The following is a 57671-nucleotide window of genomic DNA, read 5'->3' as shown; positions in this document are numbered from 1 at the left end:
GCCCATGCGCGGCGCAGTTTCTCGGGGTCCTTGCCCTCCTGGGAACGACCGTGCAGGAAGACCAGGTGCCGGTCGCCGCCGAACGCTCCGTCCCGGGCGCGCAGGCCCGCCCGAGCGGCGGCCCGCTCGGCGGCCCGCTCGGGCGCCGGTGGCGATGCGGCGACGATCACGGGTGCGGGTGCGGGTGCGGGTGCGGGTGCGGGTGCGGGTGCGGCGGCGGCCCGCGTCCGGGCCAGCCCCGCCTCGGGGCCCAGGTCGTCCAGCGGGGACGGCCGCGGGGAGGTGCGGGGGAGCGCGGCGAGGTGTCTGAGGATCGAGCTGATGCGCACGCCCTCGTTGGCCACCCAGTCGATGGCGTCCTCGCCGTCCCCGGGGCGCCAGACCTGCCCGTCCCGGCGCAGGACGCGGCCCTTGTCGTCCGTCATGGGTACCCCGCTGTGATGGAGCGCGACGACCTCCCACTGGTCGTTGAAGACCGGGGATCCGGAGTTTCCGGGCTCGGTGTCGGTGCGGTAGTGGAGGAAGTCGTCGAGGCGGGTCTGGAGCATGTTGTCGCGTACGGCGATCTCCTTCAGGCGGCCCATCGGGTGGCCGATGACGTTGACGGGCTCGCCGATCACCAGTTTCCCGGTCTGGGCGCTGAGCCGGTTCCAGCCGAACGTCTCGCCGGGTGGCCTGCCGTCCGGGCCGGCGGCGACGAACACCAGCGCGAAGTCGAGGCGTTCGTCCGCCGCGAAGAAGGCGTCGGGGTCGAGGCCCAGCCGTGTCGGCGCCTGAGGAGTGTTGTCGACGGTGACCTGGGCGTCGAACTCCACGAAGCACGCCCGGGAGGCCTCCGCGTCGGTGAGGACGTGATGGTTGGTCATCAGCAGGCTCGGCGAGACGAGGAAGCCGGTGCCGAGCGGCAGTTCACGGCCGTTCTCCCGGACCGAGATCCGGGCGACGGTGCGTGCGGCCCGGCTGCCGCGCGGCAGGAAGCTCCATGCCTGGAGCTCCTTGGACACCCCGAGGATGCGTTCGTACGCGGCGGTCGCGGCAAGCGGCTCCGCGCGGACGGCCTCCACCACCATGGCGGAAGGCACCGCGTGCCGTTCGAGCAGACGGGCCGCGCGGGCCGCGAGCGCCTCCTCGGAGTCGGGGAAGGCGATCCCGGCGTCCTGTTGCCGCTCGACCGCGCGGCGCGCGTCGCCGGCCGCGCCGTACCGTGCGGCGGCCGCCGCCACCTGGCGCTCCCGCTCGCCGCGGGACGTGTCCGTCGCAGCCATGTCAGTCCACCGTCCTTCCGGCGGTGTGCCACGGCACGAACGCGTTCGTCAGGCCCGCGAGCGCCGAACGCAGTTCCGGGTGGTGGCGCAGCAGCACCGTGATCATGCTGTTGTCGTCGATCCAGGCCATACCGGCCTTGGAGTACACCTCGGGCGTGTAGTACTCGGTGAAGAAGCGGTCGCTGTTCAGCCGGCGCGAGGCCATCAGGACGAAGATGCGGAACGCCGTGTCGCTGAAGGCGAATCCGGCCGGCAGCCGTTCCGCGTACAGCCCGACCATGAGATCGACCTTCTCGACATCCCCGTCGTAGAGCCGTTCGATCTGCTCCGCCCACCGCGGGTTCTCCGTCAGCTCCGCGAAGGTCTTCGCCGGCTTCAGCCGCAGCAGACGCCGGAACTCGTTGTAGCGAGGGACGCCCAGCTCACGGGAGCGCAGGATGTCGGTGGCGGCGAGGTCCTGAACGCGGCCGTCGGGACGCTCGAACTCCTGCAGGAACCGGGGGAAGTTGTGCAGGGTGACCAGTCCGGGGTGCAGGGTGCCGAAGCTGTAGAGCAGATCGGCCGTCCCGGTGGTGTCCAGGACCTTCAGCGCACCGGGGCCCGAGATGTCACGGAGGGTGCAGTGCCGCAGGGTGGCGTCGTCGGCGGCGGAGCGCAGGTGCCATTCGTCACGGATCAGCGGGTGCATGCGGTAGACGGCGACGAACTCCTCGGTGAGCGCGTACGGGACGCCGTAGTGGTCCGTCCTGCCCCCGGGGATACCGCTGACGACCTCGCTGCCGCTGTTCCGGCCGAACAGGTTGTGGACGCGCTCGCCCGCGAGGCCCCACCAGTTGGCGCGCAGGGCCGTGACGGTGGTGGGGTGGCTGATCACCGCCGGGGTCCACTCCACGGTGTGGATCTTGGCGAGCAGCGCGGCGTTGATCAGACGGGCGCGCTGGAACAACTCCTCGTCGCCCCAGGACGGGTAGGCGCCGTGCAGGTGGTCGCAGATCGCGTTGTGCTCCCGGGCGAACAGGTGCTGCATCATCGCCAGACCCAGCCAGAAGCCGGGCACCCGCGAGGGATCGCGGGAGGGGTCCGAGCGGAACGGTGACTGCTCGTCGTCCCACAGGTGCACCCTGCCCCGCTCGCCGGTGCGTATCAGGCGCTGCTCGGACTCGTTCGATCCGTAGAGCTGCGAGGCGTCCCACCAGTGGGAGGAGACGTTCACGCGGGTGTCGGGCGTCCCGGCCGGTGCGGCGGGGTCGCGCGTCGGGTCGTCCGGCGTCCGCATGATCCGCATGGGATGTTCCGGCCACGGGTCGTCGTCCGCGACGGGGAGTTCCCAGGGCCGCTCCGTGGGGCTCGTACCGTGGCTGAACCAGTCGCGGACCATGAACTGGAGCCAGGCGGCGACCAGGGAGTTGACCGACTCCGCCGGGGTCAGTCCGTCCCGCGTGAGCAGCGCGCGGCTGACTTCGCGAGGGCTCGGCCGCGACAGGACGTCCTCGGGCGCGGCCGGGGCGATCCGGTCCAGCGGGATGTTCCGGCCGAAGCGCGTGCCCGCCATGCCCATCCGAGGCTCGCCGAGGTCGTTGTGGCTGCCGTCGGCGGTCCGGTTGACCTTGTGGCCCTCGGACGGGGGCGCCGCACCGGCGAGACCGACCGAGGGCAGCTGCCCGGTGTCGTGGAGGTTCTTCTGCCGGAGCCTGACGCGCAGCCCGAGGAGTGTCAGCAGACCGGGCAGGACGGGCAGTCTGTCCCAGCCGAAGCGCCGGTCGATGTACTCGGCGCCTCGGGTGACGATCCGCCAGGGCAAGGACGTACGGTATCCGCCCGAGGGACGCCGTGCGGCGCGTCGTCGGTCGCTCATCACGTTGCTCCTGTCCTGCGCGAATGCGTGAATGTGTGAATGCATTAATGCGTGAATCCGACACGGAAACGGCGCACGCCCTCGTGGGCGACGGCCGCGGAACGAAGGAGCGGGAGAAGCGAGGGAGCCGAAGCAGTCGGAGGCTGCCGCAACCGCTTGTCCTGGCCGATGGGACGGCGTCGGCCAGGGGCGCCGTCGGCGGCCGGCCGAGCCCGCATCGGACACCGGCGCGCAAATACCCTCAAAACACTCCGAATACCATGCTATGAGAGCCGCCGCTCACCCGCACCTCAAGGACCCGCGCCGGCGCCGCGTCACCGGTGCGACTCGACACCCGTCTCGACACCCGTCCCCACCTCGACGCGTAACGCACCCGTTCGTGCGTGCGCCGCGCCCTCGGCTCGGAGGCGGCCTCGCCCCGGTCCGCCTGTCCCCGTACGACCCGGACAACTCCGCCTGATTCCGGTCCCTGTTGAACCTGAAACAGCTCGCGTCCTCGTCACTCGATCACCCGAGACGGGGCGGGTCGTCGACGCGCACGCCCCACCCTGTCGGCCTAGTGTGGGGAGAGGGGTGACTCTTCGTCCGGGCCGACATGGAGGACCACCGTGATGAGCAAGGTCGCCACCAACACCTTCCAGACGTATCGAGCGGTCGCCAGTTTCGAGCGGGCCAGAGAAGTAGCCCGCACGACGTCACCGTTCACCATCGAGATCCGCTTCCTCGGCGGGCTGACGGGCAATCAGCAGGACGCCTTCGCCGCGGCGGCCGACCGCTGGGCGAAGGTCATCGTCGGGGACCTGGACACCGCGCTCGTCAACGGCGACGTCATCGACGATCTGCTCATCGAGGCCGAAGGGGTCACCATCGACGGCCCCGGCCGCGTACTGGGGATGGCCGGCCCCACCGACTTCCGTGACGAGGCCGCGCAGTTCGGGGCGCTTCTGCCGGCGAAGGGCGTGATGAGGTTCGACTCCGGCGATCTCACCAAGATGGAAGCGGACGGCACGCTCGTCGACGTGATCACCCATGAGATGGGACACGTCCTGGGCATCGGCACCCTGTGGACGGCGTTCGGCCTCCTCAAGGGTGCCGGAACCCAGAACCCCACCTTCGTCGGCCCCGGGGCGATGGCCGAGTTCGCCGCACTGCTCGGGGAGGAGGACCCGGTCCCGGTACCGGTCGCCAACTTCGGCGGGCCCGGCACTCGGGACAGCCACTGGCGTGAGGCGGTCTTCGTCAACGAACTCATGTCGCCGTTCATCTCCGGAGCCGGCAACCCGCTGAGCCGGATGACGGCGGCGAGCCTCGGCGACCTCGGCTACCAGGTCGACCTCGACGGCGCCGAACCCTACACACTGCCGAATCTGCTCCAGATCGCCAGGGAGGGCGCCCTCGTGCCGCACACGGCGCCACTCGGTGACGGCATGATGCTTCCGGTGGTGCCGACGCGGCTTCCCGCCGCGACACCGTAGGCGGTCCCGCCCCTGAGGAGGCCGTCCGGGTGCGGACCGAACGCGCGGTCAGCGCAGGACGGCCTCCCAGGTGTCCACGGCGTAGTGCAGGACCATGCCGTGGCGCGCGTACAGCCCGGGCGCGCCGGTTGCGTTGGAGGTGTCCACGCCCAGCCCGACGGTGTCCCGGCCCCGGGCGGCGAAGGCCGCGAAGGCATGCCGCAGCAGCATTCCGGCCAGCCCGCCTCCCCGGGCCGCGCGCAGCACGCCGATACTGCGGATCCACCCCATCGCCTCGCGGTCGTCGCGGGCCATCAGGAACCCGGCGTCCCCGGACTCGTCCGTGCCGGCGATCCACACGAGCGACCAGTCGAGCCCCGCCGCGTCCACGTCGTGCAGCCACTGCCCGTAGCCGCGCGGCTGGAAGTCGAAGTGCTCCGCGAAAGCCGACTGGTAGAGCGCGTGGACACGGACCCGGTCCGCCTCGGTGACGCAGGACCGCAGCCGGACCCCCGCGGGCAGCGCCGGCGGCTGGTCCCCGGCCCGGTCCAGGGGGCGGCGCAGCACGTGATACCGCCGTACGACCGACCAGCCGCGGGCCCGGAGCAGTCCGGTGTCGAGCGTGGGCGCCGCGTTGAGATGCAGATGCACCACGGCCCGCCCGGCGCCGTTCTCCCGAGCCTTCCCCAGCGCCCGGCTCTCCATCGCCGCCAGGACGAGCCGGCCGGCCTCCTGGTCGTCGGGCAGGACGTAGTGGTCGATGTCGACGCGTTCGCCGCCCGACTCGTCCCACAGCAGCCCGTAGCCGACCAGCCGCTCCCCGTCGAAGGCGAGCCAGGAGTCACGCTCCAGATCCGTCTGCGGATGCTTCAGATCGGCCTCGACGGTGTGCAGGTCCGTCTCGGGCCGGCCGATCTCGATGGAGTCGATCTCGTTGAGGAGAGCGGTGACGGCAGGGGCGTCGGAGAGCGCGGCGGGACGCAGGACGTAGGCCATGGCGCCAGGGTCCGGGGGAGGGGAGTCGGCCGCAACGCAATTTCATGTTGCGCAAGGTGCGGCCATGAGCCCTGTATGCGCCCCCGTGTGCCTGGGCAGAATCCGTTCTGCCATTGATCATGCGGGCGGGTGAACACGGGGACACACGATGACACCGTGTCGCTCGCCACGAACTTCCAGGGAAGGCAGGTCGGTTGTCGTGCAGTTGCGTCTTCCCTCCTCCATATCCGAAGCCCAGCGGTGTCTGGCCGAGGGAGCGGTGCCGGTAGGAGGTGCCACGCTCGTGTGGGCCGGCTGGCAGCGGGACGGCTTCCCCGAGCAGGCCGTGTCGCTGCGCAACGTGCCGGAGGCAGGCACCGTCGGCCCCGAGGAACTCGGTGGTGCCGTGCTGCTGAACCGGGTCGACGCGACCGTGCCCGAGGCGCTGCACCGGGCGGCTTCCGGCGTGGGCACCGGCGCGGTGCGCCGGGCCGCCACGGTCGGCGGCAACATCGTCGGCAGCACCCTGCGCTGTCTGCTCCCGGCGGCCCTCGTCCTGGACGCCCGGGCCACCGTCCTGGAACCCGGCAGCGTCTACGAGACCGATCTGACCGAGCTGCTGGCGAAGCGTCACGTACTCCTCGCCCTGCGCTGGCGCACACCCCTGGTCAGCGGCTACCGCAAGCTGGAGGGCGAGGCGGGCGGCCCGCCACCCCTCGTCGTGGCCGCAGCGGTGCACGGCGACGGCGGCAGCCCCCGTGAACTCCGGGTGGCGGTACGCGACGGCTACGAGGTGTTCAGCGAGAGCACGCCGTACGACCCGGACCCCGAACAGGTCCTGCACGCCCTGGCGGGCACCGACCTGGGGGCACTTCCCGCCGTCGCCCGGGACGCGGTCCGCGCCCGGGTCACCGACGTACTGGCCCGCGTCGCGCGAGGCTGAGGCCGGACCGGAAGACGCGCCGCCTCGGCCGCTGCCCACCGCGTCGGCGCCGGTCGTTGAGGGCGGGCCGCCGAGGCGGACTGCCACGTCGATGCGCCGCCCGCCGGTCGCCCTCCGTGCAGCCGATGAACCGTGAGGCGGCCAAGCGCCGTCGACAGGACTGCCGCGGGCACCGAGCCGGGACGCGTGCTGATACGGGCGCCGTCACATCCGGCTCGGTGCCGGTGGTTCGACCCAGCCGTGTCGGGTTGCGTGGGCGCCGAGTTGCATGCGGGTGCGCACTCCGGCCATGTCCATGAGTAGGCGCAGGCGGCGGTGGAGCGTGCGGGGCGACAGGCCCAGCTGGGTCGCGGTCGTCTGGTCGGTCAGGCCGGCCAGCAGGAGCGCGAGGATCTTTCGGTCGAGGTCGGTCGGGCCTTCCGCGCCGAGTTCCACCGTGGTTTCGGCTTCTCCGCCGGGGCCCGACAGTTCGAGGGGGTGAGCGGTGCGCCATACCGTCTCGAACAGCGCGTCCAGCGCGTCCAGCAGGCCGCTGCGGTGCAGCAGCACAGCGCCGGGCTCCCCGGCCGGTGTGACCGCGAGCGGGACCAGGCCCAGGTCGGCGTCGGCCAGCACGAGCTTCATGGGCAGTTGGTCGGCGACGCGCAGCTGCACGCCGTTGCGCAGTGAGTCGACCGCGTCGGCGACGATTCCCGGCTCCGCCAGCACGTCCCGGTCCAGTACCGCCCGGAAGTGCACGCCGCGGCGGATGGCCACGGGTTCGGCGGTGTTCTCGTCGGGCGGTACGGCGAGGAACGGTGCCGTGATGAAGCTGCGGACCTGCGTGCGGGCCGCCTGCTGCACCTGGAGGAAGCGATGGCGGATGGCGTCGACGCCCGTGACGACCTCGATCAGATCGTCGATGCTGCTCCCGGTCATCGCCGCCCGGTGTTCCTCGGCGAAGGTCACCAGCGCCTGCTCGGCCTGGCGCAGTCCGTCCCGGCGCTGGCTGATGAGCGCGCCGAGCGCCATGGCCGGCGGCGCGGTGGTGAACCGCTCGTCCGCCGACCGGATCACCAGTCCCCACTCGACCAGCCGGGACAGGGCCTTGTCGACGTGGGCCCGCGGTACGACGAACAGATCCGCCAGCGCGGCCGCGGTGGAGTTCGGCCTTCCGAGCAGCGCCCGGTAGACGCGCTCGTCGTCGGGTTCGAGGCCCAGAACGTCCAGCATCGGTGATCGACCCTCTCCCGCTTGCCGCAGCGGGGAGAGTATCCGCCATGGCGGCGGACCCTGAACAGTCCCTGCGGGGAGGGGGTGCAGCGGGTGCGAGGGGAAGGGCCCCGAGGAGTCGCCTCCCCGGGGCCCTTCCGTGTGGCTCATCGCCGGTTCATCCTCCTCGTCGGTTCATCGCAGGCCGTACGCCCGGATGATGTCGTTGCTCACGCTGAAGCCGCGGTCCGTCCTGGCGCTCGCGCGGACCGAGAGGAAGCCGCCGGGCTTCTTCGCCGTCCTGAACGAGCTCTCCCAGTAGCCGCCGGCGCCCTTGCTCAGGGGCACCTTCTGCCAGGTGGCGCCGTCGTCGTACGAGACGTCCAGCTTCACCGTGGTGACCTTGCCCGGCACGGTGCCGAGGTCCATCGACACCGGCTTGAGCGCGATCCGCTGGGTCGCGTCGGCCTTGACGTCGCCGTGCAGGTCCGACTCCAGCCTGTAGTCCAGGTTCAGCACCGAGAACGGCACGAAGTCGTCCGAGTCGACGGTGCCGGACAGGAACGTCCACTCGGTGTGGGTGCGCGTCGACAGCCGGAAGACGTCACCGGGCCGCTCCACGTCGAGGACGGCGCGGTAGGGCAGGTTGCCCGCCGGTACCTCCTGCCACTGCATGTCCCCGCTGACCGGGTTGTCGTGGATCAGTGTGTCGCCCTGGAAGATCTGCAGGTGGGACGGTGTCTCGCCCCACGGCAGGTAGCCGCCCAGCCGCATGGTGCCGCTGGCGGACGCCCACGCCTGCACGTTCCAGGTCATGTAGTTCTGCCAGCGGGAGTTGTAGACGCCGAAGGACTCGCTCTGGCCCGGCCGCGTCGCCGGAGCGAACCAATCCAGACGGGTGCTGCTGCCCTTGGTGTACGTGTTGTCGCCCGACACCATCGTCCACGGCAGGGGGCCGTCGGTGCCCTGGGCGTGGAACTCCCGCCAGACCTGACCCGGGGTCACCCATTCGGTCCGGGTGCCCGGGTGCCGCTCGAGCTCAGGGAGGTTGAACGACGGGCTGAGGGTGAAGTCGGACCGGTAGCCTTCCGCCGACCTGCCGCCCGCGGCCGAGTAGTAGCGGGCGTCGATCCGGGCGAGGTCACGCTGGGTCGGCTTGTAGACGAGGGCCCGGTCCGGTACCTGACCGGGGTAGTCCCGGGTCAGGTCGTACACGTACGGCGTGTACTCGGTCTGCTTCGCGGTCAGCTGGAAGCGGCCGGTCCTTGCCATCGAGACAAGGTCCCGGCCCGCGTCGCGGTGCACGGTGGCGACCGGGATGCTCGATTCGCCGACGTACTCCACCAGGGCACCGACACCGTCGTTGACCACGATCAGCGCCTTCGCCCCGGCCGCCACCGCGGCCTCGGCGCGCTCCTGCGGCGAGACCTCGTCGCTGCGCTCGACGACGACGGCTCTGCCCTTGGCCCTGACCTTCTGGTAGGCGGCCGCAGAGCCGTTGCCCGCGTAGACGGCCTCCAGCCTGTCTGTGGCGGTGCCCAGGGAGCTGCCCGCCTGCACCACCGCGTCGAAGCGGAGTCGCCCGCCCAAGGCGCTCAGGCCGAGCTGCGGCTCGCCCTTGCGCCAGCGGGTGGTGAGGAGGAAATCGCCCTGCTTCATCGGTTGCGTCGGCGCGACGTACACGTCGTCGTACGTCGGCGGCAGCACGTACGCGCTGCGGTAGTCCAGGTACGGGTCCAGGCCCTTGTAGTGGACGTTGAAGTCGACCTTGCGCTGACGGTCCTCGGTGCGCTGCGGTGCCTCGGTCTCCAGCAGGCGTGCCTTGCCGGCGTCCAGCACCACGTCCACGGAGCCGTCCTCGATCACGGTCTCCGGGTCGACCAGCACGGCCAGACCCGAGCGGTCCGCCTTCTCGCCGGCCACGTCGAGGTACCCGGCGACGGTGTACAGGCCGGGTGCCATGCGCAGGGTGGTCGAGCCGTCGACGTAGACGTTCCACGGCCAGACGTCACCGGCCAGGTTGATGCCCACCCAGCCCGCGGCGGGCTTGCCGTCCCGGCCGACCAGCTTGATGTTCAGGTCGTAGCGCTCCTCCTCCTTCAGGAGTGCCACGGACGTGCGGGTCACCGGCTTGCCGGTGGCCGTGTCGGTGGCTGTCACGTAGCCGACGTGCCGGCCTGCCGGTGCGGTTCGCGGGTCAGCCGTCACCGGGACGGCGGCGGTGCCGCCCGCCGGGACGGTCACCGTGCCGGCTCCCAGCGCGAACGGGCCGCCGTCGTCGGTCAGCGCCAGGTCCAGCGTGACATCGGCGGGACCGGTGTTGGTGAAGGTCAGGTCCTTCGTGACGGCGACGTCGCTCGGCTCGTGCGGCCAGGTGTGGTTGCCGAAGAAGAGCGATCCGGTGCCGCGGACCGTGGTGCGCACGGCGGCGGCCACGTCGAGGCGGCCGGTGCCGACCTCGTACGGCGAGTACCCGCCGTCCAGGCCCTTCGCGGTGCTCATCAGGTGTTCCTTGAGCTGTGCGCCGGTCCAGTCCGGATGCTGCTGGGCCAGGATCGCCGCCGCGCCGACCACGTGCGGGGTGGCCATGGAGGTGCCGCTGATGGTGCGGTACAGGCCCTCGCCGCCGTCGGTCATGTCCTGCGAACGGGCCGCGGTGATGTCCACGCCGGGCGCCGCGATGTCCGGCTTCATGCCGCCCGAGTAGGCCAGCGGGCCGGTGCTGGAGAAGGACGCCAGCCGGTCCTGCTTGTCCGTGGCCGCCACGGTCAGCGCGGAGGCGGCCGCGCCCGGGGCGGAAATGCTCTCCGGGCCCGCGTTGCCGGCGGCGATGACGAACAGCGTGCCGTACCGCGCGGACAGTGCGTCGACCGTCTGCGACATCGGGTCGCTGCCGTCCGTCGGGTAGGAGTCACCGAGGCTCATATTGACGACGTCCGCACCGGACTCGGCGGCCCACTGCATGCCGGCCATGACCCAGGAGTCCTGGCCGTAGCCCTCCGCGCCGCCGAGCACCTTGCCGACGAACAGGTCGGCGCCGGGGGCGACACCCTTGTTGTCGCCGCCTGACGCGGCGCCGGAACCGACGATCGTGCCGGCCACATGCGTGCCGTGCCCGTTGACGTCGGTGACGCCCTCACCCGGCACGAAGCTGGTGGTGCCGTCGATCAGCCCGGCGAAGTCGGGGTGGTTCACGTCGATGCCGGTGTCGAGCACCGCGACCTTGACGCCCTTGCCGGTGTAGCCGGCCGCCCAGGCCTCGGGCGCGCCGATCAGCGGCACGCTCTCCTTCAGACCTGCCGTCACCCGACCGTCGAGCCACAGCTTCGACACACCGGCGCCCAGTGTCGCGCTGCCCTGCGGCGCGACGGTGGTCCAGAAGGTGCGGGCCTGCCGCTTCTCGGTGCTCAGCGCGGCACCGCGGATGCCCTCGAGCTTGCGCGTCAGCCTGCTGCCCCGGGGGGCCGTCGGCTCGGGCCCGGCGGCGGAGCGGGACTTCGGCCGGGCGTAGGACGCGATCAGCGGTACCGCGGGCGACTTCGCGTCGTCGTAGCCCATCTCGATCAGGTCAGTGACGTTGAACAGCCGGCGGTCCAGCTTGCCGGTGCCCAGCAGCGGAGCCGCCTCGTCCGGGATGACGAACAGGTCACCCTTGATCTCCTGGATCCTTACGCCTCCGACGGAGCTGTCCGGACGGTCGACGCCGGCGGTCTGCTTGCCGTCGGCCATCGTGGTGACGGTGACGATGTCGCCGGTGACCAGGGTGACCTTGTGGGTCGCCGAGGACCGTGGGGGAACGGTGGGTTCGCTCGGAGCGGCTTGTGCGGGCGCTTGCAGAACCGCGAGCCCCGACGCCAGCAGCGGCAGTGCGGTGGCCGCGCGGATGAGCCGTCGGCGTCTGCGCCGGAAGGCGGAAGAGTGAGAGGGGGAGGACATGCCATGGGTCTATCGGCCGGTTCACGCCGCCGTGAAGGCCGGACGACGGCAAGTCCTCGCCATGGCAAGGACTTGCCGACCGCAAACGGCGTACGCCCGGGCAAGGCAGCACTTTTCAGAGCAGTCGCACTCTTCCGAGCAGCGGCACTTCGTGGCCGCGCCGTGTGACGATCGGCGTCGAGCCGGCGGGCCCGCAGCACCGCTGTCGGCTGCTTGCCTTGTTCGTGTCAACTACGTGACCCGCACGATGAGGTTGCGCTGAGGAAGCTGTGCGTCCGTGTCTGCACCGTTGTCGTCCCTGCCGGGTTGGCCCAGCATGAGGCGACTCGTTCGCAGGTGGTCCGGTCGTGGCGTCACGGCTCCGCTCGACCTGCCCTGCCCAGGAAGAGAGCCCTCTTTGACTCCCCAGCGAAATCCGTCTTCCCCGCACCACTCCACCGCGCTTGGTCGCCGACGCCTCCTCGGCGGGGCTGCTGGTGCCGCCGCCGGAGCCGCACTTCTGAATGGCGTGGGCGTCAGCCCGGCCGCAGCCGCAGCCGCGTCCGGACGGACAGGCATGTCCGCCGAGCCGGTCAGAACGGAAGCCGGTCTGGTGAGCGGTGTTCCCGCTCCTCTCCACGGCGTCACGGTCTTCAAAGGCATTCCCTACGCGGCCTCCACCACAGGACGCAACCGGTGGAGGGCACCGCAGCCCGCGGCCTCCTGGAAGGGGGTCCGCAAGGCGGACACCTGGGGCGCGGCCTGCCCGCAGCCGGTCGACGGCATTCCCGCCCGCCAGGTGCCAGAACTGAGCGAGGACTGCCTCAACCTCAACATCTGGACCGCCGCCTCCTCCGGCAAGGAACGCCGCCCGGTCGTGGTCTGGATCTACGGCGGACGCAACTCGGCGATGTGGGCCTCGCAGCCGATCTACGACGGCGCAGCCCTCGCCGCGAAGGGCGCGGTGGTGGTCACCTTCAACCACCGGGTCGGCCCGTTCGGTGGACTGGCGCTGCCCGAGCTGAGCGCGGAGAGCGGGCACGGAGCTTCCGGTAACTGGGGGGCCCAGGACACGGTCGCCTGCCTTCGCTGGATACGGCACAACATCAGCGCATTCGGCGGCGACCCGGACCGGGTGACCCTGGCGGGATGGTCGCACGGCTCGTCCTTCGTCAACATCCTCATGATCTCGCGGCTTGCCCGCGGTCTGTTCCACCGTGCCGCGCTGTGGGCCGGCGTGCAGTACACCAAGGATCCCGCACTCGGTCATGTCGCCGGCGGCTACAACCCGCTGGCGCGGGCCGAGGCGGTGGGCGCCGCCTACCAGAAATACCTGGGTGTCTCCTCGCTGGCCGCGCTTCGCGCGATCAGCGCCCCAGAGCTGGTCGCGAAGACCTACGCCCCCTCGGCACCGGCGGACGCGACCGACTTCGGCAACGTCCTCGACGGGTACGTCCTGCCCACCACCTACACCGGTGCGATGACATCCGGCGCCGAGACCGACATCCCGGTCTTCACCGGCAACAACAAGGACGAGAACGGGGCCTCCCCGACCCTCACCCTGAGCGTCGACGCATATCAAGAATTCGCCGCCGAGACCTTCGGAGAGCGGGCCGCGGCCTTCCTCAAGCTGTACTCCGCGACCACCGACATCGAGGCCGCCGAGCAGTACAACGCCTACTGCCGTGACGAGGAGCGGGTCTCCACCTTCCTGTGGGGTACCCAGTTCAAGGCAGTCGCGCACAACCGCAGCCCGGTCTTCACCTACTGGTTCACCCAGGCCCCGCCCGGAACCGACACCACCAATCCGATCGTGGGCACGAACACCGCGGGCGCCTACCACGGCGCAGAGATCTCCTACATGTTCGGCAACCTGCGCACCACCGACCGCCCCTGGACCTCGGCCGACCACCAGATCGCCGACACCGCCTCCTCCTACCTGGTGAACTTCGCCGCCCACGGAGACCCCAACGGCAAGGGCCTGCCCGTCTGGCCGGCTCTCCGCACCGGCAAGCCGGTCACCCTCGCACTGGGCGCGTCCACCAAGGTGATCGACTCCGCCGACACGACAGGCAAGTTCGCTTTCCTGCGGACGTACCTGGAGTCCCGAACGACCCCCTACTGACCTCGCGGTTTCACGGGACAGTGCATCCAGCGGTCGAAGCCACGAAAGATGATCCCGACTCTGCGACGACGGGGCCCTGTGTTCAGGTGACGGACACAGGGACTCAGTCCTGGCAGCGAGATCGGCTGCAGCCGTCGGTGAATTGGCATCAACGGGCAGCCGAAGGTGTGGACAGGCAGGGCCTCCCACTCGGACCCCGCATCGTCCCCGCCGTGCTGCCCGGAGCACTGGGCGGCCCCACTGGACACGCTCGACGCACCGAGACGGCAGCTACGACGGGACGTGGCGATCCGCCTCGTCCAGATGGTCAACGGCCGGTCCCGCCGCTCCGCCGCCCTCCACCCTGGAGTCCCCTCGGTCTCGCTGCTCTCCGGCAGATCCAGGCCCGGAGGAGTACGCCTGATGGGAGACGAAGGCCGGCGGGAGTCGACCTTCGTGGGCGCGAGCCGAGCCTTCGAGTATGCCCGGGCCTGAGAGCCCTGTTGACAGGACGAGGCCGACTCGCGCCCAGCAGTTCGGCTCGCGGCCCCACGACAAGGAACCAGCGCTGGCAACGGGCCTGAACCGACGACCCGCCGACGGGTGTTGTCAGTGCCTGTTGGTAGAACTGCGGACACATCACGGACCGCGCATCGTCTTTTCTCCCGGGAGCAGCCGCATGACCGTCACCGACCACCTGCACGCGCTGTACCGGCTGCCGGCCCACACCTTCCCGGGCCCCGGCGGCAGGACGGACGACCTGCCCGACCCCGAGACGGTCGCCTGGCGCGTCACCAGCGACGTGTACGACGCCGACGAGGACTGGACGAAGGCGTTCGCGCGCTTCTGTTCCGCCGTCGACACCACCCGCGTGCGAGCCCTGATCGTCGGCGCCTGGCAGGAGGCCTACGACACGGACCCCTCCGACGTCATCGAGGCGCTGGTGGCCGCCCGGGACCGGTTCCCCGCGCTGCGGGCGGTGTTCCTCGGGGACATGGTGGGGGAGGAGTGCGAGATCTCCTGGATCAACCAGACCGACGTCACCCCGGTGCTCGCCGCGTACCCCGCGCTGGAGGAGTTCGGCGTGCGCGGCGGGTCCGGGCTGCGTTTCCCCGCCGTGAGCCACCGCGCGCTGCGCGGGCTCGTGATCGAGACGGGCGGGCTGCCCGCGGAGGTCGTGCGCGGGATCGGCGGCAGCGACCTGCCCGCGCTGGTCCACCTCGACCTGTGGCTCGGCACCCCCGAGTACGGCGGCGACAGCGAGGTCGCCGACCTGGAGCCGATCCTGTCCGGCGCCCGGCTGCCGGGCCTGCGTCACCTCGCCCTGCGCAACAGCGAGATCCAGGACGCCGTGGCCGCGGCCGTCGCGTCCGCGCCCGTGGTCGCCCGGCTGGAGGTGCTGGACCTCTCCATGGGCGTGCTGACCGACGAGGGCGCGGCCGCCCTGCTCGGCGGCCAGCCGCTCACCCACCTCAAGAAGCTCGACCTGCACCATCACTACCTGAGCGAGTCCCTCCAGGAGCGCGTCCGGCGAACCGTGGAGACCGCGGGCGTCGAGGTGGACCTCGACCGCGACGACGCCGAGGAGGACGCGGACGACGACGGCACGACGTGGCGCTACGTCGCCGTCGGGGAGTGAGCACCCCACCCATGGGTCACCGTCCCTCCTCCCCCGGCGGGTTCCGCCCGGAGCGCGCGCCCGAGCCGCGTCTGGCGGTCGTCGGCAACCCGGAGAACCGCCGGGTCGCCCTCTTCGAGGACGCGGTACGCGCGGCCGGCCTGCCGGCCCCGCGGGTCGTGCCGTGGGCGGAGGTACTGAGCGACGGCGGCGCCGACTTCGCCGCCGAGGAGATCGTCCGCCTGGACTCGCCCGGCGAGAACCCCGAGGTCGACCGGCTGCTGCGCGGAGCCGCCGATCCGACGCGGGTCGAGGGCTCGGCCCGCTGGTACACCCGTTTCACCGCCGCGGTACGCAGCCTGCGCGGCGGCGTCCGCCTCGACGATACGGACGAGATCGCGGTGCTGTTCGACAAGCGGCTCTGCCACGCCGTCCTGGACGCGGCGGGCGTTCCGGTGCCCGCGTCACCCACCTCGGGCCCGCGGGGCGCGCCGGTGCGCGGCTGGGACGACGTACGCGCGTCCATGCGTGAGCACCGGATGGCCCGGCTCTTCGTGAAGCCCGCGCACGGATCGTCCGCCTCGGGCGTCCTCGCCGTCGAGTCGGGCGGCGGCGGCCGCGTCAGGGCCACCACCTCCGTGGAACTCGCCGCCGACGGCGGCCTGTACAACTCCCTCCGGGTACGCCGTTACGAACGCGAGCAGGACATCGCGGCCATCGTCGACGCGCTCGCCCCGGACGGACTGCACCTGGAGCGCTGGCTGCCGAAGGCCTCCCAGGACGGCCGGGCCGCCGACCTCAGGGTGGTCGTCGTGGCCGGTCGCGCCACCCACGCGGTGGTGCGCACCAGCCGCTCGCCGATGACCAACCTCCATCTCGGCGGCCGCCGGGGCGACCTGGACGCCGTCCGGGAGAACGTCGAGGCGGCGGGCGCCCGCTGGACCGACCTGCTGGGTGTGTGCGAGCAGGCCGCGGCCTGCTTCCCGGGCACCCTGTGCGTCGGAGTCGACCTGCTGCCGGCCGTGGGCTGGCGCAGGGCCGCGGTCGGCGAGGTCAACGCCTTCGGCGACCTGCTGCCCCGGCTCACCGGTCTGCCCGGCAGCGGTGCGGAGGGCCTCGACACCCACGCCGCCCAAGTGGCCGCCGTCCTGGGTGACCTCGCCCGGTACAGAACAGGAACACCGCATGCCTGAGCCCGATATGAACGAGGTGGTGGGCAGCCACGACCTCCTGCTCGTCACCCTCGACACCCTCCGCCACGACGTCGCCGCCGAGCTGGCGGCCGCGGGCCGCATCCCGCACCTGGCCCGCCATCTCCCCGGCGGCCGCTGGGAGGAGCGGCACGCGCCGGGCAGCTTCACCTACGCCTCCCACCAGGCGATCTTCGCGGGCTTCCTGCCGACCCCGGCCGCCCCCGGACCGCATCCGCGTCTGTTCGCGGCGAGCTTCGCGGGCAGCGAGACCACCGCGGGCGGCACCTACGTCTACGACACCCCCGACCTCGTCTCGGGCCTCGCCGAGGACGGCTACCACACCGTCTGCATCGGGGGAGTCGGCTTCTTCAACAAGCAGGGCCCGCTGGGCTCGGTGCTGCCCGGCCTGTTCCACGAATCCCACTGGGCACCGGAGTTCGGCGTCACCTCACCCGAGTCCTTCGAGAACCAGGTCGCCCACGCCGAGCGCGTCGTACGCCGGCTCCCGCACGAGCAGCGGCTGTTCCTCTTCGTCAACGTGTCCGCCCTGCACCAGCCGAACTGGTTCCACCTGCCCGGCGCGACCCGCGAGACCGGCGACAGCCGGGAGACGCACGCCGCCGCGCTGGAGTACGTGGACCGGCACATCGGGCGCCTGTTCGCCGCCGCGAGCAGCAGGCGCCGCTGCTTCGCGATCGTCTGCTCCGACCACGGCACCGCCTACGGCGACGACGGCTACACCGGCCACCGCCTCGGCCACGAGTCCGTGTGGACCGTTCCGTACGCCCACTTCTTCCTCGACCCCGCACCCCGTCCGACGGAGGCCGGCCGATGACCACCGCCGAACCGGCCACCCGCGTCAGCCCGTACCAGCACTACGTCTACGCCTACCCGCACAAGACCGCCTACCGCGAGCTCCCCGACCGCCCGTCCCTGAAAGCCCTCTGGGCGGCCGAGCCCAAGGACGCGCTCTCCCTCTACCTGCACATACCGTTCTGTGAGGTCCGCTGCGGCTTCTGCAACCTCTTCACCCGCATCGGCGCCCCCGACGGACTGACCGGCGCCTATCTGGACGCCCTCGAACGGCAGGCGATCGCCGTACGGGAGGCACTGGGGGAGACGGAAGAGGTCCGCTTCGCCACGGCCGCCTTCGGCGGCGGCACCCCCACCTTCCTCACCGCCGCCGAGCTGGACCGGCTCTGTGACATCGCCGAGCACCGCATGGGCGCCGACCTCCGCGCGGTCCCGCTCTCGGTCGAGGCCTCGCCCGCCACGGCCACCGCCGACCGCCTCGCCGTCCTGGCCGGCCGGGGCGCCACCCGACTGAGCCTGGGCGTCCAGAGCTTCGTCGACGCCGAGGCCAGGGCCGCCGTCCGACCGCAGCGCCGCGCCGAGGTCGAGGCGGCCCTGGCCCGCGTCCGCGACACCACCGTCCCGGTCCTCAACATCGACCTGATCTACGGCATCGACGGCCAGACCGAGCAGACCTGGCGGCACTCCCTGGACGCGGCCCTCGCCTGGCGGCCCGAGGAGCTCTACCTCTACCCGCTCTACGTCCGTCCCCTGACCGGCCTCGACCGCCGTGGCCCCGGACCGGGAGCGGCGCCGGGCCCCGACCCGGCCTGGGACGAGCAGCGGCTGCGCCTGTACCGGGCGGGCCGCGACCACCTCCTCGCGCACGGCTACACCCAGCAGTCCATGCGCATGTTCCGCCGCGCCGACGCCCCGCCGCAGGGCGCGGACGACTACGCCTGCCAGACCGACGGCATGATCGGCCTCGGCTGCGGAGCGCGCTCCTACACGGCCGGCCTGCACTACTCCTTCGACTACGCCGTCGGCATGCACCAGATCCGGGGCATCATCGACGACTACGTGGCCGCCGACCCGTCCGACTTCGCCCACGCCGAGGTCGGCCACCCCATGAATTCCGGGGAGGCGCGCCGCCGCCACCTGCTCCAGTCGCTGCTCCAGGCCGAGGGCCTGCGTCTCGACGACTACCGGGCCCGCTTCGGGGGCGCGCCCGCCGACGACTTCGGCCCCGAACTCGAACGCTTCGCCGACCGCGGCTGGCTGACCGACACGGACCCGACGGCCCTCAGGCTCACCCCCGAAGGCCTCGCCCACTCCGACGCCATCGGCCCCGAGCTGTTCTCCCCGGCCGTGCGGGCCGCCATGACCGCGTACGAGCGGAAGTGATCCGGCCGCCATGGACCTGACCCTGCTCTACCGCGGCCCGCTCGCCTCCTGCGACTACGACTGCCCCTACTGCCCGTTCGCCAAGCGGCGCGACAGCACGGATCAACTGCGCGCCGACCGGGCCGCCCTCGAACGGTTCGCGCAGTGGGCGGCGGCCCGCACCGACGACCGGCTCTCGCTCCTGTTCACCCCGTGGGGCGAGGGGCTGGTCCGCTCCTGGTACCGGCGCACCCTCGCCGACCTCTCCCGCCTCCCGCACATCCGGCGGGTCGCCATCCAGACCAACCTCAGCTGCCGCACCGACTGGCTCGCCGAGGCCGACCCCGGCACCCTGGCCCTGTGGTGCACCTACCACCCCGGCCAGACGCCGTACGACCGGTTCCTCGGCAAGTGCCGCGAACTGTCGGAGCGGGGCATCCGCTTCAGCGTCGGCGTCGTCGGACTGCCCGAGCACCTCGACGCGGCCCGCCGGCTGCGCGCCGACCTGCCCGCGCACGTCTATCTGTGGATCAACGCCGCCGAGGGACACACCTACGAGGACGCCGAGGCCGACCGCTGGACCGCCCTCGACCCGCTCTTCCCGTACAGCCGCCATCCGCACACCAGCGCCGGCCTGCCCTGCCGCACCGGCGACTCGGTGATCTCGGTCGACGGCGAGGGCACCGTCCGGCGCTGCCACTTCGTCCCCGCCGAACTCGGCAACCTCTACGACGGCTCGTACCGCGCCGCCCTGCGCCCCCGCCCCTGCCCGCTCGCCGTCTGCGACTGCCACATCGGCTATGTGCACCTCGAGACGCTGCCGCTGTACGACGTCTTCGCGGGCGGGGTCCTGGAGCGGATCCCGGCGGCCGCCCCCGCGCAGCACTCCGCCCGCATCGCGACGATCGCGATGCGGGCGGAGAAGCGGGAGGTGACACGGGCGGGGACGACGGACCCGCAGGACGTGGACTGACCGGGGCTAGGGGGTCACGTCCGTGACCCGCCAGCGCTGGTTGGAACCGGAGTTGGCCTGCCAGGTCGTGACGGCCGCGCCCTCGTTCGTCGCCTGGCCGCCGACCTCGAGGAGGCGTCCGGTGGCCACGTTGACGAGGGTCCATGTCCCGTCACCGGTGGTCGACATGATCCACTCGGTCGCCGGGTCCCGCTCGCCGGTGTCGGGTTCGACCACCGGCACGTTGTCGCGGACGGCGAGGCGCTCGCCCTCCGCCGGGTTGGCGAAGACGTAGTGTTGGCGGGCGCCGGTCTTGCCGTACCGGGCGTCCAGCTGCCACTGTTGCGCGGTGCTGCCGTTGGCCGAGCCGATGACCAGGTTCGTGCCGTTGGCCGCGACGGTCACCGCCTTGCCGCTCTGCACGCCGGTCAGCGTGTAGGAGTGGCCCTTGCTGAACAGACCCGCGTTCTTCGCCACGCCGGAGACGCCCTTGACGGCGAAGGAGGTCACGGACTGGGCGGGGACGGTGTAGGTGGCCCTGCCGTCGACGACCTTGACCGGTGCCTGTTGCTTGAGCTTGCCGTCGGCGCTGGTCACCGTGGGTGTCACGGTCGCGCTGCCCTTGACGGTGCGGAACCTGGACAGGTCGATGGTGACCGTGCGGGCCTCGGTGGTGCTGTTGACGTGGACGACCGACGCGCCCTTGCCGTCCTTGGTCACGGCGGCGGCGCTGGAGGTGTCGTCCACCTTGATCAGCTTGTCGCCGGGCTTGATGAAGTGCGTGAAGTTCCTGGCGGTGTCGAACTTGGTGTTGGTGTAGATCGGGCAGGACTGGAGGGTGTCCGTGCTGGTGCAGCTGAACGGGAGCTGGATGGAGCCCCAGTTGCCGCCCTTGGCGGACTCGCCGCCCGGCTTCATGTTGTCGTAGTCCTCGACCGGCTGCCAGAACACCCAGGCGGTGGGCTCCAGTTCCCGCAGGTCGTTCACCATCTGCTGGGCGAGCCCGAGGCCCGGACGCATGTCCGTGAAGCTCTGCCCGTCGCCCCAGTCGCCCTCGACCTCGCTCATCCACAGCGGCTTGTCGGCGGCCTTGGCGAGATCACGCACGGTGGTGCGCTGCCCGGTCCCGTAGGTGTGGACGTTCATCTGGTCGACGAGGTCCTTGGAGGCCTGCGAGTAGGCGTTCCAGTTCGTCGCGAAGAGGGACGGGTTGGTCTCGTCCATCGCCGATATCCGCGCCTTCGTCTTCGCCTTCTTCAGCGCGGGCGCCAGCGCCGCGAGCACCTTCTGCTGGAGCTCGGGGCCGATGTGGGCGCCCTCCTGGCGGCCGCCGACGGGCCGGCCGCTCGCGTCAAGACGGGTGCCCCAGTACCCGGTGTTGGGCTCGTTGAACGGGTCGACGGTGTCGACCTTGATGCCTTCGGCCTTCTCCAGCCGCTTGGTCGCGCCCGCCACGTAGGCGGCGAAGTCGTCGACGGAGTCGGCCTTGAGCTGGTCGGTGTTGGCGTTGAAGCCGCCGGACACGTACCCGCTCTCGGTCATGAACCACGGAGGGGAGTTGCTGAACGTCTCCCAGTGGGTGATGTCCTTCTTGATGCGGTCCACCCACCAGCGCTGGGTGGCGTCGGCGTCCTTGTTCCAGTCCGCCGGGTCGTCCGCGCTCCACCAGTCGGTGTCCTCGCGGGTGGTGCCCTCGGGCGCCTTCCACCAGCCCTCGACGGCACCGCCGGCCCGCAGATAGTCCGTGACGTCCGGGGCGTTGCCGCCGCCGATGTTGTACCGGGCGATGTTCAGCGCGAGGCCGTCGTCGCCGAAGAGCAACGTGGCCAGCTTCTCGCGGATCGCCGGGGGATAGTCCCCGGTGGCGTTGGCGAACCAGACCAGGCTGGTGCCCCAGCCCTCGAACTTCTGCTGCTGGTACGACGGGTCCGGCGTCACGGTGACGGCGGCCTCGGCGTGCGCCTGCACGGGGACGCTGAGGAGGGCGGCCCCGGTGGCCAGCGCGGTGAGTGCGGCGGCCCCGAGGTTCCGTCTGCTGCGGGTACGGCGTGCCATCTGTGCTCCCAACTGCGGTGCGGTCGCTGTGGTGGGCCCCTCCTGCCGCGCGGACAGGAGGGGATGGCCCTCGGCGCGGCTGCGTGCCGCGCCGAGGAGTCGTGGGGGGGGCTTCGGGTGTGCGGGTGTGGGGCGTCAGTCGCAGGGCCGGCGCAGTACGGCGACCTCCCGCGGTCCGAGGACGAGAGCGCCCTCCGTGCCTCCGGTGCCGATCAGGACCTCTCCGGCCATCCCGGTCACCGGCACCGTGCCGTCGGTCCGGTTGACCAGGAACAGGAACCGTTCCCCGGCGCCGCGCCGGACGGTCAGCTCGACCGCCCCCCGGACGTCCGCCGGGAGCTCACTGGCCACGCCGGCCGGCTCGAGCAGCCGGGGCAGCAGCGAGGTGAGCCCGTCGACCCCGAGCCGGGTGGAGACGTACGAGGCGGAACCGTCGCCGGTCGGGCGCCGGGTGACGGCGGGACGTCCGGCGTGCACCCCGGTGCGGTAGTGCGCCAGCACCTCGGTGTCGCCGTCGGTGACGGTGATCCGGTCGGTCCACAGGCTGCCCGAGGTGGCGTCGTCCAGTTCCACGGACTCCCCGGCGAGCAGCGGACCGAACTCCTCGATGCGGATGCCGAGCAGGTCGCGCAGGGCGCCCGGGTATCCGCCGAGCCAGACGTGGTCGTTCTGGTCGACGATCCCGGAGAAGTACGTGGCGACGAGGTGGCCGCCCCGCTCGGCGTAGCGCGTGAGGTCCTTGGCCAGTTCGGCCGGCACCATGTGCAGCACGGGCGCGATCAGCACCTGGTGCCGGGAGAGGTCGGCGCGGGTGGTGACGAGGTCGGCGCGGACACCGAGGGCGAGCAGCGCCGAGTACCAGTCGAGCGCCTCCTGCCGGTAGTCCAGCAGGGCGGTGGGGTGGGAGTCCTGCTCACTGGCCCACCACGACTCCCAGTCGTAGAGGATGCCGACGGCCGCCGGCTCCCGCTCCGAACCGGCCACCGGGGCGAGGGCCTTCAGCGTGGCGCCGAGTTCGGCCACCGCTCGGAACAGATCGCTGTCCTCGCCGGCGTGCGGGACCATCGCCGAGTGGTACTTCTCGGCGCCGGCCGCCGACTGCCGCCACTGGAAGAAGCACACCGCGTCCGCGCCGTGCGCCACGTGCAGCAGCGAGTCACGGGCCAGGTCGCCGGGCCGCTTCGCCACGTTCACGGGCTGCCAGTTGACGGCGCTGGTGGAGTGCTCCATCAGGAACCAGGGCCGGCCGGCCGCGATACCGCTGGTGAGGTTCGCCGAGAAGGACAGCTCGTCGCGGTCCTGCGGGCCGGGATGGACGTAGTGGTCGTTGGAGACGAAGTCGATCTCGCTCGCCCAGTCCGGGTAGTTCATGCCCTTGGTGTTGCCCATCACCATGAAGTTCGTGGTGACCGGAACGTCGGGCGTGATCTCCTTGAGGATCTCCCGCTCGGCGATCAGGTGGTCCTTCAGGGCGTCCGAGGAGAACCGCTTGAAGTCCAGCTGCTGGGTCGGGTTGGGGTGCGAGGCGGCCAGCCGGGGCGGCAGGATCTGCTCCCAGTCGCTGTAGCGCTGCGACCAGAAGGCGGTGCCCCAGGCGTGGTTGAGGGCGTCGAGCGAGCCGTAGCGGGCCCGCAGCCAGACCCGGAAGGCGCGGGCCGCGTCGTCCGAGTAGTCGTAGACGTTGTGGCAGCCCAGCTCGTTGGAGACGTGCCAGGCGACGAGCGCCGGGTGGTCCCGGTAGCGGTCGGCGATCTTCCGGACCAGGCGCAGGGCGTACTCACGGAAGACGGGGGAGGTGGGCCGCCAGTGCTGGCGGGCGCCCGGCCACAGCGTCTCGCCGTTCGCCGTGACCGGCAGTATCTCCGGGTGGGCGGTGGTGAGCCAGGGCGGCGGGGAGGCGGTGGCGGTGGCCAGGTCGACGCCGATCCCGCCCGCGTGCAGCAGGTCCATGACCTCGTCGAGCCAGCCGAAGTCCCAGGTGTCCGGACCCGGCTGGATCCGGGCCCAGGAGAAGATCCCCACGGAGACGACGGTGACGCCGGCCTCCCGCATCAGCCGTACGTCCTCCTCCCACACGTCCCGGGGCCACTGCTCGGGGTTGTAGTCGGCGCCGTACGCGAGACGCGGAGCGGGGTCACCGTCCGCCCCGCGCAGCATGCGGGACTGGAGGGTGGAGATCATGGCGGTCCTTCCGAAAGTGGTGCACGGGGGCGGCGCGGCCCGGGTGCCGCGCCGCCCGGCGTTTTGTGCTTCTCGGCTGCCTGCCGAGTGCGTGTCGGCTGCTCGCCGACTGCTTGCCGGCTGCTCGCCGACTGCTTGCCGGCTGCTCGCCGACTGCCTCTCGATTACTTCTCGATGGTGAAGCCCTGCTCCTCGCCGTACTTGATCGAGGCGTCCTGCCAGGCCTTCAGGCCGTCAGCCAGCTTGGTGCCGGAGACATAGGCCTTGCCGACGGTGTCGTTGAAGATCGAGTTCGCGTACGGCTGGAACGGGAGGTACGACCAGTCGCTCGCCACGTTGGCCGCGGACTCGGCGAAGATCTTGTTCGCTTCCTGGCCGTCGAAGTAGTCGAACTTCTTGCTCTGGAACGCGGGCGACTCCAGCTCCGCCTTGGTGGCGGGGAAGGCACCCTCGCTGACGCGGGTGGCGACACCGGCGCCGGAGTTGGCGTACTCGGTGAAGGCGTAGGCGAGTTCCTTGTTCTTGGCCAGCGCCGGGACCGCCAGCGAGCTGCCGCCGTTCTCCGCGCTCGCCTTGTCGCCCTTGGTCCAGGCCGGCATCGCGGCCGCGCGCCACTGGCCCTTGGCGTTCGGGACGCCGGTGACGAAGTTGGCGGGCATCCAGGCGCCGGTGGCCAGGGTGGCGATGGTGCCGTCGCCCAGACCCTTGTACCAGTCGTCGGTCCAGCCGGTGACCGGGGCGAGCAGCTTCTCGTCGATCAGCTGCTGCCAGACCGTCTCGAACTTCTTGGCGCCGGCGTCGTCGAAGTTGATGGCGACCTTGGTGCCGTCGACCTTGTAGGGGCGCGAACCGGCCTGCCACAGCAGGGAGGTGGTCAGGCCCGCGTCACCGGTGTCGTTGGCGATGTAGGCCTTCGGGTCGGCCTTGTGGAGCTTGCGGGCCGCGTCCAGGTACTCGTCCCAGGTGGTCGGGACGGCGATCTTGTACTTGTCGAAGACCTTCTTGTTGTAGAACAGCGCCATCGGGCCCGAGTCCATCGGCAGGCCGTAGACCTTGTCGCCGTCGCTGACCGCGTTCCACGGGCCGGGCGTGTACTTCGAGGCGAGCTTGTCGGCGCCGTAGGGGGCCAGGTCGGTCAGGCCCTTGGTCAGGGAGTACTGGCCGAGCGCGAAGTACTCGACCTGGGCGACGTCCGGGACGCCCTTGCCGGCCGAGATCGCGTTGGACAGCGCGGTGTAGTGCTTGTCGCCGGAGCGCTCGCCGACCAGGTTGATCTTGACCTTCGGGTACTTCTTCTGGAAGTCGGCGGCCACGGTCTTCAGGGTGGGCTCCCAGGCCCAGACCGTGATGTCGCCGCCCTTGTCCAGGGCAGCCTGGATGTCGCCGGCGGAGACGGCCTTCGTGTCGGAGTCGTCGTCCGAGCCGCCACAGGCGGTGACGCCCAGGGCGAGGGTGGAGACGAGGGCGATGCCGCGCAGGATGCGGCTCGTTGTTCTGCGCATGGGGCTGCTTCCACTTCTTCGTGGGTGGGACAGGTGAGGGTGGGGGTGGTGCAGGTGGTGCTCAAATGTGGGGCTTGGGGGCGCGGCCCGCGTCACTCCTTGACACTTCCGGCGGCGAGGCCGGACTGCCAGTACTTCTGGAGGAACAGGAAGGCGGCGATCAGCGGGAGGATGGTGAGCAGGGAACCCGTGATCACCAGGTTGAAGATCACGTCGCCGCCGATGGTCTGTGCCTGGGAGCTCCAGGCGCTCAGCCCCAGCGTCAGCGGGTACCAGTCCGGGTCCTTCAGCATGATCAGCGGAAGGAAGTAGTTGTTCCAGGTGGCGACCGTGGTGAACAGCAGCACGGTCACGATCCCGGGGGCCAGCAGCGGCAGCGCGACCTGGAAGAAGGTCCGCACCTCGCCCGCCCCGTCCATCCGGGCCGCCTCCAGCAGCTCGGTCGGGATCGCCTCGGCGGCGAACACCCACATGAGGTAGAGGCCGAACGGCGACACGAGCGAAGGGATGATGACCGCCCACGGGGTGTCGGTCAGCCCCATCTTGCTGAACATCAGGAAGGTCGGCACGGCCAGCGCCGTGGCGGGTACGGCGACCGCGCCGATCACCACGGCGAAGATCGCACGCTTGCCGGGGAACTGGAACTTCGCCAGCGCGTAGCCGCCCAGCACGGCCAGCAGCGTCGCGCCGCCCGCCCCGAGCACCACGTACAGCAGGGTGTTCAGCAGCCAGCGGCCGAAGATTCCGTCGTGGTAGGTGAAGGTGGTCCGGATGTTGTCCCACAGGGCGAAGTCGTGGGCGAACCACAGGCCGTTGGAGTCGGCCAGGCCCGACTGGGTCTTCGTGGCGTTGATGACCAGCCAGATCAGCGGCACCACGGTGTAGAGGACCATCAGGGCCATCAGCACCGTCAGCAGCACATTGCGCTTCGGCTTGCCCGGGGTGTGCTTCTTGCGGGGGGTCCGCAGCTTCGGGGCGGTGTTCTTCACGGGGGAGGCGGTGACAGAGGTGCTCACGGGTCACGCTCCCTTGCGCATGCCGCGCAGCTGGACGGCGTAGGCGACGATCATCGTGATGACGCCCATGATGATGGCCACCGTCGCGGAGTAGTTGTGCTGCTGGCCGTTGAAGGACAGCGAGTACGTGTAGAAGTTCGGCGTGTAGTCCGTGGTGATGGCGTTCAGCGCCAGCGGACGCAGGATGCTCGGCTCGTTGAAGAGCTGGAAGCTGCCGATGATCGAGAAGATCGTCGCGATGACGAGCGCGCCCCGGATCGCGGGCAGCTTGATCGAGCTGATGATCCGCCACTGACCGGCGCCGTCGATCTCCGCCGCCTCGTACAGCGAGGTCGGGATGACCCGCAGCGCCGAGTAGAAGATCAGCATGTTGTACCCGACGAACTCCCAGGTCACGATGTTGCCGATGGAGGCCAGCACCCAGCCGGGGGAGAGCAGGTCGGGGAGGGTGACACCGAACGCCGAGTTGATGTCGCCCACCAGGCCGTACTTGGTGCCGTACATGAAGCCCCACATCAGGGTGGCGACCACGGCGGGCACGGCGTACGGCAGGAAGATCGTGATCCGGAAGAAGCTCTTGCCGTAGAGCCGGCCGCTGTCCAGTGCCAGCGCCACCAGCAGGGCGATGCCCAGCATGATCGGCACCTGGATCACCAGGAACAGCGCCACCCGGCCCACCGCCGACCAGAACGCGTCGTCCTGCAGGGCCCGCGTGTAGTTGTCCAGCCCGACGAACTGGTTGCCGCCGATCAGCTGGTCCCGGAAGAGGCTCAGGTAGATCGAGTAGATGATCGGGGCCAGGAAGACCAGGGCGAAAACGGCCACGAAGGGACCGATGAAACCCCACCCCGTCCAGGAGCGGCGGTCCCGTTTCGCCGGAGGAGGTGCCGGCCGCGGCTCGGCGGCCACCGGCGGTTGCAGCGTCGTCATGTCGTTCCTCGCTCGTCCAGTCCTGGAACCGGGGCGGCGTTGCGCGGAGATTTCCGAACGCCCCACCGCCACCATGATGTTTACGTAAACATCAGCCACGCAAGAGGCTCGGCAAGCTGTTATGTTTACGTAAACATCTGATGGCGGCATGTCTACACTGCCCCGATAACGATGGTCAAGGGTCCTCCGGGGAGACCGTGGCACCTGCGCCGACAGAGAGGTGGGCACACCGAGTGGACATGGCTGAAAGAACACCGGCCCAAGGGCAGGGGCGCGCCCGGGCCACCGCCTCCATGGCGGACGTCGCACGGCTCGCCGGGGTCTCCTCGCAGACCGTCTCGCGGGTCTCCAACGGTTACGCGGGTGTGAACGAGGAGACCCGGCAGCAGGTCCTCGAGGCCATGAAGGAACTCGGCTACCGGCCCAACAGCGCTGCCCGCGCCCTCAAGCGCGGTGAGTTCCGCACGATCGGCGTCATCACGTTCACGCTGTCCACGACCGGCAACGTGCGCACCCTGGAGGCGATCGCGACCTCGGCGGCCGCCGAGGGCTACGCGGTGACCCTGCTCCCGGTGGCCGTCCCCACCAGCGACGAGGTGCGCGGCGCGTTCTCCCGGCTGGAGGAACTGGCCGTCGACGCGGTGATCGTGATCATGGAGGTCCACCTGCTGGACGCGGCCACCGTGAAACTCCCGCCGCACGTCCAGGTCGTGGTCGTGGACTCCGACGCCGGCGACCACTACACCGTCGTGGACACCGACCAGGCCGGCGGCACCATGACCGCCGTCCAGCATCTCCTCGACCTGGGCCATCGGACCGTCTGGCATCTCGGCGGCCCCGAGGGTTCGTTCGCGGCGCAGCGCCGCGCGGACGCCTGGCGGGCCGCCCTCACCGAGGCGGGCCGCACCGCGCCGCCCCTGGTCAGGGGCGACTGGTCGGCGGAGTCCGGCTACCTGGCCGGCCTCGAGCTGGCCGCCCGCGAGGAATGCACCGCCGTCTTCGCGGCCAACGATCAGATGGCCCTGGGCCTGCTGCGCGCCCTGCACGAACGCGGGCGGCGGGTGCCCGAGGACGTCAGCGTCATCGGCTTCGACGACATCCCCGAGGCGGGCTCCTTCCTGCCCCCGCTCACCACCCTGCACCAGGACTTCGCCGAGGTCGGCAGGCTCTGCGTCCAGGCCGTGCTGCGCAAGATGCGTCCGGACGGTTCGGAACACGGAACGACGCTCGTACCGACGCGGCTGGTGCTGCGGCAGAGCACGGCGCCTCCGCCCGCCGAGCGGTGACAGACCGCGTTCGCCGCGGGTGCCGTGGGCTCGCCGGTGGCTACCTCGGGTGTTCGCCCACCGCGCGGGCCGCCGTCCGCCAGGCCGCGGTGACGGCGAGCCGGGCGGCCGCCGTGCCGCGCTCCGTCTCCGCGGGCAGCCGCAACGGGGCCCCGAGGTGGACATGGCAGTGCGGACGCCGGACGGGCGCCGTCAACGTGCCCGCCAGCTGCTTCGCGGCCGACCCCGAGGCGATCCGCCGGGCGCCCGCGTGGCCCACCGGCACCACCAGCGCGCCGGTCGCCTGTGCCAGACGGGCGAGCCCGGTGCGGAACGGCTCGGGCGCGGTGGCCGCCGCGTCCCTGCGGCGCGGCAGCCGGCCCTCGCCGTAGAGGAGTACGTGCCGGCCGCCCGCCAGTGCCTCGGCGGCCGCGTCGAGAGCCAGCGCCGCGTGCGCCGTACGGCGGTGGACCGGGATGTGACCGTCACGGCTCAGCGCCCTGCCGAGCAGCGGTATGCGCCACAGCCCCGCGGTCGCCATCACCACCGGCTCGAGCTCGAGCCGCCGCAGCGCGGCCATGACGACGGCGGGGTCGGCCATGGAGTCGTGATTGGCCACGAAGAGGGTCCCCGCGGGCAGGCGCAGCTTGATCTCACTGGTGACGGTGAGCCGCCCGAAGAACGGTGTCAGGGCGATGACGGCACGGCTGAACACGAGGGAACCTCCGGTAAGGGCGATCGGAGCCTCAGTGTCGTGCCGCGGGGGAGGGGAGCGCCTGAGTACGGATACTCAACGAGCACGTCCGAACCCCGCTGTCGCCGGAACCCGCTGTGCGCGGTCGTGGCGCGGGCCTTCGTGGACCTCGCGGTACTCGGCCCGGGGCCGGCCCGGACCGCGCCGTTCCCGCGCGGTCCGAGCGCCGAAGGCGTCCCTCTTCCGGGCCCTCGTACCTCTGGCGCCTGCATCGCAGGGGGTTCACCCGTCCGAGGCCGTGCCCACCGGCTCCACGGATCAGCCGGGGTGTTGTCGACGCTCCCCGTCGGGCGACTGCTCCTCCTGCGCCGCCCGCGCCCCCGCCTTGAGGATGCGCGCCGACTTGCCGGCCGAACGCGCCAGTTCGGGCAGCTTCCTGGCGGCGAGGACGGCGATGACGACGACGAGGAGGATGGCGAATTCGCTCAGTCCGAACATGTCGAGGCCGCCCCGTCAGACGTTGACGCCGAAGTCGGCGGCGATCCCGGCCAACCCGGAGGCGTAACCCTGGCCCACGGCACGGAACTTCCACTCCGCGCCGTTGCGGTACAGCTCGCCGAAGACCATCGCGGTCTCGGTGGAGGCGTCCTCGCTCAGGTCGTACCGGGCGATCTCCTGGCCGCCCGCCTGGTTGACGACACGGATGAACGCGTTCCGGACCTGACCGAAGCTCTGGCCACGGCTCTCCGCGTCGTGGATGGAGACCGGGAAGACGATCTTGTCGATCTCGGCGGGTACGGCGGCGAGGTTCACCTTGACCGACTCGTCGTCGCCCTCGCCCTCACCGGTGAGGTTGTCGCCGGTGTGCTCGACCGAACCGTCCGGGCTCTTCAGGTTGTTGTAGAAGACGAAGTGCTGGTCGGACAGCACCTTGCCGGACGCGTCCAGGAGCAGGGCCGAGGCGTCGAGGTCGTAGTCGGTGCCCGTGGTCGTCCGCACGTCCCAGCCCAGGCCGACCAGGACCGCGGTCAGGCCCGGCGCCGCCTTGCTCAGGGATACGTTGCCACCCTTGGACAGGGAAACTCCCACTGTCTTCCTCCTGGTTGAGACTGGTCGAGGCCGATCGAGACCGGTCGGGACCGGCCGAGATGTCCTGCGCGGTTGCGCCCGAATCGAATCTACAGCACTGTAGAAATGATGGGGAGGTGGCGCTTGTCGGGAAGTATGACTCGTATCATCGCCGACATCTCGGAGCAGAGCCGCCGGTTCTCCACAACCGCAGCCACTACGACAGCCGCAACCCTGCCGGGCAGACGTGCGGCGGGCCTCAGGCGGCTTCCCTCCGCGCCTCCGGGCCGACCCGCAGGCGCGGAGCGGAGGGTGTCATGCGTCGGCCGGCGCGGGCTGTTCCTCGGACGGTGCGGTCGCGGCGGACCCGGAAGGCTCGGCGGCGGTGTAGAAGACGGATGAGCCCTGCTTGGAGCGCTGTGCCTGGGCCTTGGCCACGAGACCCTCGAGGGTCGTACGCACCACGGTGGTCTTGACGCCGCGTTCAGGGTGGGCCTGGCCGAGGGCGGTGGCGATCTCCGCTGCCGAGCGGGGTTCGCTCTGCTCGGTCAGATGGCGGCGGACCAGGTCCACCAGGGTCGTCTGCGCCGTCTGCGCCGTCGGCGCGACGTCGGCCTTGCCCGCACCCGGCTTCCCGGCTGACTTCCCGGCCGTCTTCCCGGCCGTCTTCCCGGTCGGCCGGGCGGGCTGGGCGGCGGTCTTCCTGCTCGGCCGGGTCCGCTTGGCCGTGCCGGACGGGGCGGCCTTCTTGCGCGGGGCGGGCACCGGGACGTTGCCGGACGGCGGTGCCGTCGTGTCGGTCGCCGGCACCGCGTCGATGGCCTGCTGGATGTTGACGAGCACCGTGTGATCCCGCTGGAGGGATGCCAACTGCTCCTGCAGGGCGGCGATCTCCGCGCCGACACGGTCCTGCTCCTTGGTGTTGCGTTCCAGGTCGGCGGTCACCTGAGCGGTGTACTGCGAGGTGAGTTCGGTGGCGGAGGCGTTCTCGGACATGAAGCGCACAACCTTTCCTCGGTGTGAGGCGGCAGTCGACGGACCTGCCGGGCCCGCCCTCCGGGCGGGTCGATACCTGCCGGGCATACAACTGCAAAGCCTTGTGCAAGCCCTGTGCACAGCACTGATGGAGAGATAGTACGGACAAGCGGAGGAGATGGTTCTCCTCATGTGTCCGTCGGGCCGGGCCCACCCGGGCACAGCGGCGATACGTGTACGCACCCGACGTCGTCGCCCCCGTCGCCCGCGTCAACCGCGTGGCGTCGGAGCCCCGTCGCGCCCGGCCGCGTCGTCGGGCGCCCCGGTGTTCCGAGGCTCATACTGCCCGGATCGAGTCCAACCGGCCCCTGGAAATGGACAATTGCTCGATGGAGCAGCGCGGACGGCACTACGCTGCCATGTCGTGCAGCAGACGCGCCTCGACACCGCTCGTATCCGGGCGGCTCGCCGGGTGATCGATCCGGTGTTCCTCGACACTCCGCTGTACCGCTGCGAGGCGCTGGAGCCCCGGCTCGGGTGCGCCGTGAGCGTCAAGCTCGAAACGGCGAACCCCGTCCGCAGCTTCAAGGCGCGCGGCACCGAGGTCGTCGCGAGTCTGCTCGCCCAGCACGGCCCCCGTGCCGCGGTGTGCGCCAGCGCGGGCAACCTCGGCCAGGCCCTCGCCTGGTCCGGCCGCTCCCGCGGTCTCGAGGTCACCGTCGTGGCATCCCGCTTCGCGTCCAAGGCCAAGCTCGATCGCATCCGCGCGTCGGAGGCCAGACTGGAGCTGGTGGACGGGGACTTCGACCTGGCCCGCGAGCGGGCGGCGGCGGTCGCGCGGTACGACGGCATCCGGCTGGTCGAGGACAGTCTGGACATCGAGACCTGCGAGGGCGCGGCGACCATCGGCCTGGAACTGGTGGACACGGTGCCCTCGTTCGACACGGTCCTGATCGCGCTCGGCGGCGGGGCGCTGGCCACCGGCGTGGGCCATGTGGTGAAGGCCTTGGCGCCCGCGGTCGAGGTGGTCTGCGTCCAGCCGCTGGGCGCACCGGCGATGACACACTCGTGGCGCCGGCGCAGCATCGTCACCACCGGCGCGACCGACACCATCGCCGACGGTGTCGCCGGCCGGCGCCCCATCCGGGCCGTCCTGGACGACCTCCTCCTGGTCGCCGACGACGCCGTCCTGGTCGAGGAGGCGTCGATCATCGCCGGTATGCGGATGCTCCTCGACCACGCCGGCCTCGTCGTCGAACCGTCGGCCGCGCTCGGTATCGCCGCGATCCTCGAAGACCGTGACCGCTTCGCCGGGCGGCACGTGGTCACCATCGTATGCGGCAGCAATGTCGACGGGGACGCCTATCGCCGCTGGATCAACACGCCTTTCCCCCAACGGACTTGACGCGTCCGCGGCCGAACGCCCGCCTTCGGGCCGCCGGCTCGGCGTGGCGTGGCAGCGCCCGGCGGGCCGGCCGTGGCCGGGCGTCAGCGCACGGTGGGAATCGCCCCGCCCTCGACACGTGACACGTCGACGCCCGGCAGACCGGTGCCCCACCGGCCCGCGATGTCCGCGAGCCGTTCCGCGTCGAGCGGTGTGTGCCCCAGCCCGATGGCGTAGCGCGCGCTCGCCGGTCCTCCGGGGGAGGTGGGCCCGGCGGGCAGGAGCTGCGGCCAGGCGTGCGCGTCCCGCACCCCCGCCTCCTGCAACGCCCTGAGCAGCGCACGCATCCGTCCGCGTACGCGCCCGTTGAGTTCGTCGAAGACGTCTTCCCGCCGGCGCGGGACCGTCACGACGGCCCAGGCCGCGTGTCGTCGGTGCAGGGGCGGTGGGCAGAGCAGCTCGGGCCAGGGATCGGTGCCGGACCCGGCCGCGGCCTCCACCGTCTCCCAGGCCCTGTAGAGCTCCTGGCTCAGCAGGTCCAGGCCGTGCGGGCCGACCTGTTCGGTGCACGAGCGCACGGGGCCGCTGGGCGTCAGCACGGTCACGGCCGCGCCCGTCCCACGACCTTCCGGGGTGAGACCGACGGGCTCGCGCCAGTCCCACGCGGCCCAGGTGCCGAAGAACCGCCGCAGCAGACCGGCGGAGTCCACGAGGTCCGGGGACCGGCGGACCGTGAGAGCCGCGAGCACCGCCCAGGCCACTCCGGGCAGGCCGCCGAACGGCGCCCCGTCCAGGCCGCGCGCCCGCGCCCACGCCTTCACCCCGCGTGCCAGCACCACGAACTGCTCCCTGCGGTGGACTCCCACCGCCGTCAGGACGGCCTCCGCGTCCGAGACCGAGCTGAGCGCGATCGCCGCGTCCTCCCCCAGTTCGGCCCGTCGGTCCGACGCCTCCCGCGCCGGTATCGACCCCGTGGCCACGACCACCAGATCCACGTCGAGCCCGCCGTGGCGCAGCCGCAGACCCGGTACCCGCGCGCCGACGACCTCGCGCATCCGTTCGGCGCCCGGCAGGGCCGCCGTGACCCGCTCCCGCACGGCCGCGAGGTCCACATCGCCGGGCAGCGCGGCGACGAGGTCCACATCGGATCCGGCGAGCGCGCAGCCCATGCGCCGCGACCCCGCGAGGTGGACGGCGCCCTCGCCGAGTGCGTCCGTCAGGCGCCGCACGACCCGCTGGGCCGCCGCGTCGTCCGTGGCGGGCCGGACGGCCGCGCCGGCGGCGGGCGCGGCCCAGTCCTCCCACCCGCGGTCGGGCCTGCCGACGGCGGGCTCGGGAAGCCACCGCAGCTCGCCGGTGCCGAGGGTGACCGTGGCCCGCGGCCGCATCGGTTCGTCGCCCCGCCGGGACAGCAGGACCAGTTCGCCGACCTTCGCGGTCATCGGGGAGAGACGGGCCGCGCAGTCGACGGCGACGGCCTGCGGGTCGCGGCTCCGGCCGAGGCTCAGGTGCGGGGTGAAGCCGTCGTGGCGCCCACGGCAGCGCGGGAAGCGCCGGGCGAACGCCTGCCACAGCTCCGCCCACGGCGTGTCGTCCTCGGCCGCGGGGTCCAGCCACACCGTGGCGCCGTCCCGGTGGCCGAAGGTGTGGACTCCCTCCAGCCGTGCCGTGAACGGCGCGACGTGCGCGGCCGCCGTGGCGAGCAGCGGGGCCGCCCGCTCGAAGTCCGACTCGGGGACGAACCCGAACAGCACGTTGACATGCGGCGGCCAGCGCCGGATCTGCACGTCGTGGTCGCGGCGCAGGTCCTGGAGCGCCGGCCACAGTTCGCGCGGAGGGACCCACGCCAGTGCCGTACGGGGTGTCGGCGCGACGTCGAGCACGTCGACGGGCGCGTCGGCACCGCAGTGCAGGTCGGCGGCGACGCCGTAGTGGTCGGAGGCGTACAGCCCCGCCGGGGTGGGCGTGTCGCCCAGCAGCGCCGCCCCTGTGACGCGCGGGCCGTCGCCGGGGCGGACGAAGACGCGGTCGAGCCGGGAGGCGCGGCCCGACAGGGACGAGACCGCGGCCAGCGGATTGACGCCGGGATCGAAGGTGGGCGTGTGATCGTGCGGCCCGTGCGTCTCGGTCCAGGCGTCGCGCATGCCGAGCGTGCGCGCCGGGCCGGGGCCGCCGTCGTTGAAGTCGCCGACCAGGACGAGGCCACCCGCCACACCGGCCAGCCCCTCGGCGAGCCGGGTCAGTTCGGCGCCGCGCCGGGCCGGCCCGTCCTCGGAGTGGTCGCTCGTCAGATGGGTGGCGGCCACCGTCAGCGGTCCGGACACGGTGTCCACGACGACGGCGGTGACGGCCTTGTGGTGCCCCAGGACATGCAGGGCGGCCTCCCGCACCGGCAGCCGGCTGAGCAGCAGGAGACCGCAGTCGTCGACGTCCTTGCCGTCGGGGTCGGCGCCGAGGGTGTAGCGGGCCCGCACCCACGCGGCGTCCAGCAGCATGGCCAGCAGCCCCGTCTCGACCTCCTGGAGGGCGATGACGTCCGCGTCGGCGCGTTCCAGCGCCTCCAGCAGCAGCGGTCGGCGCAGGGCGGTGTCGATGCGGTCGCTGTCGTAGCGGTCCCACAGGGTGTTCCAGGTCAGCACCCGTACCCGGTCGCGCCCCGCCTCTTCCCGGTCGGACGACGCGGGCAGCCACCGCCCGGCGGACGCGTCCCACGCGTGCGGCGGACGGGCCGTGAAGAAGGGCGCCCGCAGCCGCCGGGCCTCGCGCACCCGGCCGGCGCCGGACGCGTCGATGCGGTCCACGCCCGTGGCGCGGTCCCACACGACCTCGCCGTCCGCCTCCACGAACAGCACCCGGTGCCACGGGATCTCGCCGCCCGGCACGAACGTCGGCAGCGGCACCCGCTTCGGCGCCGCACCGCGCTGGTTGATGCCCAGCACGAACCGCGCGGGGTCGAAGCGGGGGTCCCAGCGCACGCGGTGGTAGATCTCCTCGCTGGTACGCATCAGACGTCCTCCCCGTCCAGTGTGCCGTCGCGGTCCTGCACGGTCCCGTTCGCGTCCACGTACCAGGTGCGGTGCGCCTGACCGGGATACGGCGGCACGAACCGGCGCAGCTGGCCCGCGAGCACGTCCGCCGGCACCGGGTGCGCGCGCGTGGCGTTGCGGCGCAGCAGCTCGTCCTCGTCGGCGAGCACCACGGCGTGCGTGACCAGTGCGTCGCGGCGACGTGCCACGGCGTGCACCAGGGACCGCTGGTGCGCGTTGAGCGACGTGGCGTCCCAGACCACCGTGCCACCGGCGCCGAGCGCTCGGTCCAGCCGCTCCAGCCCCTCACGCAGCACCTCCCCGTTGGCCCTCTGGTCGGCCCGCGCGCCGCGCGCCGCCCGCAGTCCGTCCAGTTCGACGCGCGCCGAGACGTCCTTCAGCCGCGCCGCGAAGGCGCTCTTGCCGCTGCCCGACGGCCCCACGAGGTGCACCAGCCGGGGGAAGTCCCCGCTCCGCCACCGCCATGTCGCCGCGACGGCCCCCTCCACCGTGGAGATCCGCCCCTGCGCGTACAGCTCCCGTGCCTCCGCCCAGCAGCGGTCCCCGGCGGCACCGCCGATCGCCTCCTCCGCCAGCGCCCGGCGCAGCCCGGACCGCAACGGCCCGAGCGGCGTCCCGCCGAGCAGCCCGGCCTCCTCGGCGTGCAGAGCCGACCACTGCGCCTGCTCCCGCGCCTGCCCGTCCTGCGCGACCGCCGCCGCCACGGCGTGCAGCACCCCCAGGTCGGCCGCGAACGACATCCGCACGAGCCCGGCCCGGCGCTCCGCGTCCGGGTACGGCCGGTGCACGGCGGTGTGCAGTCCCACCAGGTCGGCGACCCGCCTCGCGAGCGGCACGCCCAGAGATCCGGCGGCGCGGCTCATCAGCCACGGCCGTCGCGTGCGGTGCAGCAGCGCGGCGAGCACCCCCGCGAGCCGCGCCTCGCCGCTCCGCCCCAGCGCGTCCAGCCGCGCAGCCACCTCGGCGGCGGCGTCCGCGTCGCCGTCCGCCAGGCCCATGTGCCCGGCCAGCGCCTCCGCGTCCGGCGCCGCCCCGGACCGTACGGCCCACAGCGCGGCCGCGGGTCCGAGCCCGTTGGGGACGACCGCCGTGTGCATCCAGTGCGTCCCCGTCGTGACGTGCCCGGGCCGCACCCACTTGGCGACCCGCCCGGCGAAGTCCTCCCGCGCGAAGCCCTCGACGGTGCGCAGGACGTAGCCCTCCCGCCGCCCGGTCTCCACCCGCAGCCGCCGCAGCGCCCGCTCGTCGAACGTCCCGCGCCACACCACCGGCGGTGTCGGCACGCCCAGCCCCCGCAGGAACCGCACGGTCTCGTCCCAGCCGAGGCACCGGTCGCGCTCGTCCCACACGGAGAACCCGTAGAAATAGCTGTCCAGGGCGTCGTACGGGATCGAGTGGCGCGCGTACAGGTTCTCTCCGCACACCCGCCATCCCTCGGGTATCCGCGCCCCCACCCGCCCCTGCAGGGCCTTGACCCACGCCCGCGACGGGTGGTGCGCGGAATCCAGCGAGCGGGCATGCAGCCCGTCCGCGTACAGCGTCGTGTTCTCCCCGTCGAGCTTCTCGGTGACGACGATCTCCCGCCCGGTGAACCCGCCCAGACCACCGGCCCGCACATCGTCCGCGGAGCTGCCCGGTGACCAGGGCACATGGGGGGTTCGAGGGTAGGGGGCACGCATGGCCGCCACTATAGGAGCGCGGAAACGGCGTGCTCCAACGGAATACCGGCCGGCGGCGACGGCTCAGCGGGTGAACCGGCCGCCGCCCCCGCCCGCCCGGGGGAGTGCGGCGCCGGAGTGGCGGGCCTGCGCCGGCCCGCGCGAGCGCTCCCTCAGGTCTCCTCTCCGCCGAACACCTTCAGGATGCGCTCGGCGGCCAGCGTGGCCGTCAACTCACCGTCCCTGACCTGTTGTTCGAGGGCGGGTGCCAGGGACCGCACCGCCGGGGCCGCGTGCAGGCGGCCGAGGAGTTCGTCGCGGACCATGGACCAGGTCCAGTCGACCTGCTGCTCGCGGCGCTTGGCGGCGAGTCGGCCGGTGGAGTCGAGCAGGGTGCGGTGCTGTTCGAGGCGCTCCCAGACGGCGTCCAGGCCGGCCGCCTCGCGGGCGCTGCAACTGAGGACCGGCGGGGTCCAGGCGGCGTCCCTGCCGTGCATGAGCCGCAGGGCGCCCGCCAGTTCACGGGCCGCGGCGCGGGCGTCGCGTTCGTGCGGGCCGTCGGCCTTGTTGACGGCGATGACGTCGGCCAGTTCCAGGACGCCCTTCTTGATGCCCTGGAGCTGGTCGCCGGTGCGGGCGAGGGTGAGCAGCAGGAAGGAGTCGACCATGTTGGCGACCGCGGTCTCCGACTGGCCGACACCGACGGTCTCCACCAGGACGACGTCGTAGCCCGCGGCCTCCATCACCACGATCGACTCGCGCGTCGCCTTGGCCACCCCGCCCAGCGTGCCCGAGGTCGGAGAGGGACGGACGAAGGCCGCCGGGTCGACGGCCAGGCGTTCCATCCGCGTCTTGTCGCCGAGGATGGAGCCGCCGGTCCGGCTGGAGGACGGGTCCACGGCGAGCACCGCGACCCGGTGGCCCAGTGCGGTCAGCATGGTGCCGAACGCGTCGATGAACGTCGACTTGCCCACACCCGGCACCCCGCTGACGCCGATCCGCCGCGCCCGCCCGCTGTGCGGGAGCAGCTCGGTCAGCAGCCCCTGGGCCAGCGCGCGGTGAGCGGGCCTGGTGGACTCGACCAGCGTGATCGCACGGGCCACCAGGGCCCGCTTGCCGTCGAGTACACCCTTCACATACGTGTCGAGGTCGATGGCCATGGGGCTTACAGTTCGTGCCCGAGGCCGGCCGACAGGCGTTCGACCAGGTCGTACGCCGCGTCGGGGATCACCGTGCCGGGCGGGAAGACGGCCGCCGCGCCCATCTCCAGGAGCGTCGGCACGTCCTGGGGCGGGATCACCCCGCCGACCACGATCATGATGTCCTCGCGACCCTCCTCGGCGAGCTGCTCGCGCAGCGCCGGTACGAGGGTGAGGTGTCCGGCGGCCAGCGACGAGACGCCGACGATGTGCACGTCCGCCTCGACGGCCTGACGGGCCACTTCGCCCGGGGTCTGGAAGAGCGGGCCGACGTCGACGTCGAAGCCGAGATCGGCGAAGGCGGTGGCGATCACCTTCTGGCCGCGGTCGTGGCCGTCCTGGCCCATCTTCGCGACCAGGATGCGCGGGCGGCGGCCTTCGGCCTCCTCGAAGGCGTCCACCAGGGTGCGGGTGCGTTCCACGGACGGCGACTCCCCGGCTTCGTTGCGGTACACGCCCGAGATGGTACGGATCTGGCTCGCGTGGCGCCCGTACACCTTCTCCAGGGCGTCGGAGATCTCCCCGACGGTGGCCATCGCGCGGGCCGCGTTCACCGCCAGTTCCAGCAGGTTGCCTTCGCCGGCGGCGGCGCGGGTGAGCGCGTCCAGCGAGTCCTGGCAGGCGGTCTCGTCGCGTTCCGCGCGCAGACGCCGCAGCTTGGCGATCTGCTGGGCGCGCACCGAGGAGTTGTCGACCTTGAGGACGTCGATCTGTTCGTCGGTCTCGACGCGGTACTTGTTGACACCGATCACCGGCTGGCGTCCGGAGTCGATGCGGGCCTGGGTGCGGGCGGCCGCCTCCTCGATGCGCAGCTTGGGGATACCGGCGTCGATCGCCTTGGCCATGCCCCCGGCCGCCTCCACCTCCTGGATGTGCTGCCAGGCGCGGCGGGCGAGGTCGTACGTCAGCTTCTCGACGTACGCGCTGCCGCCCCACGGGTCGATCACCCGGGTCGTGCCGGACTCCTGCTGGATCAGCAGCTGGGTGTTGCGGGCGATGCGCGCCGAGAAGTCGGTGGGCAGCGCGAGCGCCTCGTCCAGGGCGTTGGTGTGCAGCGACTGCGTGTGGCCCTGCGTCGCGGCCATGGCCTCCACGGCCGTACGCGTCACGTTGTTGAACACGTCCTGCGCGGTCAGGGACCAGCCGGAGGTCTGTGAATGGGTACGCAGGGAAAGCGACTTGGGGTTCTGCGGGTCGAACTGCCGCACCAGCTTCGCCCACAGCAGGCGGGCCGCGCGCAGCTTGGCGATCTCCATGAAGAAGTTCATGCCGATCGCCCAGAAGAACGACAGCCGCGGCGCGAACGCGTCCACGTCCAGGCCCACTTCACGACCCGCCCGGATGTACTCCACGCCGTCCGCGAGCGTGTACGCCAGCTCCAGATCGGCCGTCGCACCCGCCTCCTGGATGTGATAGCCGGAGATCGAGATGGAGTTGTAGCGGGGCATCCGCTGCGAGGTGTAGGCGAAGATGTCGGAGATGATCCGCATCGACGGCTTCGGCGGGTAGATGTAGGTGTTGCGGACCATGAACTCTTTGAGGATGTCGTTCTGGATGGTCCCGGCCAGCTTCTCGGCCGGCACACCCTGTTCCTCGGCGGCCACGATGTAGAGCGCGAGGACCGGCAGCACGGCGCCGTTCATCGTCATCGACACGGTCATCTTGTCGAGCGGGATGCCGTCGAAGAGCTGGCGCATGTCGAGGATGGAGTCGATGGCCACGCCTGCCATGCCGACGTCGCCGGTCACGCGCGGGTGGTCGCTGTCGTAGCCGCGGTGGGTGGGCAGGTCGAAGGCGACCGACAGGCCCTTCTGGCCGGCCGCCAGGTTGCGCCGGTAGAAGGCGTTGGACTCCTCGGCGGTCGAGAAACCCGCGTACTGGCGGATCGTCCAGGGCTGGTTGACGTACATCGTCGGGTACGGGCCGCGCAGATACGGGGCGATGCCCGGGTAGGTGCCCAGGAAGTCCAGGCCCTCCAGGTCGCGGCCCGTGTACAGCGGCTTGACCGCGATGCCCTCCGGTGTCTCCCAGAGCGGCTCGTCACCGCCGGTGGCCTGCTTGACGGCCGTACGCCACTCGTCGGCGCCGCCGTCGGCGGCCGGGGTCCCCAGTTCGATCCCGGAGAAGTCGGGGATTCCCATCAGGACACTCCCATGCGGTCGAGGGCGGCGGAGAGCACGGCGACGGCGTCGCAGCCCGCGAAGACGTACGCGTCGACTCCCGGGTACTGCCCCGGGCGGCCCGCCAGGAACACGTGCGAGGCACCCGCGTCCTTGAGCTCGCGGGCCAGGGTCGCCGCCTGCTCCTCGTACAGGGCGTCGCTGGAGCAGAGGACGGCCTCGGTGGCGCCACTGTCCGCGAAGGAGCCTTCCGTGACGGGCTCGATGCCGCCGGCCCGGAACAGGTTCGCCGCGAAGCCGAGGCGGGCGGTGTGCGCGGCGGCGGGGCCGAGGGCGGCCAGATAGACCCGCGGGCGGGATCCGGTCGCCGCCAGGTGGGCGTCGGACCGGGCGCGCAGCCTCTCGTACGACTCGTCACGCCGTACCCGGGGCAGTCCGCCGGAGCGGGGCGCGGGCGCGGGCGTCCGCTCCACCGGGCGCTCGCCGAGGTCCGGGAACTCGCTGACACCGGTGACGGGCTCGCGCCGCTTGGCCAGCTTCGCGCTGCGGGCCTCCCAGGTCGCCGCCAGGTCCTGGCCGATCCGGCCCGAGCGCAGCGCGGCCGCCTGGCCGCCCGTCCGCTCGATCTCCTGGAAGAACTCCCAGCCCGCATGGGCGAGTTCGTCGGTGAGCCGCTCCACGTACCAGGAGCCGCCGGCCGGATCGACGACCCGGGACAGGTACGACTCCTCGATGAGGATCGTGGACGTGTTGCGGGCGATGCGCCGCGCGAAGGCGTCGGGCAGGCCGAGCGCGTGGTCGAAGGGCAGCACGGTCACCGCGTCGGCGCCGCCCACCCCGGCCGCCAGCGTGGCGACGGTCGTGCGGAGCATGTTCACCCAGGGGTCGCGCCGGGCCATCATCACCGGCGAGGTCACGGCGTGCTGCACCTGTCCGACCGCGGTCCCGCAGACCTCGGTGACCCGCGCCCACAGCCGGCGCGCCGCCCGCAGCTTGGCCACGGTCAGGAACTGGTCGGCGGTGGCCGCGTACCGGAACTCCAGCTGGGCGCAGGCGTGTTCCACCGGCAGGCCCGACTCGGTGAGCTCCCGCAGATACGCCACCGCGGTCGCCATCGAACAGCCCAGCTCCTGCGCGGCCGAACCCCCGGCCTCGTGATACGGCAGTGCGTCCACCGTCAACGCCCGCAGCCCCGGATAGGCCTCGGCGCACCGGCGCGCGAGACCGGCCACGGGCGCGAAGTCGTGAGCCCGGCCGGTACGGGCCTCGTGGCCCAGCGGGTCGGCACCGAGGTTGCCGCGCGCCGCCTCCCTGGCGACGCCCCGCTCCTCGTAGAGCCGCAGCAACTCCTGCGCGGCGGACTCGACGTCACTTCCGGCGTCCAGGACGACGGGCGCCAGGTCGAGATAGACGCCGTCGAGGACCCGGCCGAGCGAGGCGACCGGGATGCCGCCCTCGCCGAGGACCAGCCACAGCGACGTGACGCCGTTCTCCAGATCGGCGAGGACCGCGCCGTCGGCCGTGTGCTGCTGTCGCACGTCCCAGCCGCCGACGGAGTTCCCCTCCGCCCGGCCGCCGCGGACGAACGGCGCGAAACCGGGCAGGCCGGGGTCGGGTGCGGAGTCGTGCGCGCTGTACAGGGGCCGGAGGTGGAGCCCGTCCTCCAGCGCGGTGGACAGGGCCTCCTCGGCTGCCGCGTCCGAGACGTCCCTGCCCGACTTGCGCAGCACACCCGCCACGAGGCGTTGCCACTGCTCATGGGTCGCGTCAGGGAACTCGGCGGCCAGCGAAAGCCCGTCGTCGGGCAGGACCGTCATGCTCGGATGCTAGGCCAGACGGGCCGAGCGGCAGCAGAGGGCAGGGCTGTGACCTTGGCCGCTTGCCCCCTGTGACCTCGGCCTCTCCAGGCCGTACGGGTTCCTGCGGCAGCGCGGACACCTGGGCTTCGTACACCGTTCGCCGCCCGTTCGCACCCGCTTGCGCCGGGATCACGTCGATCCCCGGGGGCGATGGCACGACCCGAACACCGCCGTGCGTCCGCCCCACCCGGGGCGGGACGGACGCCGACGGCTGTGACTTCTCCCACCTGCTCTTGTCCCGGCGAGGAAGGCTTACCTACGTTCGGTCACATGTCCCCCCATGATCGCGCCCTTCCTGACGAGCCGGACGAATCCGGCGCGGCGGGCCGGCCCACCGCGGACCGGCCCGACGCCCACCCCTCGGCCGAGCTGACCATCGACCTGACCGCCCACGAAATGCTCCGGCGCGCCCATGTCCTGGACGCTCTCGGCCCCGAATGGGACCCGGTCACCGCGCTGCGCGACGAGGAGGCGGCGTACGCGCTGCTGTACTCCGGCCTCGACGCGGAGCAGCAGCGTATGTACGAGGAGCTGGTCGCGGCCGGCGTGCTGCCGCGCCGAGGGGGTGGCCATGCTGCCGCTTGACCCCCAGGCCGACATCGGGCGCCGGGCCTGGGTGCCCTGCCCCAACTGCGACGACCGTCGTGGCTGCGCCACCTGCGAGCAGGGCCGCTCCTGCTCCGAGCACTGGCGCTACCTGCTCTCCAACGCGGGCAGTCTGCTCCATCTCCAGTGCCGGTCGTGCACCCACATCTGGGCGCACGAGACCCATTTCGGCGCCACCCGCTCTCCGTGGGAACGCATCACCAGCGGCCTGCGGCGACGGTGATCCCCTCCGGCGGCCGACCCGGGACGCCGGGGTACCGGCACCGCCGGGTGGGGCAGGGCCGTGTGTGGGATGAGGGCCGGCGGGAGGCGCCGGACGGCGGATGCGTGCCCGCTTTCGGATGATTTGGGATGATCCGACCGCCTGTCGTCGAGGGCGGCGGGCCGCCCGGGCCGAGGATCGCGGCGGCGGCCATTTCTGCCTGCCGTTCGTCCCGCCCGGAGGCAGCCGTGCACATCCTGCTCCTAGCCAGCGCGTTCAACAGTCTCACCCAGCGTGTCCATGCCGAGCTGCGCGACCGCGGCCACCGGGTGGCGGTGGAACTCGCCCTGCCGGGAGGCTCGCTGCCGGACGCCGTACGACGGCACACACCGCAGCTCGTCGTGGCGCCGATGCTGAAGTCGGTGATCCCCGAGGAGGTCTGGGCGGCGTACCCGTGTCTCGTCGTCCACCCGGGGCCCGTGGGCGACCGTGGACCGTCCTCCCTGGACTGGGCGATCCACGAGGGGATCGACGAGTGGGGTGTCACCGTCCTCCAGGCCGACGGGGAGATGGACGCCGGTGATGTGTGGGCCTGTGTGCCCTGTCGGCTGCCCGAGGTGCCGAAGAGCGAGCTGTACCGGGGCGAGGTCGCCGACGCCGCGCTCGAGGCGGTCCTGCTGGCCGTGGAGCGCTTCGCCGGGGGAACCCATGTGCCGTTCAGACAGGACACGGCCGGCGCCGCCGACGCCCGCCTGCGCCCGCGGCCCTACCTCGACCAGAGCGTCCGGCGGATCGACTGGGCCGAGGACACGACCGCGACCGTCCTGCGCAAGCTGCGGGCGGCGGACTCGCAGCCCGGTGTGCTGGACACGCTGCTCGGCGGTGAGTGGTATCTGCACGGCGGCCACCCCGAGACCGTGTTGCGCGGCCGTCCGGGCGAACTGCTGGCGACCCGGGCCGGAGCGGTCTGCCGGGCCACCAGGGACGGCGCCGTGTGGATCCCCGAGCTGCGCCCCCGGCGGCTCCCCGGGCAGCCGCCGACCTACAAGCTGCCCGCCGTCCCGGCCCTCGGCGATCTGCTGCCGACCCTGCCCGAGGCGCCGGAGGCGACCTGGACGGACATCCGCTACCGGGAGAGCGGCGACGTCGGCTTCCTCTCGTTCTCCTTCCCCGGCGGCGCCATGAGCACCGGGCAGTGCCGCCGGCTGCTGGACGCCTACCGGGAGGCGTGCGCGCGGCCCACGTCGGTGCTGGTGCTGGGCGGCGAGCGGGACTTCTTCTCCAACGGGATCCACCTCAACGTCATCGAGGCCGCCGACGACCCCGCGGCCGAGTCCTGGGCGAACATCAACGCCATCGACGACCTGGTCGAGGCGGTCCTGACGACGACCGGCCGGCTGGTGGTCGCGGCGGTCGCCGGCAACGCCGCGGCGGGCGGGGTGATGCTCGCCCTGGCGGCGGACGAGGTGTGGTGCCGCTCGGGCGCCGTGCTGAACCCGCACTACCGCCTGATGGGCCTGTACGGCTCGGAGTACTGGACCTACACCCTGCCCCGCAGGGTGGGCCCGGCGGTGGCCCAACGCCTCGTACGGGAGGCGCTGCCGGTGAGCGCGGCGAGCGCCCAGGACCTCGGGCTCGTCGACCGGGTGGTGGACGCCGGCCCGGGAGCCTTCGCGGCGGAGGTCGGCCACCTGGCCGCGCACCTGGCCGCCCTGCCGTCGACGGGGACCCGGATCGCCGCGAAGAAGACGGAGCGGGAGCGGCGGGAGAGCGAGACCCTGCCCGCCTACCGGGAGCGGGAGCTCGCCCGGATGCGGCGGACCTTCGACGACCCGGAGGCCCCGTACCACGCGCTGCGCCGGGCGTTCGTCCACAAGGAACGCCCCGCGGGCACCCCGGCGCACCTCGCCGCTTCTCAAACCGGTCCGGGCCCGTCTGCCGCCGAATTCACCGGAACGGCCCCCCATGGCATCCCGTCGCGGCCCGTCGGCTGATACCAAGAATTCGATGAACGCGGAAAGTCCCGAAACGGGGCTTTCATTCCTCACCTCCCCAGGAGGCGGTCCCATGACTGAGGCGACGACGAAGACGGTCGGCGCTGCACCCGCCGACGAGACACCCACGATCCACATTCTCTGGATCAACGCGGGGCTGAGCTGCGACGGCGACTCGGTCGCCCTGACGGCGGCGATGCAGCCCAGCATCGAGGAGATCGTGCTCGGCGCGCTGCCGGGGCTGCCGAAGATCGCCGTCCACTGGCCGCTGATCGACTTCGAGTGCGGTCCGGTCGGCGGCGCGGACACGTTCATCGAGTGGTTCTTCAAGGGCGAGCGGGGCGAGATCGACCCGTTCGTGCTGGTCGTCGAGGGCTCCATCCCCAACGAGGCGATCAAGCCCGAGGGCTACTGGTGCGGCTTCGGCGACAACCCCGAGACCGGCCAGCCGATCACCACCAGCGAGTGGATCGACCGGCTCGCCCCCAAGGCGCTGGCGGTCGTCGCCATCGGCACCTGCGCCACCTACGGCGGTATCCACGCCATGGCGGGCAACCCGACCGGCGCCATGGGCCTGCCGGACTATCTCGGCTGGGACTGGAAGTCCCAGGCCGGCATCCCCATCGTGTGCGTCCCCGGCTGTCCGATCCAGCCCGACAACTTCTCCGAGACGCTCACGTACCTGCTCTACCAGGCGACCGGCGCCGCCCCGATGATCCCGCTGGACGACAAGCTGCGCCCCACCTGGCTGTTCGGGGCCACCGTCCACGAGGGCTGCGACCGGGCGGGCTACTACGAGCAGGGTGAGTTCGCCCTGTCGTACGACTCGCCGAAGTGCCTGGTCAAGCTGGGCTGCTGGGGTCCGGTGGTCAAGTGCAACGTGCCCAAGCGCGGGTGGATGAACGGCATCGGCGGCTGTCCGAACGTCGGCGGCATCTGCATCGCCTGCACCATGCCCGGGTTCCCCGACAAGTTCATGCCGTTCATGGACGAGCCGCCCGGAGCCAAGCTCTCCAGCACGGCCAGCGGCGCCTACGGAGCCGTCGTCCGCAAGCTGCGCTCGATCACGGCGAGGACGGTGGACCAGGAGCCCAAGTGGCGCCGCACCGGAGAGAAGATCACCACCGGCTACCGGCCTCCCTGGTGACGCCCCACCACGAGTGACCCGCTTCTGCTTCGCGCACCCCCCACCCGAACCCCGCGCAACGAAGGGCACGGCAAAGACGATGGCAAGGACGAAGGCGGCCGGAGACGGCAGCGGCCTGGTGGAGATGGCCTGGGACCCGATCACCCGGATCGTGGGCTCCCTCGGCATCCACACGAAGATCGACTTCAAGCAGAAGCGGGTCGCGGAGTGCTACAGCACCTCGTCGGTCTTCCGCGGCTACAGCGTCTTCATGCGCGGCAAGGACCCCCGCGACGCGCACTTCATCACCAGCCGCATCTGCGGGATCTGCGGCGACAACCACGCCACCTGCTCGGTGTACGCGCAGAACATGGCGTACGGCGTGAAGCCCCCGCACCTCGGTGAGTGGATCATCAACCTCGGCGAGTCCGCGGAGTACATGTTCGACCACAACATCTTCCAGGAGAACCTGGTGGGGGTCGACTACTGCGAGAAGATGGTCAAGGAGACCAACCCGGGCGTCCTCGAACTCGCCGAACGCACCGAGGCCCCGCACGCGGCCGAGCACGGCTACCGCACCATCGCCGACATCATGCGCTCGCTGAACCCCCTCGAAGGGGAGTTCTACCGCGAAGCCCTCCAGGTCAGCCGGTACACGCGCGAGATGTTCTGCCTGATGGAGGGCCGCCATGTGCACCCCTCCACGCTCTACCCGGGCGGTGTCGGCACCATCGCCTCCGTGCAGCTCTTCACGGACTACCTCAGCCGCCTGATGCGCTACGTCGAGTTCATGAAGCGGGTCGTGCCGCTGCACGACGACCTCTTCGACTTCTTCTACGAGGCGCTGCCGGGCTACGAGGAAGTGGGCCGCCGCCGGGTGCTGCTCGGCTGCTGGGGCGCGCTCAACGACCCCGAGTACTGCGACTTCACCTACGCCAACATGTCCGACTGGGGCCGGCGGATGTTCGTCACGCCCGGTGTCGTCGTGGACGGCAAGCTCGTCACCAACGACCTCACCGACATCAACCTCGGCATCCGCATCCTGCTGGGCAGCTCCTACTACGAGGACTGGCAGGGCCAGGAGCAGTTCGTCACCCACGACCCGCTCGGCAACCCGGTGGACCCGCGCCACCCGTGGAACCAGCACACCATCCCCGCCCCGCAGAAGCGGGACTTCGACGACAAGTACAGCTGGGTCATGTCCCCGCGCTGGTTCGACGGCAAGGACCACCTCGCCCTGGACACCGGCGGCGGCCCCATCGCCCGCCTGTGGTCCACGGCGCTCTCCGGGCTCGTCGACATCGGGTACGTCAAGGCCACCGGGCACAGCGTGGTCATCAACCTGCCGCGCACCATGACCAAGCCGGAGACCAGCTTCGAGTGGAAGATCCCGAAGTGGTCCAACGCGCTGGAGCGCAACCGCGCGCGCACCTACTTCCAGGCGTACGCCGCCGCCGTCGCCCTGCACTGCGCGGAGAAGGGCCTTGAGGAGGTCCGTGCCGGACGCACCCAGACCTGGGAGAAGTTCGAGGTCCCGGACGAGGGTCTCGGCGTCGGCTTCACCGAGGCGGTCCGCGGCGTCCTCTCCCACCACATGGTGATCCGCGACGGCAAGATCGCCAACTACCACCCGTACCCGCCCACCCCGTGGAACGCCAGCACCAGGGACACCTTCGGCACCCCCGGCCCGTACGAGGACGCCGTGCAGAACACCCCCATCTTCGAGGAGAACACCCCGGAGAACTTCAAGGGCATCGACATCATGCGCGCCGTCCGCAGCTTCGACCCCTGTCTGCCCTGCGGTGTCCACATGTACGTCGGTGGCGGCAAGACGGTGAAGTCCATGCACGTGCCCACCGGCCTGAGCGGACTGGGCGGATGAGCGCGCCCACGGCGGCGCGGCCCGTCGACGCGGAACAGACCGGCCGCCGGGTCGAGGAAGTGCTGGACCGGCTGGCCGCGAGCGGCGACCCGGCCGCCGCCGAGGCGGCCGAGGAACTCGTCCGCTCCCTCATGGACTTCTACGGCTCCGGTCTGGCCCGCGTCCTGCAGCTGCTGTCCGCCGCCCCGGGCGGCGACCCGCTGGTGGGTCTGCTCGGCGACGAACTCGTCGCGAGCCTTCTCGTCCTGCACGACCTGCACCCCGAGGACCGCGACACCCGCATCGCCCGGGCCCTCGACAGCGTCCGGGAACACGCCCTGGACTTCGTGGACTTCGACGAGGAGAGCGGCGCCCTGACGCTGCGGGCCCGGGAGGCCGGCGGCTGCGGGTGTGGGTCCGGCGACAGCGCCCGGGAGGCCGCGCGCGCCGCCCTCGCCTGCTTCGCGCCGGAGGTCGGCTCGGTCGACGTACAGACCGCGCCGCCGGGGCCCACGCTCCTCCAGATCGGCACGGCACCGACGGGCGCCCGATGACGGCGTCCCCGGCGACGCGCACACCCGGCCTGCGCAGGTTCCTCACCGAGCGACCTCCGCGGCCCGAACGGTGCGAACTGTGCGCCGTGCCGGTCGAGGCGGACCACCGCCATCTGGTCGACACCGAGAAACGCGCCCTCGTCTGCGCCTGTGCCGCCTGCGCCCTGCTGATGCAGCAGCAGGGCGCCGCCGCGGGCCGCTTCCGCACGGTCCCGGCCCGCTACCTCACCGACCCCGGACATCGTCTCGACGAGAGCGCGTGGGAGGCGTTGCAGATCCCGGTCGGCGTCGCCTTCCTCTTCCGCAACGCGGCGCTCGACCGGCTGGTCGCCCTCTACCCGAGCCCGGCCGGAGCCACCGAGAGCGAACTCGAACCGGCCACCTGGACGGCGGTCCTGGGCGGCAGCCGCCTCGCCGCACTGCTCGAACCCGACGTGGAGGCACTGCTGCTGCGCCGCACCGAAGGCCGCTTCGAGTGCCACCTCGTACCGATCGACATCTGCTACGAACTGGTAGGCCGTATGCGCCTGTTGTGGCAGGGCTTCGACGGCGGGGCCGAGGCCCGGGCGGCACTGGACGCGTTCTTCGCGGACGTCGCGCGACGCGCCCGGCCGGTGGACGAGGAGCCGCGGCCATGACGGAGTTCTCCTTCGCCTGCACCGGCGTCCGCGCCGACCGCTACGCCGCCGGACCCACCCTCGTCTTCCGGCTGCGCGTCACCGCCGCCGACGCGGCGCGGGTGCACGCCCTCGCGCTGCGCTGCCAGATCCGCATCGAACCCGCCCGCCGCGGCTACGAGTCCGCCGAGGCCGACGGGCTGGCCGATCTCTTCGGCGAGCGCTCCCGCTGGGGCAGCACCCTCCAGCCGGTGCAGTTCGCGCAGATCTCGCACATGGTCCCCGGCTTCACCGGAGAGACCGAGACCGACCTCGTCGTCCCGTGCACCTACGACATGGACATCGCGGCGACCCGCTACCTGGACGCCCTCACCACCGGCGAGGTCCCGCTGCTGATGCTGTTCTCCGGAACGGCGTTCACCGGCGAAGGCGGTTTCCGGGTCGAGCCGGTGCCGTGGGACCGGGAGGCGGCCTTCCGGATGCCGGTCGCGACCTGGCGGGAGATGGTCGAGCAGCACTTCCCCGGATGCGGCTGGCTCCGGCTGCCGCGCGACACCATGGCCGCCCTCCTCGCCTACCGGTCCCGGCACGCGCTGCCCTCCTGGGACGCCACCCTCAAGGCCCTGCTCGACGACAGCGGCGACGCGGACCCGCCCCGGCGCGACCCGCTGCGCGCGCTCACCGGCACCACCGGAAGGACGGATCCGTGACCGTGACCGCGTTCGCCTCCGAGACGGAGGAGCGGTTCGCCCTCGCCCGGCAGGTGGCCGACGCCGTCCTCTTCGAGGGCTATGTGCTCTACCCGTACCGTGCCTCGGCGGCCAAGAACCGGCTGCGCTGGCAGTTCGGGGTGCTGGTGCCGCCCGGCTGGGGCGCCGAGTGCGAGGAGCACGACTTCCAGCACACCGAATGCCTGATGGAACCGAAGGCGGGCGCGACCCTCTCCGTCGAGGTGCGCTTCCTGCACGCCCGACGGCGCACCGTGCAGCGGGCACGTCCGGACGGCGGCTTCGAGACGGTCGCCGAACTCCGCCTCGACGACCGGGTGCTGGTGCCCTGGGACGAGGGCGGCGAGGAGCGGGTCGAGGTGGTCGCCCCGGTGGACGAACTCCTCGGCGACGGCGTCACCCATCCCTTCCGGCGCCCCGCCCGCGAGGACGTCGAGCCCGTCCTCGACGCGGACGGCCGCACCGTCGGCCGGCTCCTGCGGCGGTGCGAGGAGATCAGCGGGACGATCCGGCTGTCCGCCCGCGAGCTCGACGGCCCCTACCGGGCCCTGCGGCTGACCGCCGTCGTCGAGAACACCAGTGACTGGACACCGTCCGAGGCCCGCGACGCCGGCCGGGACGCGGCACTGCCGCACTCCCTGGTGGCCACCCACCTCCTCATGGCCCTCAGCGCCGGCTCGTTCCTGTCGATGACCGATCCCCCCGAGTGGGCGAAGGGCGCGGTCGCCGCCTGCCGCAACCTGCACACCTGGCCCGTGCTCGCCGGCGAGGCGGGCACGGCCGACCTCGTGCTGTCCTCCCCGATCATCCTGGAGGACCATCCGGCCATCGCGCCGGAGAGCCCCGGCGCGCTCTACGACGCCACCGAGATCGACGAGATCCTCGCGCTGCGCACCGCGGCTCTCACCGACGAGGAGAAACGCGAGGCCCGCGGCACCGACGAGCGGGCGGCCGCCGTGATCGAGCTGGCGGACTCGATGCCGGCCGAGGTCCGGGAGCGGCTGCACGGGGCGGTGCGCAGTCTGCGCGAGGCGACCGGCCCGCCCCCCGTCGCCGCGGACGGCGGCTTTCCCGACGAGTACGGGGTGCAGCGCCCGGACACCCCCTGGTGGGACCCCGCGAGCGAGGCGGGCTTCGACCCGACGCAGGACCAGGTGCTCGTGGACGGCCGCCCGGTGGCCAAGGGCAGCCGCGTCGAGCTGCGCCCCGGCCTGCGGCGCACCGACGCGCAGGACATCTTCCTGCGCGGGCGCACCGCGACGGTCGAGGCGGTGCTGCACGACGTCGACGGCGGCGTGCACCTGGCGGTCACGGTCGACGGTGACCCGGGCGCCGACATCCGCCGCGAGCAGGGCCGGTTCCTGTACTTCCAGCCCGACGAGGTCACCGTGGCGGAGGACGACGCATGAACCTTCCCGCGCCGGCAGCTCCGCGGACGCTCGTGGCGGGCATCGGCAACATCTTCCTCACGGACGACGGTTTCGGCGTGGAGACCGCCCGCCGGCTCGCCGAGCGCGAGCTGCCCGGACACGTCGAGGTCGTGGACATCGGAGTGCGCGGGGTGCATCTCGCCTACCAGCTCCTGGACGGCTACGACACCCTCGTCCTGGTGGACGCCACCGCGCGCGGCGAAGCCCCCGGCACGCTGTACGTGATCGAACACGACGCCGGTGGCGCGGACCCGCCGCCCGGCACGCCCGCCCTGGACGGCCACCGGATGACCCCCGACACCGTCCTGGCGCTGCTGGGCACCCTGTGCGCCGGGACCGGCGGCGAGCCGCCGCGGCGCGTCCTGGTCGTCGGTTGCGAACCGGCCACGGTGGACGAGGGGATCGGCCTCAGCCCGCCGGTGTCCGACGCCGTACCGGAGGCCGTCCGGCTGATCGAAGAGCTGCTGGGGAACGGGAAGCCGGGAGAGTCCGCGCCGCGGGCCACGGCCGACGGGATCTCGACATGAGGAGAGACGGGATGAAGAAGATGATCATCGGCGGAGCGGCCTTCGCGGCCCTGGTCGCCATCGGCGCCGAGGTCTTTCCCGACGTGCGGCGCTACCTGCGCATCCGACGTATGTGAACCACGGCCGCCGCCGGTGCGCCGCGCGGTTGCGTCGAACGGCGTACCCGGCGGCCGGTGACGGCGTGCCGGGCCGCGCGGCCCGGTGCGCGCGCCTCTAATGAAGGCCGACCGCAGGCAGGCCGCGACAAGGACGGAGACCCATGCACGAGATGTCCGTCGCGCTGGCCGTCGTCGACCAGGTGGCCGAGGCCGCCGAGCGGGCCGGCGATGTCACGGCGGTGCGATCGGTACGGCTCCAGGTCGGCGAACTGGCCGGCGTCGTACCCGACTCGCTCGCCTTCTGCTTCGAACTGGTCTGCGCCGGAACCCTTCTGGAAGGCGCCGAACTGGTCACCGAGGCCGTGCCGGGGCTGGCCCGCTGCACACCGTGCGCCCACGAGTGGGCCGTCGGCATGCCGCCCCGCCTGACCTGCCCCGTCTGCGACGGGACGACCACCGATCTGCTCGCGGGCCGGGAACTGCGGATCGCCGCCGTGCAGTGGGAGACCGGCGACCCCACGCCCACCCGTGAACCGATCTCCGAGGAGTGCTGAACCATGTGCCGTGTCGTCGACCTGCGCCAGGCCGTGCTCGCGAAGAACGACGCGAGCGCCCACACGCTGCGCACCCGCCTCGCGGCGCACGGCACCACGGTCGTCAACCTGCTGTCCAGTCCGGGCAGCGGCAAGACCGCCCTGCTGGAGAGCGAACTGCTGCGGGCACGCGAGCGGGCCGTGCCGGTCGCGGCGCTGACCGCCGATCTCGCCACCGAGAACGACGCGATCCGGCTGGCACGGTCGGGGGCCCCGGTCAAGCAGGTCCTCACCGACGGACTGTGCCATCTGGAGGCGGGGATGCTCGCCGGGCACCTGGACGGGTGGCTACCCGACGGCACCCGGCTGCTGTTCGTGGAGAACGTCGGCAATCTGGTCTGCCCCGCCGGCTACGACCTGGGGGAGACCCTGCGGGTCGTCCTCGCCTCGGTGACGGAGGGCGAGGACAAGCCGCTCAAGTACCCCACCGCGTTCGGCCTCGCCCACCTGGTCGTCGTCACCAAGATCGACCTCGCGGAGGCCGTGGAGTTCGACGAGATCGCCTTCCGCGCGAACGTGCAGCAGGTCAACCCGGGCGTCGAGGTGGTCCTGACCTCGGCGCGCCGCGGGAAGGGCGTGGGCGCGCTGCTCGACCGGGCGCTGGCCGCCGCGGAGGGCGCGCCCCCGCACACACCGGTGATGGCCGGCCGACCCCACCCCGGTCACGGCCACGCGCACCCCCATCCCCACCCGCACACCCACGCCGACGAGGCCGACGGCGACCTCGCCCCCACCCCCGCATGAGCGCTCCGCCTCCGCCGGGCGTCACCGCGGACGAACCGCCGCTGCGCCGCCGGGTCACCGTGCGGGGAGTGGTGCAGGGCGTGGGTTTCCGGCCCTACCTGTACGGCCTCGCCACCGAACTCGCCCTGGCCGGACACGTGACCAACACGCCGGAGGGCGTCGTCGTGGAGGTCGAGGGCGCCGCCTCGGCCGTGGCCCGGTTCTGCGACCGGATCGCCGTCCAGGCGCCCCCGCTGGCCCGCGTCGAGTCCGTCCGCCACCGCGAGATGGCGCCCGTGGGCGGCACCGCGTTCACCATCCTCACCTCCCGGACGGGCGGACCGGCCCGCACCCTGGTCTCCCCGGACTGCGCCACCTGCGCCGACTGCCTCGCCGAGCTGGCCGACCCGGCGGACCGGCGCTACCGCCACCCCTTCGTCAACTGCACGCACTGCGGCCCGCGTTTCACGATCGTCACCGGCGTGCCGTACGACCGGGCCCACACCACCATGTCGGGCTTCGCCATGTGCCCCGACTGCGCCCGGGAGTACGCCGATCCGGCCGACCGCCGCTTCCACGCGCAGCCGGTCGCCTGCCCGGCCTGCGGACCGCGGCTGCGGCTGTTCGACCCGTCGTCCGACGACCTCCCGGGGACGGACCCGGTCACCGAGGCGCGCGCCCTGCTGTCGGGCGGCGCGATCCTCGCCGTCAAGGGACTCGGCGGCTATCACCTGGCCTGTGACGCCACGAACGAGGAGGCCGTCGCCCGGCTGCGCCGTCGCAAGGCGCGGGGGGACAAGCCGTTCGCCGTCATGGCCCGGCGCACGGCGGACGTCGAGCACCTCGTCCGGGCGGCCCCCGAGGAGCGGGAGCTGCTGGAGGGCGGTGCCCGGCCCGTCGTGCTGCTGCGCCGGCGCCCGGACCCGGTGTACGCGGACGGTGCCCCGCGGCCCGCCGGGTCCGTCGCGCCCGGCAGCCCCGACCTCGGCGTGATGCTGCCGTACACCCCCCTGCACCATCTCCTGCTCGGCCTGCCCGGCGACCCGGAGGGTCCCCGACTGCTCGTCATGACCAGCGGCAACGTGTCCGGCGAACCGATCGTCACCGACGACACCGAGGCGCTGGAGCGGCTCGCCCCGCTGGCCGACGCATGGCTCACCCACGACCGGCCGATCCACGTCCCCTGCGACGACTCGGTGGTCCGCGTCTGCGACGGGGAGCCGCTGGTGATCCGCCGCTCCCGCGGCTACGCCCCGCTGCCGGTCGCCCTCCCGCTGCCCGTCCGCCCCGCCCTCGCCGTCGGCGGCGACCTGAAGAACGCCTTCTGCCTGGGGGCGGGCCGGCGCGCCTGGCTGTCCGCGCACATCGGCGACATGGACGACCTCGCCACCCAGCGCGCCTTCAAGGGCGCGGTGGCGCAACTGGAGTCCATCACCGGCGTACGGCCCGCCATCCTGGTGGCCGACCGGCATCCCGGCTACCGCTCCGCCCGGTGGGCCGACCGCCACGCGGCGGCACGGCCCGTCGTACGCGTCCAGCACCATCACGCGCACGTGGCCGCCGCGATGGCCGAGCACGGGCTGGACGGCACCCGGCCGGTGATCGGCGTCGCCTTCGACGGCACGGGCCACGGCGACGACGGTGCCGTCTGGGGCGGCGAGTTCCTGCTCGCGGACTACGACGGCTTCAGCCGGTTCGGGCACCTCGCGTACGTGCCGCTGCCCGGTGGCGACGCCACGGTGCGCAGGCCGTACCGCATGGCGCTGGCCCATCTGAGGGCGGCCGGCATCGACCGGTCGGACGACCTCGCCTGCACGGCCGTCTGCCCTCCCGACGAACTACGCCTGCTGGAGACACAGTTGGAGCGCGGCCTGCACTGTGTCCCCACCTCCAGCATGGGGCGGCTCTTCGACGCCGTGTCCTCCCTGGCCGGGGTGTGTCACCGCACCGGATACGAGGCACAGGCCGCCGTGGAACTGGAGGGGGCGGCGCTCGGCGCGCCCCCCGACGACCGGGCCGCCTACGCCTTCGACCTGTGCGCGCCCGGGCACGCGCGCGAGGGCGACGCGGTACGGGCCGACCCGGCGCCCGTCCTCGCCGCGATCGTCGCCGACCTGCGGGCGGGCGTCGAACCCGCGCTGGTCGCGGCCCGTTTCCACCGGGCGGTGACCGGCCTGGTGCACCGGATCTGCGTGCGGGCCCGAGAGCGGCACGGCCTGGACACGGTCGCCCTGACGGGAGGCGTGTTCGCCAACACGCTGCTGTCCTCGGCCTGCGCCGCAGTCCTGCGCGAGGACGGCTTCACGGTCCTGCGGCACCGGCTGGTGCCGCCGGGCGACGGCGGTCTGGCACTGGGCCAGCTGATGGTGGCCGCCCGGACGACTCCCACCGACTGACCAACGCGTGATCCACAGCGAGGAGAGGCTCATGTGCCTGGCGGTACCCGGCAGAGTGCTGGACATCGAGGACCGGGACGGCACCCGGATGGCCACCGTCGACTTCGGCGGTGTGGTCAAGGAGGTGTGCCTGGAGTATCTGCCCGACCTCCAGGTCGGCGAGTACGCCATCGTCCACGTCGGCTTCGCCCTTCAGCGGCTGGACGAGGAGTCGGCGCGCCAGACGCTCGAACTCTTCGCCGAACTCGGCATGCTGCAGGAGGAGTTCGGCGACGCCTGGGAGATGGCCGCCGCGGAGGCGGGCACGGACCCGGTGGAAGGGGTGCACAACCGGTGAAGTACATCGACGAGTTCCAGGATCCGGAGCTGGCCCGTCGGCTGCTCGACGACATCCACGCCACGGTGACGAGGCCGTGGGCGCTGATGGAGGTCTGCGGCGGCCAGACGCACAGCATCATCCGGCACGGCATCGACCAACTACTGCCGGAGCAGCTGGAGTTGATCCACGGTCCGGGCTGTCCGGTGTGCGTGACCCCGCTGGAGGTCATCGACAAGGCGCTGGAGATCGCCTCCCGGCCGGAGGTGATCTTCTGCTCCTTCGGGGACATGCTGCGGGTGCCGGGCACCGGACGGGACCTGTTCCAGGTCCGCGGGGAGGGCGGCGACGTGCGGGTCGTCTACTCGCCGCTCGACGCGCTGCGGATCGCCCGGCAGAACCCCGACCGCGAGGTGGTGTTCTTCGGCATCGGCTTCGAGACGACGGCTCCTCCCAACGCCATGACGGTCCACCAGGCCCGGAAGCTGGGCATCCGGAACTTCAGCATGCTGGTGTCCCATGTCCGGGTGCCACCGGCCATCGAGGCGATCATGTCGTCGCCGAGCTGCCGGGTGCAGGGCTTCCTCGCGGCCGGGCATGTCTGCAGCGTGATGGGCGTGGAGGAGTATCCGGAACTGGCGGAGCGCTTCCGCGTCCCGATCGTCGTGACGGGCTTCGAGCCGCTGGACATCCTCGAGGGCGTGCGCCGGGCCGTCCGCCAGCTGGAACGCGGCGAGCACACCGTCGACAACGCCTACGCCCGTGCCGTCCGCCCGGAGGGCAACCCGGCCGCCCGGGCCATGCTGGAGGACGTCTTCGAGGTCACCGACCGGGCCTGGCGCGGAATCGGCGTGATCCCCGGCAGCGGCTGGCGGTTGTCGGCGAAGTACCGCGACCACGACGCCGAGCACCGCTTCGCGGTCGAGGGGATCCGGACACAGGAGCCGGCCGAGTGCCGCAGCGGCGAGGTCCTGCAGGGGCTGCTCAAGCCGCACGAGTGCGAGGCCTTCGGCACCCTGTGCACCCCCCGCACCCCCCTGGGCGCCACCATGGTCTCCAGCGAGGGCGCCTGCGCCGCGTACTACCTGTACCGGCGGCTGGACATGCCGGCCGCCAAGACCCGGGAGGCGAGCCCCGTTGTCTGACATCACCGAGCTGCCCGCCGCCGGCCCCGCCCTCGACGTCGAGGGCTGGACCTGTCCGGCGCCGCTGCGGGAGAGGCCCCGGGTCGTCATGGGCCACGGCGGCGGGGGAGTGCTCTCCGCCGAACTGGTCCAGCAGATCTTCGCGCCCGCCTTCGGCGGTGA

General features: G+C 72.1%; 45 protein-coding genes (2 of these 45 only partly in view). 26 read left to right on the top strand and 19 right to left on the bottom strand.

Features of this window, described 5'->3' with window-relative positions; all coding sequences use genetic code 11:
- Both ASD48_RS39540 and ASD48_RS39535 read right to left on the bottom strand, forming a co-directional pair.
- Positions 1–1265 carry the 5' portion of a serine protease gene (locus ASD48_RS39540; protein ID WP_057606734.1) on the bottom strand. The gene continues 805 nt to the left of window position 1, outside the view, so only the first 1265 of its 2070 coding nucleotides appear in the window; it begins with the start codon at positions 1263–1265; its stop codon lies beyond the left edge, outside the window.
- Position 1266: 1 nt separating this feature from the next.
- Entirely contained in the window at positions 1267–3120 is a 1854-nt protein-coding gene (locus ASD48_RS39535) for a peroxidase family protein (RefSeq protein ID WP_057606733.1), read from the bottom strand.
- Between the two features lie 611 nt (positions 3121–3731).
- On the opposite strand from ASD48_RS39535, the gene ASD48_RS39530 reads away from it, so the two are divergent.
- Positions 3732–4595, top strand: coding sequence for a leishmanolysin-related zinc metalloendopeptidase (locus ASD48_RS39530; protein ID WP_057606732.1), 864 nt, complete (start codon positions 3732–3734; stop codon positions 4593–4595).
- A 48-nt stretch (positions 4596–4643) separates the two neighbouring features.
- Here ASD48_RS39530 and ASD48_RS39525 read toward each other — a convergent pair whose 3' ends face one another.
- Positions 4644–5570: a GNAT family N-acetyltransferase gene (locus ASD48_RS39525; protein WP_057606731.1), complete on the bottom strand. Its 927-nt coding sequence runs from the start codon at positions 5568–5570 to the stop codon at positions 4644–4646.
- A 199-nt stretch (positions 5571–5769) separates the two neighbouring features.
- Here ASD48_RS39525 and ASD48_RS39520 point away from each other — a divergent pair, with 199 nt between their 5' ends.
- Positions 5770–6492: an FAD binding domain-containing protein gene (locus tag ASD48_RS39520; protein WP_057606730.1), complete on the top strand. Its 723-nt coding sequence runs from the start codon at positions 5770–5772 to the stop codon at positions 6490–6492.
- Between the two features lie 204 nt (positions 6493–6696).
- Here the strand turns inward: ASD48_RS39520 and ASD48_RS39515 are convergent, their stop codons facing one another.
- Together ASD48_RS39515 and ASD48_RS39510 are read right to left on the bottom strand one after the other, a co-directional pair.
- Positions 6697–7704 (bottom strand): helix-turn-helix domain-containing protein, encoded by a 1008-nt coding sequence (locus ASD48_RS39515; protein WP_057606729.1) that lies wholly within the window; start codon positions 7702–7704, stop codon positions 6697–6699.
- Positions 7705–7878: 174 nt separating this feature from the next.
- On the bottom strand, positions 7879–11619 hold the full coding sequence (locus ASD48_RS39510) for a S8 family serine peptidase (protein ID WP_057606728.1): 3741 nt from the start codon (positions 11617–11619) through the stop codon (positions 7879–7881).
- A gap of 556 nt (positions 11620–12175) precedes the next feature.
- Here ASD48_RS39510 and ASD48_RS39505 point away from each other — a divergent pair.
- From ASD48_RS39505 to ASD48_RS39480, 6 genes are all read left to right on the top strand, one after another.
- Complete coding sequence (locus ASD48_RS39505) at positions 12176–13723, top strand: carboxylesterase family protein (RefSeq protein ID WP_157880781.1); 1548 nt, start codon at positions 12176–12178, stop codon at positions 13721–13723.
- A gap of 658 nt (positions 13724–14381) precedes the next feature.
- The gene (locus ASD48_RS39500) at positions 14382–15341 is read left to right on the top strand and encodes an STM4015 family protein (RefSeq protein ID WP_057606726.1); all 960 of its coding nucleotides are present in this window, start codon (positions 14382–14384) and stop codon (positions 15339–15341) included.
- A gap of 11 nt (positions 15342–15352) precedes the next feature.
- The gene (locus ASD48_RS39495) at positions 15353–16513 is read left to right on the top strand and encodes an STM4014 family protein (protein WP_057606725.1); all 1161 of its coding nucleotides are present in this window, start codon (positions 15353–15355) and stop codon (positions 16511–16513) included.
- A 7-nt stretch (positions 16514–16520) separates the two neighbouring features.
- Positions 16521–17348: an STM4013/SEN3800 family hydrolase gene (locus ASD48_RS39490; RefSeq protein WP_057606724.1), complete on the top strand. Its 828-nt coding sequence runs from the start codon at positions 16521–16523 to the stop codon at positions 17346–17348.
- A complete protein-coding gene (locus tag ASD48_RS39485; protein WP_057606723.1) occupies positions 17345–18709 on the top strand; it encodes an STM4012 family radical SAM protein in 1365 nt (454 codons plus the stop codon). Before ASD48_RS39490 ends, ASD48_RS39485 begins: the two co-directional genes overlap by 4 nt.
- Positions 18710–18719: 10 nt before the next feature.
- Complete coding sequence (locus ASD48_RS39480) at positions 18720–19661, top strand: STM4011 family radical SAM protein (RefSeq protein ID WP_057606722.1); 942 nt, start codon at positions 18720–18722, stop codon at positions 19659–19661.
- Between the two features lie 6 nt (positions 19662–19667).
- Here the strand turns inward: ASD48_RS39480 and ASD48_RS39475 are convergent, their stop codons facing one another.
- The 5 genes from ASD48_RS39475 to ASD48_RS39455 all read right to left on the bottom strand — a co-directional run bounded on the left by ASD48_RS39475 (position 19668) and on the right by ASD48_RS39455 (position 27324).
- Entirely contained in the window at positions 19668–21695 is a 2028-nt protein-coding gene (locus tag ASD48_RS39475) for a glycoside hydrolase (protein ID WP_057606721.1), read from the bottom strand.
- Positions 21696–21830: 135 nt separating this feature from the next.
- Positions 21831–23876, bottom strand: a complete 2046-nt coding sequence (locus ASD48_RS39470; protein ID WP_057606720.1) for a beta-galactosidase — start codon at positions 23874–23876, stop codon at positions 21831–21833.
- 164 nt (positions 23877–24040) lie between these two features.
- Complete coding sequence (locus ASD48_RS39465) at positions 24041–25378, bottom strand: sugar ABC transporter substrate-binding protein (RefSeq protein WP_057606719.1); 1338 nt, start codon at positions 25376–25378, stop codon at positions 24041–24043.
- 92 nt (positions 25379–25470) lie between these two features.
- Complete coding sequence (locus ASD48_RS39460; protein WP_057606718.1) at positions 25471–26394, bottom strand: carbohydrate ABC transporter permease; 924 nt, start codon at positions 26392–26394, stop codon at positions 25471–25473.
- A gap of 3 nt (positions 26395–26397) precedes the next feature.
- A complete protein-coding gene (locus ASD48_RS39455; protein ID WP_057606717.1) occupies positions 26398–27324 on the bottom strand; it encodes a sugar ABC transporter permease in 927 nt (308 codons plus the stop codon).
- A gap of 239 nt (positions 27325–27563) precedes the next feature.
- Here ASD48_RS39455 and ASD48_RS39450 point away from each other — a divergent pair, with 239 nt between their 5' ends.
- Positions 27564–28610 carry a LacI family DNA-binding transcriptional regulator gene (locus tag ASD48_RS39450; protein ID WP_057606803.1) on the top strand — a complete coding sequence of 349 codons (1047 nt, stop codon included), beginning with the start codon at positions 27564–27566 and terminating at the stop codon, positions 28608–28610.
- 40 nt (positions 28611–28650) lie between these two features.
- Here the strand turns inward: ASD48_RS39450 and ASD48_RS39445 are convergent, their stop codons facing one another.
- The 4 genes from ASD48_RS39445 to ASD48_RS39430 all read right to left on the bottom strand — a co-directional run bounded on the left by ASD48_RS39445 (position 28651) and on the right by ASD48_RS39430 (position 31347).
- Entirely contained in the window at positions 28651–29304 is a 654-nt protein-coding gene (locus ASD48_RS39445; RefSeq protein ID WP_057606716.1) for a lysophospholipid acyltransferase family protein, read from the bottom strand.
- Positions 29305–29601: 297 nt separating this feature from the next.
- A complete protein-coding gene (locus ASD48_RS39440; RefSeq protein WP_057606715.1) occupies positions 29602–29781 on the bottom strand; it encodes a twin-arginine translocase TatA/TatE family subunit in 180 nt (59 codons plus the stop codon).
- Between the two features lie 15 nt (positions 29782–29796).
- Positions 29797–30372 (bottom strand): TerD family protein, encoded by a 576-nt coding sequence (locus ASD48_RS39435; RefSeq protein ID WP_057606714.1) that lies wholly within the window; start codon positions 30370–30372, stop codon positions 29797–29799.
- A 294-nt stretch (positions 30373–30666) separates the two neighbouring features.
- Entirely contained in the window at positions 30667–31347 is a 681-nt protein-coding gene (locus tag ASD48_RS39430) for a hypothetical protein (RefSeq protein ID WP_057606802.1), read from the bottom strand.
- A gap of 403 nt (positions 31348–31750) precedes the next feature.
- On the opposite strand from ASD48_RS39430, the gene ASD48_RS39425 reads away from it, so the two are divergent.
- Positions 31751–32731, top strand: a complete 981-nt coding sequence (locus ASD48_RS39425) for a pyridoxal-phosphate dependent enzyme (protein WP_057606713.1) — start codon at positions 31751–31753, stop codon at positions 32729–32731.
- A gap of 83 nt (positions 32732–32814) precedes the next feature.
- On the opposite strand, the gene ASD48_RS39420 is transcribed toward ASD48_RS39425, so the two are convergent.
- The 5 genes from ASD48_RS39420 to ASD48_RS39400 all read right to left on the bottom strand — a co-directional run bounded on the left by ASD48_RS39420 (position 32815) and on the right by ASD48_RS39400 (position 42551).
- Positions 32815–35715, bottom strand: coding sequence for a poly(A) polymerase (locus ASD48_RS39420; protein WP_057606712.1), 2901 nt, complete (start codon positions 35713–35715; stop codon positions 32815–32817).
- Complete coding sequence (locus ASD48_RS39415) at positions 35715–37436, bottom strand: RNA ligase family protein (protein ID WP_057606711.1); 1722 nt, start codon at positions 37434–37436, stop codon at positions 35715–35717. The genes ASD48_RS39420 and ASD48_RS39415 overlap by 1 nt, the downstream gene beginning before the upstream one ends.
- A gap of 152 nt (positions 37437–37588) precedes the next feature.
- Positions 37589–38575: a methylmalonyl Co-A mutase-associated GTPase MeaB gene (gene meaB, locus ASD48_RS39410; protein ID WP_057606710.1), complete on the bottom strand. Its 987-nt coding sequence runs from the start codon at positions 38573–38575 to the stop codon at positions 37589–37591.
- A gap of 5 nt (positions 38576–38580) precedes the next feature.
- Entirely contained in the window at positions 38581–40755 is a 2175-nt protein-coding gene (gene scpA, locus ASD48_RS39405; RefSeq protein WP_057606709.1) for a methylmalonyl-CoA mutase, read from the bottom strand.
- Positions 40755–42551 carry a methylmalonyl-CoA mutase family protein gene (locus ASD48_RS39400; protein ID WP_057606708.1) on the bottom strand — a complete coding sequence of 599 codons (1797 nt, stop codon included), beginning with the start codon at positions 42549–42551 and terminating at the stop codon, positions 40755–40757. Before ASD48_RS39400 ends, scpA begins: the two co-directional genes overlap by 1 nt.
- A 312-nt stretch (positions 42552–42863) precedes the next feature.
- On the opposite strand from ASD48_RS39400, the gene ASD48_RS39395 reads away from it, so the two are divergent.
- From ASD48_RS39395 to hypE, 16 genes are all read left to right on the top strand, one after another.
- On the top strand, positions 42864–43178 hold the full coding sequence (locus ASD48_RS39395) for a DUF6400 family protein (protein ID WP_057606707.1): 315 nt from the start codon (positions 42864–42866) through the stop codon (positions 43176–43178).
- Positions 43165–43422 (top strand): hypothetical protein, encoded by a 258-nt coding sequence (locus tag ASD48_RS39390; RefSeq protein WP_057606801.1) that lies wholly within the window; start codon positions 43165–43167, stop codon positions 43420–43422. Before ASD48_RS39395 ends, ASD48_RS39390 begins: the two co-directional genes overlap by 14 nt.
- A 227-nt stretch (positions 43423–43649) precedes the next feature.
- Positions 43650–45395 carry an enoyl-CoA hydratase-related protein gene (locus tag ASD48_RS39385; RefSeq protein WP_057606706.1) on the top strand — a complete coding sequence of 582 codons (1746 nt, stop codon included), beginning with the start codon at positions 43650–43652 and terminating at the stop codon, positions 45393–45395.
- Positions 45396–45468: 73 nt separating this feature from the next.
- Positions 45469–46542 carry a hydrogenase expression protein HypE gene (locus ASD48_RS39380; protein ID WP_057606705.1) on the top strand — a complete coding sequence of 358 codons (1074 nt, stop codon included), beginning with the start codon at positions 45469–45471 and terminating at the stop codon, positions 46540–46542.
- A gap of 79 nt (positions 46543–46621) precedes the next feature.
- Complete coding sequence (locus tag ASD48_RS39375) at positions 46622–48403, top strand: nickel-dependent hydrogenase large subunit (RefSeq protein WP_057606704.1); 1782 nt, start codon at positions 46622–46624, stop codon at positions 48401–48403.
- Positions 48400–48936: a hypothetical protein gene (locus tag ASD48_RS39370; protein ID WP_057606703.1), complete on the top strand. Its 537-nt coding sequence runs from the start codon at positions 48400–48402 to the stop codon at positions 48934–48936. The genes ASD48_RS39375 and ASD48_RS39370 overlap by 4 nt, the downstream gene beginning before the upstream one ends.
- Positions 48933–49574 carry a DUF5947 family protein gene (locus tag ASD48_RS39365; protein WP_057606702.1) on the top strand — a complete coding sequence of 214 codons (642 nt, stop codon included), beginning with the start codon at positions 48933–48935 and terminating at the stop codon, positions 49572–49574. Before ASD48_RS39370 ends, ASD48_RS39365 begins: the two co-directional genes overlap by 4 nt.
- Entirely contained in the window at positions 49571–50263 is a 693-nt protein-coding gene (locus tag ASD48_RS39360) for a DUF6084 family protein (RefSeq protein ID WP_057606701.1), read from the top strand. The genes ASD48_RS39365 and ASD48_RS39360 overlap by 4 nt, the downstream gene beginning before the upstream one ends.
- Positions 50260–51690, top strand: a complete 1431-nt coding sequence (locus tag ASD48_RS39355) for a hypothetical protein (RefSeq protein ID WP_057606700.1) — start codon at positions 50260–50262, stop codon at positions 51688–51690. Before ASD48_RS39360 ends, ASD48_RS39355 begins: the two co-directional genes overlap by 4 nt.
- Positions 51687–52238 (top strand): hydrogenase maturation protease, encoded by a 552-nt coding sequence (locus ASD48_RS39350; protein ID WP_057606699.1) that lies wholly within the window; start codon positions 51687–51689, stop codon positions 52236–52238. Before ASD48_RS39355 ends, ASD48_RS39350 begins: the two co-directional genes overlap by 4 nt.
- Positions 52239–52497: 259 nt before the next feature.
- Positions 52498–52890: a hydrogenase maturation nickel metallochaperone HypA gene (gene hypA, locus ASD48_RS39345; protein WP_057606698.1), complete on the top strand. Its 393-nt coding sequence runs from the start codon at positions 52498–52500 to the stop codon at positions 52888–52890.
- Between the two features lie 3 nt (positions 52891–52893).
- The gene (hypB, locus tag ASD48_RS39340; RefSeq protein ID WP_057606697.1) at positions 52894–53673 is read left to right on the top strand and encodes a hydrogenase nickel incorporation protein HypB; all 780 of its coding nucleotides are present in this window, start codon (positions 52894–52896) and stop codon (positions 53671–53673) included.
- Positions 53670–56048, top strand: a complete 2379-nt coding sequence (gene hypF / locus ASD48_RS39335) for a carbamoyltransferase HypF (protein WP_057606696.1) — start codon at positions 53670–53672, stop codon at positions 56046–56048. The genes hypB and hypF overlap by 4 nt, the downstream gene beginning before the upstream one ends.
- A gap of 31 nt (positions 56049–56079) precedes the next feature.
- Positions 56080–56385, top strand: coding sequence for a HypC/HybG/HupF family hydrogenase formation chaperone (locus tag ASD48_RS39330; protein ID WP_079074245.1), 306 nt, complete (start codon positions 56080–56082; stop codon positions 56383–56385).
- Entirely contained in the window at positions 56382–57509 is a 1128-nt protein-coding gene (hypD, locus tag ASD48_RS39325; RefSeq protein ID WP_057606695.1) for a hydrogenase formation protein HypD, read from the top strand. Before ASD48_RS39330 ends, hypD begins: the two co-directional genes overlap by 4 nt.
- Positions 57502–57671: the start of a hydrogenase expression/formation protein HypE gene (gene hypE, locus ASD48_RS39320; RefSeq protein ID WP_057606694.1), read on the top strand. It continues 916 nt past the right edge of the window; only the first 170 of its 1086 coding nucleotides appear in the window; it begins with the start codon at positions 57502–57504; its stop codon lies off the right edge, out of view. The genes hypD and hypE overlap by 8 nt, the downstream gene beginning before the upstream one ends.

It is taken from the genome of Streptomyces sp. Root1310, assembly GCF_001426425.1.
Classification (GTDB): domain Bacteria; phylum Actinomycetota; class Actinomycetes; order Streptomycetales; family Streptomycetaceae; genus Streptomyces.
Note: the sequence above shows the minus strand (reverse complement) of the source record. Positions and strands in the feature narration are given on the sequence as shown.

Bases quoted from the DNA above. Each gene is read 5' to 3' on its own strand.
- ASD48_RS39535 (WP_057606733.1), bottom strand. From the start codon at position 3,120: ATGAGCGACCGACGACGCGCCGCACGGCGTCCCTCGGGCGGATACCGT.
- ASD48_RS39530 (WP_057606732.1), top strand. From the start codon at position 3,732: ATGAGCAAGGTCGCCACCAACACCTTCCAGACGTATCGAGCGGTCGCC.
- ASD48_RS39525 (WP_057606731.1), bottom strand. From the start codon at position 5,570: ATGGCCTACGTCCTGCGTCCCGCCGCGCTCTCCGACGCCCCTGCCGTC.
- ASD48_RS39515 (WP_057606729.1), bottom strand. From the start codon at position 7,704: ATGCTGGACGTTCTGGGCCTCGAACCCGACGACGAGCGCGTCTACCGG.
- ASD48_RS39510 (WP_057606728.1), bottom strand. From the start codon at position 11,619: ATGTCCTCCCCCTCTCACTCTTCCGCCTTCCGGCGCAGACGCCGACGG.
- ASD48_RS39505 (WP_157880781.1), top strand. From the start codon at position 12,176: ATGTCCGCCGAGCCGGTCAGAACGGAAGCCGGTCTGGTGAGCGGTGTT.
- ASD48_RS39500 (WP_057606726.1), top strand. From the start codon at position 14,382: ATGACCGTCACCGACCACCTGCACGCGCTGTACCGGCTGCCGGCCCAC.
- ASD48_RS39495 (WP_057606725.1), top strand. From the start codon at position 15,353: ATGGGTCACCGTCCCTCCTCCCCCGGCGGGTTCCGCCCGGAGCGCGCG.
- ASD48_RS39490 (WP_057606724.1), top strand. From the start codon at position 16,521: ATGAACGAGGTGGTGGGCAGCCACGACCTCCTGCTCGTCACCCTCGAC.
- ASD48_RS39485 (WP_057606723.1), top strand. From the start codon at position 17,345: ATGACCACCGCCGAACCGGCCACCCGCGTCAGCCCGTACCAGCACTAC.
- ASD48_RS39480 (WP_057606722.1), top strand. From the start codon at position 18,720: ATGGACCTGACCCTGCTCTACCGCGGCCCGCTCGCCTCCTGCGACTAC.
- ASD48_RS39475 (WP_057606721.1), bottom strand. From the start codon at position 21,695: ATGGCACGCCGTACCCGCAGCAGACGGAACCTCGGGGCCGCCGCACTC.
- ASD48_RS39470 (WP_057606720.1), bottom strand. From the start codon at position 23,876: ATGATCTCCACCCTCCAGTCCCGCATGCTGCGCGGGGCGGACGGTGAC.
- ASD48_RS39465 (WP_057606719.1), bottom strand. From the start codon at position 25,378: ATGCGCAGAACAACGAGCCGCATCCTGCGCGGCATCGCCCTCGTCTCC.
- ASD48_RS39455 (WP_057606717.1), bottom strand. From the start codon at position 27,324: ATGACGACGCTGCAACCGCCGGTGGCCGCCGAGCCGCGGCCGGCACCT.
- ASD48_RS39450 (WP_057606803.1), top strand. From the start codon at position 27,564: ATGGCTGAAAGAACACCGGCCCAAGGGCAGGGGCGCGCCCGGGCCACC.
- ASD48_RS39440 (WP_057606715.1), bottom strand. From the start codon at position 29,781: ATGTTCGGACTGAGCGAATTCGCCATCCTCCTCGTCGTCGTCATCGCC.
- ASD48_RS39430 (WP_057606802.1), bottom strand. From the start codon at position 31,347: ATGTCCGAGAACGCCTCCGCCACCGAACTCACCTCGCAGTACACCGCT.
- ASD48_RS39420 (WP_057606712.1), bottom strand. From the start codon at position 35,715: ATGCGTACCAGCGAGGAGATCTACCACCGCGTGCGCTGGGACCCCCGC.
- ASD48_RS39415 (WP_057606711.1), bottom strand. From the start codon at position 37,436: ATGCGTGCCCCCTACCCTCGAACCCCCCATGTGCCCTGGTCACCGGGC.
- meaB (WP_057606710.1), bottom strand. From the start codon at position 38,575: ATGGCCATCGACCTCGACACGTATGTGAAGGGTGTACTCGACGGCAAG.
- scpA (WP_057606709.1), bottom strand. From the start codon at position 40,755: ATGGGAATCCCCGACTTCTCCGGGATCGAACTGGGGACCCCGGCCGCC.
- ASD48_RS39400 (WP_057606708.1), bottom strand. From the start codon at position 42,551: ATGACGGTCCTGCCCGACGACGGGCTTTCGCTGGCCGCCGAGTTCCCT.
- ASD48_RS39395 (WP_057606707.1), top strand. From the start codon at position 42,864: ATGTCCCCCCATGATCGCGCCCTTCCTGACGAGCCGGACGAATCCGGC.
- ASD48_RS39390 (WP_057606801.1), top strand. From the start codon at position 43,165: ATGCTGCCGCTTGACCCCCAGGCCGACATCGGGCGCCGGGCCTGGGTG.
- ASD48_RS39380 (WP_057606705.1), top strand. From the start codon at position 45,469: ATGACTGAGGCGACGACGAAGACGGTCGGCGCTGCACCCGCCGACGAG.
- ASD48_RS39375 (WP_057606704.1), top strand. From the start codon at position 46,622: ATGGCAAGGACGAAGGCGGCCGGAGACGGCAGCGGCCTGGTGGAGATG.
- ASD48_RS39370 (WP_057606703.1), top strand. From the start codon at position 48,400: ATGAGCGCGCCCACGGCGGCGCGGCCCGTCGACGCGGAACAGACCGGC.
- ASD48_RS39365 (WP_057606702.1), top strand. From the start codon at position 48,933: ATGACGGCGTCCCCGGCGACGCGCACACCCGGCCTGCGCAGGTTCCTC.
- ASD48_RS39360 (WP_057606701.1), top strand. From the start codon at position 49,571: ATGACGGAGTTCTCCTTCGCCTGCACCGGCGTCCGCGCCGACCGCTAC.
- ASD48_RS39350 (WP_057606699.1), top strand. From the start codon at position 51,687: ATGAACCTTCCCGCGCCGGCAGCTCCGCGGACGCTCGTGGCGGGCATC.
- hypA (WP_057606698.1), top strand. From the start codon at position 52,498: ATGCACGAGATGTCCGTCGCGCTGGCCGTCGTCGACCAGGTGGCCGAG.
- hypB (WP_057606697.1), top strand. From the start codon at position 52,894: ATGTGCCGTGTCGTCGACCTGCGCCAGGCCGTGCTCGCGAAGAACGAC.
- hypF (WP_057606696.1), top strand. From the start codon at position 53,670: ATGAGCGCTCCGCCTCCGCCGGGCGTCACCGCGGACGAACCGCCGCTG.
- ASD48_RS39330 (WP_079074245.1), top strand. From the start codon at position 56,080: ATGTGCCTGGCGGTACCCGGCAGAGTGCTGGACATCGAGGACCGGGAC.